At 68.0% G+C, this 57,671-nt stretch carries 55 protein-coding genes and 1 tRNA gene (2 of these 56 cut by a window edge); 49 read left to right on the top strand and 7 right to left on the bottom strand.

Going from position 1 to position 57,671, the window contains the following annotated elements; all coding sequences use genetic code 11:
- Positions 1–49 carry the 3' portion of an MFS transporter gene (locus ACIBO8_RS10885; protein ID WP_396114958.1) on the top strand. Its footprint begins 1,208 nt before the window's first position, so only the last 49 of its 1,257 coding nucleotides appear in the window; its start codon lies off the left edge, out of view; its stop codon occupies positions 47–49.
- Between the two features lie 3 nt (positions 50–52).
- Here ACIBO8_RS10885 and ACIBO8_RS10890 read toward each other — a convergent pair whose 3' ends face one another.
- A complete protein-coding gene (locus ACIBO8_RS10890; protein ID WP_396114959.1) occupies positions 53–2,047 on the bottom strand; it encodes a transglycosylase domain-containing protein in 1,995 nt (664 codons plus the stop codon).
- A gap of 75 nt (positions 2,048–2,122) precedes the next feature.
- Between ACIBO8_RS10890 and ACIBO8_RS10895 the strand changes: the two genes are divergently transcribed.
- From ACIBO8_RS10895 to ACIBO8_RS10915, 5 genes are all read left to right on the top strand, one after another.
- Positions 2,123–2,503, top strand: coding sequence for a hypothetical protein (locus ACIBO8_RS10895; RefSeq protein WP_396114960.1), 381 nt, complete (start codon positions 2,123–2,125; stop codon positions 2,501–2,503).
- An 81-nt stretch (positions 2,504–2,584) separates the two neighbouring features.
- Entirely contained in the window at positions 2,585–3,115 is a 531-nt protein-coding gene (locus ACIBO8_RS10900; RefSeq protein ID WP_396114961.1) for a hypothetical protein, read from the top strand.
- Between the two features lie 117 nt (positions 3,116–3,232).
- Positions 3,233–3,604: a hypothetical protein gene (locus ACIBO8_RS10905; protein ID WP_396114962.1), complete on the top strand. Its 372-nt coding sequence runs from the start codon at positions 3,233–3,235 to the stop codon at positions 3,602–3,604.
- 126 nt (positions 3,605–3,730) lie between these two features.
- On the top strand, positions 3,731–4,558 hold the full coding sequence (locus tag ACIBO8_RS10910) for a hypothetical protein (RefSeq protein ID WP_396114963.1): 828 nt from the start codon (positions 3,731–3,733) through the stop codon (positions 4,556–4,558).
- Positions 4,555–6,930 carry a serine hydrolase gene (locus tag ACIBO8_RS10915; protein ID WP_396114964.1) on the top strand — a complete coding sequence of 792 codons (2,376 nt, stop codon included), beginning with the start codon at positions 4,555–4,557 and terminating at the stop codon, positions 6,928–6,930. Before ACIBO8_RS10910 ends, ACIBO8_RS10915 begins: the two co-directional genes overlap by 4 nt.
- Before the next feature lie 4 nt (positions 6,931–6,934).
- Here ACIBO8_RS10915 and ACIBO8_RS10920 read toward each other — a convergent pair whose 3' ends face one another.
- Complete coding sequence (locus ACIBO8_RS10920) at positions 6,935–7,537, bottom strand: class I SAM-dependent methyltransferase (RefSeq protein ID WP_396114966.1); 603 nt, start codon at positions 7,535–7,537, stop codon at positions 6,935–6,937.
- A 29-nt stretch (positions 7,538–7,566) separates the two neighbouring features.
- On the opposite strand from ACIBO8_RS10920, the gene ACIBO8_RS10925 reads away from it, so the two are divergent.
- The 9 genes from ACIBO8_RS10925 (at position 7,567) to ACIBO8_RS10965 (ending at position 16,436) form a co-directional block, all read left to right on the top strand.
- Positions 7,567–8,025 (top strand): DUF1707 domain-containing protein, encoded by a 459-nt coding sequence (locus tag ACIBO8_RS10925; RefSeq protein ID WP_396114967.1) that lies wholly within the window; start codon positions 7,567–7,569, stop codon positions 8,023–8,025.
- Between the two features lie 73 nt (positions 8,026–8,098).
- On the top strand, positions 8,099–9,109 hold the full coding sequence (locus ACIBO8_RS10930; RefSeq protein WP_396114968.1) for an LLM class flavin-dependent oxidoreductase: 1,011 nt from the start codon (positions 8,099–8,101) through the stop codon (positions 9,107–9,109).
- Positions 9,110–9,120: 11 nt separating this feature from the next.
- A complete protein-coding gene (locus ACIBO8_RS10935; protein WP_396114969.1) occupies positions 9,121–9,942 on the top strand; it encodes a GNAT family N-acetyltransferase in 822 nt (273 codons plus the stop codon).
- A complete protein-coding gene (locus ACIBO8_RS10940; protein WP_396114970.1) occupies positions 9,939–10,604 on the top strand; it encodes an MOSC domain-containing protein in 666 nt (221 codons plus the stop codon). The genes ACIBO8_RS10935 and ACIBO8_RS10940 overlap by 4 nt, the downstream gene beginning before the upstream one ends.
- A gap of 29 nt (positions 10,605–10,633) precedes the next feature.
- Positions 10,634–11,002 (top strand): DUF4180 domain-containing protein, encoded by a 369-nt coding sequence (locus tag ACIBO8_RS10945; protein WP_396114971.1) that lies wholly within the window; start codon positions 10,634–10,636, stop codon positions 11,000–11,002.
- 33 nt (positions 11,003–11,035) lie between these two features.
- Positions 11,036–11,464: a hypothetical protein gene (locus tag ACIBO8_RS10950; RefSeq protein ID WP_396114972.1), complete on the top strand. Its 429-nt coding sequence runs from the start codon at positions 11,036–11,038 to the stop codon at positions 11,462–11,464.
- Positions 11,465–11,999: 535 nt separating this feature from the next.
- Positions 12,000–13,220, top strand: coding sequence for a hypothetical protein (locus tag ACIBO8_RS10955; protein ID WP_396114973.1), 1,221 nt, complete (start codon positions 12,000–12,002; stop codon positions 13,218–13,220).
- Positions 13,217–15,580 carry a hypothetical protein gene (locus tag ACIBO8_RS10960; RefSeq protein ID WP_396114975.1) on the top strand — a complete coding sequence of 788 codons (2,364 nt, stop codon included), beginning with the start codon at positions 13,217–13,219 and terminating at the stop codon, positions 15,578–15,580. Before ACIBO8_RS10955 ends, ACIBO8_RS10960 begins: the two co-directional genes overlap by 4 nt.
- A 532-nt stretch (positions 15,581–16,112) precedes the next feature.
- Positions 16,113–16,436 (top strand): hypothetical protein, encoded by a 324-nt coding sequence (locus ACIBO8_RS10965; RefSeq protein WP_396114976.1) that lies wholly within the window; start codon positions 16,113–16,115, stop codon positions 16,434–16,436.
- A gap of 824 nt (positions 16,437–17,260) precedes the next feature.
- Here the strand turns inward: ACIBO8_RS10965 and ACIBO8_RS10970 are convergent.
- Positions 17,261–17,494 (bottom strand): hypothetical protein, encoded by a 234-nt coding sequence (locus ACIBO8_RS10970; RefSeq protein ID WP_396114977.1) that lies wholly within the window; start codon positions 17,492–17,494, stop codon positions 17,261–17,263.
- Positions 17,495–18,546: 1,052 nt separating this feature from the next.
- Between ACIBO8_RS10970 and ACIBO8_RS10975 the strand changes: the two genes are divergently transcribed.
- From ACIBO8_RS10975 to ACIBO8_RS11000, 6 genes are all read left to right on the top strand, one after another.
- Positions 18,547–20,133, top strand: coding sequence for a UvrD-helicase domain-containing protein (locus ACIBO8_RS10975; protein WP_396114978.1), 1,587 nt, complete (start codon positions 18,547–18,549; stop codon positions 20,131–20,133).
- Positions 20,134–20,930: 797 nt separating this feature from the next.
- Entirely contained in the window at positions 20,931–25,172 is a 4,242-nt protein-coding gene (locus tag ACIBO8_RS10980; RefSeq protein WP_396114979.1) for an AAA domain-containing protein, read from the top strand.
- 153 nt (positions 25,173–25,325) lie between these two features.
- The gene (locus ACIBO8_RS10985; RefSeq protein WP_396114980.1) at positions 25,326–26,555 is read left to right on the top strand and encodes a DNA cytosine methyltransferase; all 1,230 of its coding nucleotides are present in this window, start codon (positions 25,326–25,328) and stop codon (positions 26,553–26,555) included.
- A 198-nt stretch (positions 26,556–26,753) separates the two neighbouring features.
- Positions 26,754–27,059: a type VII secretion target gene (locus ACIBO8_RS10990; protein WP_396114981.1), complete on the top strand. Its 306-nt coding sequence runs from the start codon at positions 26,754–26,756 to the stop codon at positions 27,057–27,059.
- Between the two features lie 7 nt (positions 27,060–27,066).
- Positions 27,067–28,725 carry an alpha/beta hydrolase gene (locus ACIBO8_RS10995; protein WP_396114982.1) on the top strand — a complete coding sequence of 553 codons (1,659 nt, stop codon included), beginning with the start codon at positions 27,067–27,069 and terminating at the stop codon, positions 28,723–28,725.
- A complete protein-coding gene (locus tag ACIBO8_RS11000; protein ID WP_396114983.1) occupies positions 28,722–29,246 on the top strand; it encodes a hypothetical protein in 525 nt (174 codons plus the stop codon). Before ACIBO8_RS10995 ends, ACIBO8_RS11000 begins: the two co-directional genes overlap by 4 nt.
- Before the next feature lie 26 nt (positions 29,247–29,272).
- Here ACIBO8_RS11000 and ACIBO8_RS11005 read toward each other — a convergent pair whose 3' ends face one another.
- Positions 29,273–29,512, bottom strand: a complete 240-nt coding sequence (locus ACIBO8_RS11005) for a hypothetical protein (protein WP_396114984.1) — start codon at positions 29,510–29,512, stop codon at positions 29,273–29,275.
- Between the two features lie 170 nt (positions 29,513–29,682).
- On the opposite strand from ACIBO8_RS11005, the gene ACIBO8_RS11010 reads away from it, so the two are divergent.
- Positions 29,683–29,883 (top strand): hypothetical protein, encoded by a 201-nt coding sequence (locus tag ACIBO8_RS11010; RefSeq protein ID WP_396114985.1) that lies wholly within the window; start codon positions 29,683–29,685, stop codon positions 29,881–29,883.
- A gap of 352 nt (positions 29,884–30,235) precedes the next feature.
- Entirely contained in the window at positions 30,236–31,132 is an 897-nt protein-coding gene (locus ACIBO8_RS11015; protein WP_396114986.1) for a phosphotransferase enzyme family protein, read from the top strand.
- A gap of 43 nt (positions 31,133–31,175) precedes the next feature.
- Here the strand turns inward: ACIBO8_RS11015 and ACIBO8_RS11020 are convergent, their stop codons facing one another.
- On the bottom strand, positions 31,176–32,504 hold the full coding sequence (locus tag ACIBO8_RS11020; protein WP_396114987.1) for a hypothetical protein: 1,329 nt from the start codon (positions 32,502–32,504) through the stop codon (positions 31,176–31,178).
- 791 nt (positions 32,505–33,295) lie between these two features.
- Between ACIBO8_RS11020 and ACIBO8_RS11025 the strand changes: the two genes are divergently transcribed.
- From ACIBO8_RS11025 to fxsT, 21 genes are all read left to right on the top strand, one after another.
- Positions 33,296–33,553, top strand: a complete 258-nt coding sequence (locus tag ACIBO8_RS11025) for a DUF6284 family protein (protein WP_396114988.1) — start codon at positions 33,296–33,298, stop codon at positions 33,551–33,553.
- Positions 33,553–34,680, top strand: coding sequence for a hypothetical protein (locus ACIBO8_RS11030; protein WP_396114989.1), 1,128 nt, complete (start codon positions 33,553–33,555; stop codon positions 34,678–34,680). The genes ACIBO8_RS11025 and ACIBO8_RS11030 overlap by 1 nt, the downstream gene beginning before the upstream one ends.
- A 100-nt stretch (positions 34,681–34,780) precedes the next feature.
- The gene (locus ACIBO8_RS11035) at positions 34,781–34,939 is read left to right on the top strand and encodes a hypothetical protein (RefSeq protein WP_396114991.1); all 159 of its coding nucleotides are present in this window, start codon (positions 34,781–34,783) and stop codon (positions 34,937–34,939) included.
- 48 nt (positions 34,940–34,987) lie between these two features.
- Entirely contained in the window at positions 34,988–35,179 is a 192-nt protein-coding gene (locus ACIBO8_RS11040; RefSeq protein WP_396114992.1) for a hypothetical protein, read from the top strand.
- Positions 35,180–35,193: 14 nt separating this feature from the next.
- Entirely contained in the window at positions 35,194–36,951 is a 1,758-nt protein-coding gene (locus ACIBO8_RS11045; RefSeq protein ID WP_396114993.1) for a type IV secretory system conjugative DNA transfer family protein, read from the top strand.
- Between the two features lie 27 nt (positions 36,952–36,978).
- Positions 36,979–37,251 (top strand): hypothetical protein, encoded by a 273-nt coding sequence (locus ACIBO8_RS11050; RefSeq protein WP_396114994.1) that lies wholly within the window; start codon positions 36,979–36,981, stop codon positions 37,249–37,251.
- A 29-nt stretch (positions 37,252–37,280) separates the two neighbouring features.
- Positions 37,281–37,889 carry a hypothetical protein gene (locus ACIBO8_RS11055; RefSeq protein WP_396114995.1) on the top strand — a complete coding sequence of 203 codons (609 nt, stop codon included), beginning with the start codon at positions 37,281–37,283 and terminating at the stop codon, positions 37,887–37,889.
- A gap of 100 nt (positions 37,890–37,989) precedes the next feature.
- A complete protein-coding gene (locus tag ACIBO8_RS11060) occupies positions 37,990–38,448 on the top strand; it encodes a DUF3307 domain-containing protein (protein WP_396114996.1) in 459 nt (152 codons plus the stop codon).
- Between the two features lie 66 nt (positions 38,449–38,514).
- On the top strand, positions 38,515–40,767 hold the full coding sequence (locus ACIBO8_RS11065) for a cell division protein FtsK (protein ID WP_396114997.1): 2,253 nt from the start codon (positions 38,515–38,517) through the stop codon (positions 40,765–40,767).
- A 142-nt stretch (positions 40,768–40,909) separates the two neighbouring features.
- A complete protein-coding gene (locus tag ACIBO8_RS11070) occupies positions 40,910–41,155 on the top strand; it encodes a hypothetical protein (RefSeq protein WP_396114998.1) in 246 nt (81 codons plus the stop codon).
- Positions 41,152–41,529, top strand: coding sequence for a hypothetical protein (locus tag ACIBO8_RS11075; protein WP_396114999.1), 378 nt, complete (start codon positions 41,152–41,154; stop codon positions 41,527–41,529). Before ACIBO8_RS11070 ends, ACIBO8_RS11075 begins: the two co-directional genes overlap by 4 nt.
- Positions 41,530–42,234: 705 nt before the next feature.
- Positions 42,235–42,645, top strand: coding sequence for a hypothetical protein (locus ACIBO8_RS11080; RefSeq protein ID WP_396115000.1), 411 nt, complete (start codon positions 42,235–42,237; stop codon positions 42,643–42,645).
- On the top strand, positions 42,642–42,953 hold the full coding sequence (locus tag ACIBO8_RS11085; RefSeq protein WP_396115001.1) for a hypothetical protein: 312 nt from the start codon (positions 42,642–42,644) through the stop codon (positions 42,951–42,953). The genes ACIBO8_RS11080 and ACIBO8_RS11085 overlap by 4 nt, the downstream gene beginning before the upstream one ends.
- Positions 42,950–43,138 (top strand): hypothetical protein, encoded by a 189-nt coding sequence (locus tag ACIBO8_RS11090; RefSeq protein WP_396115002.1) that lies wholly within the window; start codon positions 42,950–42,952, stop codon positions 43,136–43,138. Before ACIBO8_RS11085 ends, ACIBO8_RS11090 begins: the two co-directional genes overlap by 4 nt.
- Positions 43,132–44,712 (top strand): DNA cytosine methyltransferase, encoded by a 1,581-nt coding sequence (locus tag ACIBO8_RS11095; RefSeq protein ID WP_396115003.1) that lies wholly within the window; start codon positions 43,132–43,134, stop codon positions 44,710–44,712. The genes ACIBO8_RS11090 and ACIBO8_RS11095 overlap by 7 nt, the downstream gene beginning before the upstream one ends.
- A 30-nt stretch (positions 44,713–44,742) precedes the next feature.
- The gene (locus tag ACIBO8_RS11100; RefSeq protein WP_396115004.1) at positions 44,743–45,246 is read left to right on the top strand and encodes a single-stranded DNA-binding protein; all 504 of its coding nucleotides are present in this window, start codon (positions 44,743–44,745) and stop codon (positions 45,244–45,246) included.
- Positions 45,247–45,401: 155 nt separating this feature from the next.
- On the top strand, positions 45,402–46,286 hold the full coding sequence (locus tag ACIBO8_RS11105) for a bifunctional DNA primase/polymerase (protein ID WP_396115005.1): 885 nt from the start codon (positions 45,402–45,404) through the stop codon (positions 46,284–46,286).
- Entirely contained in the window at positions 46,283–47,830 is a 1,548-nt protein-coding gene (locus ACIBO8_RS11110; RefSeq protein WP_396115006.1) for a YfjI family protein, read from the top strand. The genes ACIBO8_RS11105 and ACIBO8_RS11110 overlap by 4 nt, the downstream gene beginning before the upstream one ends.
- Positions 47,831–48,229: 399 nt before the next feature.
- On the top strand, positions 48,230–48,460 hold the full coding sequence (locus tag ACIBO8_RS11115; protein WP_396115007.1) for a helix-turn-helix transcriptional regulator: 231 nt from the start codon (positions 48,230–48,232) through the stop codon (positions 48,458–48,460).
- A complete protein-coding gene (locus tag ACIBO8_RS11120; protein WP_396115009.1) occupies positions 48,457–49,887 on the top strand; it encodes a tyrosine-type recombinase/integrase in 1,431 nt (476 codons plus the stop codon). The genes ACIBO8_RS11115 and ACIBO8_RS11120 overlap by 4 nt, the downstream gene beginning before the upstream one ends.
- 165 nt (positions 49,888–50,052) lie before the next feature.
- Complete coding sequence (gene fxsT / locus ACIBO8_RS11125; protein ID WP_396115010.1) at positions 50,053–52,917, top strand: FxSxx-COOH system tetratricopeptide repeat protein; 2,865 nt, start codon at positions 50,053–50,055, stop codon at positions 52,915–52,917.
- A gap of 406 nt (positions 52,918–53,323) precedes the next feature.
- Here the strand turns inward: fxsT and ACIBO8_RS11130 are convergent.
- Positions 53,324–53,407 (bottom strand) — tRNA-Tyr (locus ACIBO8_RS11130).
- 149 nt (positions 53,408–53,556) lie between these two features.
- On the opposite strand from ACIBO8_RS11130, the gene ACIBO8_RS11135 reads away from it, so the two are divergent.
- From ACIBO8_RS11135 to ACIBO8_RS11145, 3 genes are read left to right on the top strand one after another with little or no spacing between them, the layout of a single operon-like run.
- Positions 53,557–54,051 carry a YajQ family cyclic di-GMP-binding protein gene (locus ACIBO8_RS11135; RefSeq protein ID WP_396115011.1) on the top strand — a complete coding sequence of 165 codons (495 nt, stop codon included), beginning with the start codon at positions 53,557–53,559 and terminating at the stop codon, positions 54,049–54,051.
- A gap of 30 nt (positions 54,052–54,081) precedes the next feature.
- A complete protein-coding gene (locus ACIBO8_RS11140) occupies positions 54,082–54,384 on the top strand; it encodes a hypothetical protein (RefSeq protein WP_396115012.1) in 303 nt (100 codons plus the stop codon).
- A gap of 15 nt (positions 54,385–54,399) precedes the next feature.
- Positions 54,400–55,209, top strand: coding sequence for a sulfurtransferase (locus ACIBO8_RS11145; RefSeq protein ID WP_396115013.1), 810 nt, complete (start codon positions 54,400–54,402; stop codon positions 55,207–55,209).
- Here the strand turns inward: ACIBO8_RS11145 and ACIBO8_RS11150 are convergent.
- Positions 55,206–55,529: a hypothetical protein gene (locus ACIBO8_RS11150; protein ID WP_396115014.1), complete on the bottom strand. Its 324-nt coding sequence runs from the start codon at positions 55,527–55,529 to the stop codon at positions 55,206–55,208. The genes ACIBO8_RS11145 and ACIBO8_RS11150 overlap by 4 nt on opposite strands.
- Positions 55,530–55,857: 328 nt before the next feature.
- On the opposite strand from ACIBO8_RS11150, the gene ACIBO8_RS11155 reads away from it, so the two are divergent.
- Positions 55,858–56,013 carry a hypothetical protein gene (locus tag ACIBO8_RS11155; RefSeq protein WP_396115015.1) on the top strand — a complete coding sequence of 52 codons (156 nt, stop codon included), beginning with the start codon at positions 55,858–55,860 and terminating at the stop codon, positions 56,011–56,013.
- Positions 56,014–56,071: 58 nt separating this feature from the next.
- On the top strand, positions 56,072–57,671 hold the 5' portion of the coding sequence (locus ACIBO8_RS11160) for a putative bifunctional diguanylate cyclase/phosphodiesterase (RefSeq protein ID WP_396115016.1). The gene runs 926 nt beyond the window's last position; only the first 1,600 of its 2,526 coding nucleotides appear in the window; it begins with the start codon at positions 56,072–56,074; its stop codon lies off the right edge, out of view.

Raw genomic sequence — 57,671 nt, forward strand, 5'->3', positions numbered from 1 at the left:
CGCCGACCTGCGCGCGGCGGAGGAGCTCCGCGAGGCCCTGACGGGCTGACCGTCAGGGCCGCCGCTTCCCTGCCACGGCAGCGCTGCTCTCCAGCTCCTTCTTCTTCTGCACATCCGCGAGCTGCGCCGGTTCCTCGGCCTGGGGCGGTCGCGCGTCGCCGATCCCGGGGTCGCCCACGTGAGCGGGTTCCGGAAGTTCCCTCGGGGGAGTGCCGCCGAGGGCGTCGTGGGTGAAGGCCTTCCACAGCTTCGCGGGCACGGTGTCACCCTGGATCGGTTCGCCCTCGGCGTCCCGGATCGGCCCGGGCCGGGCCTTGCCGATCCAGACCGCGGTGGCCAGCTCCGGGGTGTACCCGGCCATCCACGCGTCCTGGTTGTCGTGGGTGTCGGCCCACTGCTGGGTGCCCGTCTTGCCCGCGGCCGGGCGGCCCGGCGACAGGTCGTGAGCCCGGATGACCGAATGGAGTACGGCGGAGACGTCCGCGGCGACGTGCCGATCGATCGCCCTCGCCGCACGGGGAGCGGCGGAAAGGACCCGCTTGCCATCCAGTGTGGACACCTTGTCGACGAAGTGCCGGTCATGCCGGACGCCGCCGGAGGCGAAGGTGGCGTACACGGTGGCGAGGTCCGCCGGAGCGACCGGGTAGCGACCGATGGCGATGTCGGGACGGGTCTTGCCGGGCGCCGGATCGCCTGCGGCGTCGACCAGCGTCGGCGCGTTGGCGTACCGCTTGGGAACCCCGAGCGCATGCGCCATGCGGCGGACCGTGTCCGCGCCGATCGTCTCGGTGACCGCGTAGAACGGCGTGTTCAGCGAATCGACCATCGACTCCTCTAGCGTGCAGTACGGGCACTGCAGGTTCTGCTGGTTGCGCAGCGGCACCCCGAGCCGGCCCGGGAAGAGCCTCGGCGAACTGCCGTCCCACCGCGACTCGTAGGAGATGCCGTTGCGCAGCGCCGCGGCCAGCACGACAGGCTTGAAGGTCGAGGCAGCGGGATGCGGCGCCGAGGCGTTGTCGAAATATCCCCGGCCCTGACTGTTGCCGTAGTACGCCCGCACCCCACCGGTTTCCGGGTCGATGGCGACCAACGCGGCCAGAAGTCCCTTCGGCTGACCGGCCAGGTGCTTCCTGACCTGGGTGACAGCCGCATGCTGCGCGGGCGCGTCCAACGTCGTGGTCACCGCCAGGCCACGTGTGTGCAGAACCCGAGGCGTGATGCCGCGCGCCGCGAGCTCCGCCTCCACCCGGTCGATGATCGGGCCGTTCGGTCCGGGATCCTTCGCATGGGCCGGACTCACCTTCGGGTACGCCGGCGCCGCCTCGAGCCACCCCTGCTCCTGCTCCGCCTTCACGATCCAGTCCCACCGGGACCGCGCCGCCTCCGGATCATTCGCCGGATCGAAGTTGTACGGGTCCTTGATCACGGCGGCGAGCACGGCACTCTGCCCGGCCGTCAGCGTGTTCGCAGTGGTACCGAAATAGGCATAGGCAGCGGCCGCGATCCCGTACGCCCCGCGTCCGAAGTAGATGCTGTTGAGATACCGCTCGAGAATCTGATCCTTGCTGAACTTCCGCTCGAGCCGGATCGCCAGCGCAATCTCCTTCACCTTGCGCTCCACGGTCACGTCCTGACTCAGGTACGCGTTCCGCGCGTACTGCTGGGTGATCGTCGACGCGCCCTCACGGTTCCCGCGAACATTGGCGACGACCGCGCGCAGCACACCCCGGATCGAAACACCGCCGTGGTCGTAGAAGTCCCGGTCCTCGGCGGCCAGAACCGCCCACCGAACCGCGGCGGGCACGGCCGAGAGCGGAACGTCGCTGTGGTCGGTGGTGCCGACCCGCGCCAGAACGGTACGGCCGTCACGGAAGTACAGCGTCGACGCCTGCGGCTGGGCCGACACGGCCGGCATCGGCACGGACCGGACGTACATCTCTCCGGCAATGACCGCGCTGCCGCAGAGAATGACCACGACGCCGGCGAACCAGGCAAGCGCGCGACGCCACCGCCGCGGCCTTCTCCGTTTGCCCCGTTTGATCAGCACCCGAAGATCGTGACCGCTGAATGTCAGGAACTTGTTGGTGTCGCGGCCACCAGCCGCGACGGCTACCATCCCGCGATGGAACGGCGCGACGGCCTCGACAACATCGACCTCGACCAGGCTGCGAGCCTCTTGGCGCCGCACCGATCAGCATTCGCGGCCCGCGGATTGACCGTCGCGCCGCTGACATGGATGGACCTGGGCGCACCGTGGCCGGCGCCGCTGGAGACAGATCGCTCCCGCATCGGCCGTCCCCGCTCCATCGGAGTGCACCTCACCGGCGCCGGGGAAGCCGAAGGCCAGATCGTCCTCTACGCGGGCGGCTGGGCGGACGCCGACTATGTGCTCCCCGGCAGCGACGTCATCATCACCGAATACGTAGAGGTCGACGACGCCGCGGAATTCGAGGCCCTCTTCCGGCGGGTGTGCGAAAGCCTCCTCGAAGCCGCCGCAGAGTGACGCGCTCGAGGCACGCGCTTCCCTCAAGCCGGCGGATCCCGATCCGATAAGCCCCGGGTTCCCGCACCCGGAAGGTCCGCCATGAAGCGCCTGCTGCTCGTCGCCACGCTCAGCCTCTCCGTGGCGACCGCCCTGTCCGGATGTGTACGGATGGAATCGGGCACTGCCGCGCCGAAGACCTCACCGGCCGCCACGCAGGCGATGACCCTCAAACAGGCCGGCGAGACCTACGAGCGTCTCGCGGCGAAGTCCAATGCGGCTCGGGACGCCTGGCTGCACGGTCCCGAGCTGACCGAGGCAACCCTGGACGACCACCGGACCCTCGCGCGGAAGGCAGCGAAGGTCACCAGCGACTTCGCCACCAGCATCCGGACTGACAGCTGGCCGGCAAAGGCCCGGCGCCCGCTGGATGCGCTCCGCAAGGACCTGGAGGTACGGGCGGCGGCATACCGGAAGGCGGCCGCGGCACCAACGGTCGAGCAGTACGTCGCCGCCGCGCGTCACGTGCCGCTCAGCAGCCCGGCCGCCGCCGAGGTCCGCCGCGCCCTCGAGATTCCCGAGGCGCCCGCCTTCTGCGTCTGCGACACGCCGTTGGGTCCGACAGCGGGCTGAACCTGATCCGTTCGGTACGGCGGGAAGGCTCAGAATCGCCCGGAGCCTGCCGACGCATGCAGGCCGAGGTGGTGGAGTGAGTTACGGCCCGCAGCGGTTCGAGCACGGCGGCCATGGATGCTGGCCGCCGGTCCCATGCTCGCGCTCGCGGCAGCGATCGCCCTGGGCGTCCTCGCCGGCGGCGCGGCGTACGGCATGAAAGCTGCCAGCTCGAGCAGCGACTGGGGCCACCTGGGCGCGCTGATCATGGGCCTTTTCGCAGGGGCGCTGGTCGGCCTCGTGGCGTACCTCGCCGCGCTGATCTTCGCCGCGTGGCGCATGTTTCCCCAGGGCTGCCGGGCGCTGCCGGTGATGCTGACACTGCTCGGACACATCGCGGTCGGCGGGGTCATGACTGCGGTGGCGGCGAGACCGCGGATCCGGCGTACCCGGGTTGGCCGCGGGACCGGTCCACGGACATGCTGCGACCACGGGCGGCCCGTGCCCTGAAACCCATTAGCAACCTAAGGGGTTCCCGTTCTGAGCCCGGGTCCCGCGAACCTGGCTGACAAGCGTCCGACATATGACGCCGTCGGCATGGGGGCAGCGGTGAACACGGCAGGCCAGACTGATCTTGTGGGAGCGTCCCCCTACTGGGACGTCCCACCGGTGGCCCCGGCCTCAAACCCCGTGCCGTCATACCCGCCGGTCGCACCGCCCCCCGCCTTCGCCGTAGACCCCACGCCGCAGACCTTCGCGCACGCCCACGCCCACGCCGCCGAAGCCACGCCCGAGGCCTATGCCGTCGGCTACCCGCCTCAGGTATTCGCGCCGACCGAAGCCGCCGTCCCGCCGATCCCCGCCGCCATGCCGGCGCCCGATGTGATCGTGCCCCCGCAAGTCCCGGCTCCGGACCTCAATACGCCGACCCCTGCCCCGGCCGCCGTACCGAAATCCACGGCCCTCGTCAGTCCTTGGATCCGGTGGGCCCTGCTGGTCGTCGCCGTCGCGGTGGCGGCGTATGTCGTGATCCGTCCTGGCGCCAACGGCACCCCCGAGGCCTGGCAGCAGACGGCCACCGATGTCATCAAGGCAGCCGCGACCGCTCCCGAGACCGTGCGGGTCAACGGCGGCTACCTGCCGGACCGCGGGCTCGTCTTCTCGGCCGACCTCGACGGGGTGGCCCCGAAGGACCTCAACCCCTGGCTGCTCACGCTGCTCAAGCCCCGCAAGGGCCGGCTGCGGGAGCTCCCCGCCGGCGAGACGGTGGTCTGGCAGGTGGAGGTGAAGGGTACGACCTCAGGCGACTACAGCCGCCTCGTCCTCATCCCTCGCCGGGCGGCCGACGACCCGTCGCAGTGGGTCTCCACGACGACCACCGGCTCGGCGGGTACGGCGACCACCACCCCGAAGCCCTCGGCGAGCCCGGCCCAAGCCACCCCCAGCCCGAAGGCGACATCATGACGGCGGAAGTCCTCGCCCCCCGCCGGACCCACCGCGCCCCTGAGACGCCGACGGCGGCGACGCCCGCTGCCGGGAAGCGGCGTGACACCTTCCTGGACAACGTGCGGGCCATCTCGCTCGTCCGGGTCATCGTCTGGCACACCCTGGCCTCGGCGATCATCAGCTGGGTCGTCGCCTCGATGCCCGCCATGTTCTTCATCGGCGGCAGCCTGCTCGCGCACAGCCTCGACCGCCGCTCCTCCGGGACGGTGCTGCGAGCACGATTGCGCCGGCTGCTGATCCCGTTCTGGGTGTTCGGCGGGGTTGTGCTGACCGTCCTCGCCGTCGTGCACCGGATGTCGCCGGGGGCCGACACGAAGCTGTCGGTCGGCGCGCTCGTACCGTGGATCTTTCCGCTCGCCGACCCGCACGGGCCGCCGTGGGAGGCCGGGTGGGCCACCACGCCGCTCTGGTATCTGCGCTGCTACCTGTGGCTGATGCTGCTGACTCCGCTCATGCGCGCGGCGCAGCGGCGGCTCGGGCTGAAGGTGCTGCTCGTCCCGATGGCCGGTGTCTTCATCGTCGACTACCTGAACCGCACGGCGGACGTCGCGCCCGCCGGATGGGACTCCGTGAAGTGGTACGCGGGCGACATCTGCACGTACAGCTTCTTCTGGATGTTGGGGTTCAGCCACCGCGACGGCATGATCTCGCAGCTGAACCAGCGGGCCCGGCTGGAGTGGGCGGCGGTGGCCGGGGTGTCGGCCTTCATCTGGGTCAAGGTCGTCGGCGTGCAGGGGATGGTGGTCAACAACTCCTATCCGCTGCTGCTGTTCATGGGCATCGCGTGGCTCGGCGTCTTCCTGGCCGCCGAGCGGTGGATCGGCAACCTCTCGCTGAACGCCATCGCGGGGCCGATCATCCGGTGGCTGAGCCGGCGGTCGATGACCGTGTACCTGTGGCACCCGATCGCCATCGTGGGGGCGTACTGGATCCGTGCGCACCTCGTGCCCGACCTGCCGAAGCCGATGGTGCTGCCGATCGTCGGCATCCTCACCGTGGTGTTCTGCGTGCTCTTCGGCCGTGCCGAGGACTACGCGGCCGGGCGTCCCGCGCAGTGGTGGCCGGGACGGGACGATCCGCCCGGTACGGCCCAGCTCTTCACCAAGCTCAGCGGATGGCTGCGCCGGTCGATGTCGAGCACCCAGGCGCTGGGCCTGGGCAGTGTCATCGCCGTGGTCGTGGTCGCCTTCGTACTCCCTTCCGGCGCCGGAGGGGTGCCGGAGAAGGCGAAGACCGACGCGCCTGCCGCCGGTGCGGCGCTCGCACTGCCGCCGGCGCCGTCCGGCAAGCCGGACGTGGTCGACTTCTCGAACACGACCGAGGAGGCGCCGGCTGCCGAGCCGGAGCCGGTCGCGGCGGAGGCCGCGGGCGCCGACAACTCGCTGAACGGCAAGGTTCTTGCGACGGTCGACGCCTGGCGGGCGAAGAAGAAGGTCGACGGCGTGCAGGTGGGCCTGTCGTTGCAGGACGGCTCGCAGGTCGTCCTGGCCAGCGGCGCCAAGCCCGACGGCGGCGCCCTCGAGGCCGAGGCCGCCTACCCCGTCACGTCCGTGACCAAGACCATGACGGCGTCGATCATCCTGCAGCTGGTCGAGGAGGGGAAGATCTCGCTGGAGGACAAGCTGCCGAAGCTCAACGCGGTCCCGAACCTTCCGTACGCCGGGAAGGTCACCATCCGGCAGATCCTCAACCACACGGCCGGCATCAAGCCGTACGACACGAGCAAGGCGTACCAGGCCGCGAAGAGTCAGCCGCTGACCGCCGTGACGGCATTGCGCCTGATCGTCGACGAGCCGTTGGAGTGGACGCCGGGCACGCAGGTCGGCTACTCGAACTCCGGCTATCTCACGCTGGGCCTGCTCGCCGAGCAGCTCACCGGCAAGACGTACGAGCAGCTGCTCGCCGAGCGGATCTTCGGACCGGCGGGGATGACGGAGTCCCGGCTGGACCAGACGCCGACCGCCGGATGGGCCGGCTTCTCGGCCGGTGGCGTCGTCTCCACGGTCAAGGATCAAATGGCCTGGGCGGATGCCCTGTACCGGCGCAAGACGATCCTGAAGCCGAAGTGGCTCGCCGAGATGCTCAGTGTCGACAACAAGTTCTCCACCGGCCTGGGCGCCTTCCCGACGTGTCCCTGCTCGCTGAAGGACGGCAAGCCGGTCTACAGCGCGATCGGGCACAACGGCGGACAGGCGACCATCCAGTACGCCCCCGCCGAGAACCTGGTGATCGTCCTGAACCTGACGGAGTCGATGTGGACCGCCGAGCTCACCCGGGACGACGTCGCGGAGCTGATCGTCTCGTTGCGCAAGGACGTGGCGTCGGCCTGAGGTCCTAGCCGGGCGGGCGCGCCAACGTCAGCGCCTGGAAGCGGTAGCCGTGCTCGATCACGTGGAAGTCGACCACCTCGAACGATTCCACGGCTGCCGAGACCAGTTGCTCATCGGTACGGAAGGAGAAGAACCGCCCGTCGTCCTCCATGACGCCCTCGGTGCCGTCGCCCGCCCACAACCCCAGGAAGAACAGGCCGCCCGGCGTCAGCACCGCACGGATCGCCCGGAGCGCCCGGGGCAGATCCGCATTCGGTACGTGCAGCAGGCAATTCATCGACCACACCGCGTCGAACGTGCCCGGGCCGAAGCCGAGGTCGAGGACGTGGCGTACCTCCGCGTTCAGGCCCTTCTTCCGGCAGTACGCGATCTGGGCCGGAGAGATGTCGATCGCGGTCACCCTCAAGCCGGCCGCGGCGAAGAACTCGGCGTCCTGGCCGGTCCCGGCGCCGACCTCGAGCAGGGTTCTCGCCTCCGTCGTGCGCAGGCGGTCCAGGAAAGCCGCCCGCTCCTCGAGTTTCCAGTCGTACTTGGTCATCGCTTCGCGCTCGGCCGCGCGGGCGTCGTAGATCCCGCGCAGGCTGCGGACCACTTCCTCGTAGCTCATCGCTGCCTCCCTCCTCTAGCCTTACGCACATGGCGAAGGAAGTCGCGCGGCGGGAAATCGAGTCGATGCGGGCTGCCGACGCCGACCGGCACACCGTTGCCGAGCAGTTGAAGTCCGCGCTCGACGAGGGCCGGCTGTCGCTCGCCGAGTACGACGAGCGGGTGCGCGACGTGTACGCCGCCCGCACCTACGCGGATCTCATGCCGCTCGTCGCCGACCTGCCGAAACCCGGCCAGAGCGCCGCCGAGGTGAAGGGCCGCCGGGCCGACGAGGTGCGGCGGGAGGCCCGCCGGCTGCCGACGGCGCTGATGGTGCTCTGGACGATCTGGGGTTCCGTCGCGGCCGTCAACCTGGCGGTCTGGATCATCGTGGCGACGACCGTGGCGGGCGACCTCTATCCGTGGCCGGTCTGGCTGCTGGTGCCCGGCGCCGCCCTGGCCGTCACCACCGTCGGCGTGCAGACGATCCGGCGCCGGCGCCGCCGCTGACCTCGCGCTCTGTGTCCAAGCTCATGCGCCGAGTACGAGCGGGGCCGATCGCGGGCGGAGCTAGGGTCGACAAGTGAGCCGCATACCTTTGTCCGTCCTCGATCTCGCCACGGTGCGTGAGGGGCACGACAGCGCCGACGCGCTGCGCGGGACGACGGAGATCGCCCAGGCCGCCGACGAGCTGGGCTATTCGCGCTTCTGGGTCGCCGAGCACCACAACATGCCGGCCGTCGCCTCGACGTCGCCGCCGGTGCTGGTCGCCCACGTGGCCGCGAACACCCGCCGGATCAGGGTCGGCTCCGGCGGCGTGATGCTGCCCAACCACATGCCGTTCGTCGTCGCGGAGCAGTTCGCGCTGCTCGAGGCGTTGCACCCGGGCCGCATCGACCTGGGCATCGGCCGCGCGCCCGGCACCGATCAGGCCACCGCCGCCGCGCTGAGGGGGGTGTCGCCGCGCCTGGCCGTCGAGCAGTTCCCGGATCACCTCGGCATGGTGCTCGCCCTGCTCGGCGACGGCCGGGTCGCCCCGGAACGGATCGAGCACCTGCGGGCCACACCCGTGCCGCAGTCGTTCCCCGAGGTCTGGATGCTGGGCTCGTCCACGTACGGCGCCCAGGTGGCGGCCGCGCTGGGGTTGCCGTTCTGCTACGCGTACCACTTCGCCATGAGCGGGGACGTGGACTCCGCCGTACACCTGTATCGCTCGGGTTTTCAGCCGTCGCCGCGCTTCCCCGAGCCGCACCTCATGATCAGCGCCTCGGTCCTCGCCGCCGAGACCACCGAGGAGGCGCGCTACCTCGCCGGGCCCAGCCGGATCATGGCGCTCAGCCTGCGCACCGGGCGCCTCGGCCCGATCATCTCCCCGGAAGCGGCCGCGTCGATCGAACTGTCCGAACTGGACCGCAGCGTGCTGAACCAGCTTCCCGGCACCCAGTACGCAGGCACCGCCGACGAGGTGATCACGGGCCTCGACGCGCTGGTCGAACGCACGGGCGCCGACGAGCTGATCCTCGCCGGAGCGGTCTACGACTCCGCGACCCGGCGTGACTCGCTCGCCCGCATCGCGAAGGCCTGGGGTCTGTAAGAATCGCGTCCATGGCCTGGCACATCACGGGGAACGTCGACGAATTCCTGGCGGCGGCGGGCGCATTCCTGCGCGCCCGCCCGGTGCAGAACACGTTGCTGCTGACGATCGCCGACACCGTACGGATCCAAGGTCCGCATGTGTACGGCCCGGGTGACCCCTTCTTCGGGTGGCACGACGGCGAGGAGGCGGCGGTCCTGTGCACGCCACCCCGGCCACCGGTGCTGTCGGCGATGTCCCCGGACGCCGCCACCGCGCTGGCCGGACTGCTCGGCGACGACCTTCCCGGCATCTCGGGCCCGGACGCCGCGGTGGAAGCCTTCGCGGCCCAGTGGCGACGCCGCACCGGGGCAACGGCGAAGGTACGCGGCCGGCAGCGCCTCTACCGGCTGGGAGAGCTGGTGCCGCCCACGCCGCCGGCGCCCGGGAGGCCTCGCGTGGGCGCACCCCGCGACCTGCTCGTTCGCTGGACGGAGGAGTTCTTCCGCGAGGTGGGCGAGGACGACCCGGAGGTCGAGCGTTTCGTCGACGAGCGGCTCTCCTACGGCGGCATCCTGGTGTGGGAGACCGGCGGCGTGCCGGTTTCCATGGCCTCGCTCACCCGGCCGGAGTCGGGCATGGTCCGCGTCCAGGCCGTCTACACCCCGCAGGAGCACCGCGCCCGCGGATACGCCGGCGCCGTCACGACCGCGATCAGCCGTGCCGCCCGGGAGGCCGGTGCCACCGAGGTGGTGCTGTTCACCGATCTCGCCAACCCGACCTCGAACGCCCTGTACCAACGGCTGGGCTACGTACCCCTGGAAGACAGATCGGTGGTGGAGTTCGCATCATGAGCCGCGTCCTGCAGGTCAACCTCGCGGTGCCCGAGCACAGCGACGCCAAGAACGTCGGCACGACCGGCATCAACAAGCAGCCCGTCACCCACGCGGTCGCCGTACGAGCGCCGGGCCCGAAAGGTCTGCCGCCCGACAAGGCAAGCGGCCTGGCCGGCGACCTGATCTTCGACATCAAGCACCACGGCGGCGACGACCAAGCGGTCTACGCGTACGCCCGCGAAGACTACGACTGGTGGGAGAAAGAACTCGGGCGCGCCCTGCCCGGCGGCATCTTCGGCGAAAACCTGACCACAGTGGACGTCGATGTCTGCGGCGCCGAGATCGGCGAACAGTGGCGCATCGGAGACACGCTGGTGCTGCAGACGACGTTCGGACGCATCCCGTGCGCCACCTTCCAATGGAGGATGGGCGAACCGCGCTGGGTGAAGCGGTTCGCCGCGGAGAACCGGCCGGGGGCGTACCTGCGAGTGGTCACCCCGGGCGACGTCCGCGCCGGTGATCGGGTGACGGTGGTGCACCGCCCGGGCCACGGCGTGACGATCGCCGACGGATTCCGCGCCTGGATGCACGAACCCGAGCGGCTGGCCGCATACCTGGACGTCGAAGGCCTGCCGGAAACCCTGAAGGCCGACATCCGCCGACGACTCAACCTTCCCTAAATTCCGCCTTGAGGGTAGTTTAGGGAACTATGGAGAAGTTGATCGAGCGCGCCGGAGTCCCCGTCCTGTTCTGCGAGCACCCGGGCGCGACGATCTGCGAGGTCCAGGATGCGCTGGACGTGATCGGGGCGGCGTTCGGCCGGGCCGACACGGTGGCCATCGCCGCGGAGCGGTTGGACGAGCAGTTCTTCCGGCTGCGAAGCGGACTGGCCGGCGAGATCATGCAGAAGTTCGTCAACTACCGGATCCGGCTCGCGATCGTGGGAGACATCTCGGCTCACACCGCGGCGAGCGACGCGCTGCGTGACCTGGTCCGCGAGTCGAACGAGCGGGACCACGTCTGGTTCGTACCAACCCTCGACGACCTCGACGCACTACTGGAACGCCGAGCTTCCTAACGGTTTCCCGGGCCGGCGGAGTGTGGATCCAGGATGCTTGACGCCGCCTTCGGCATAGTGGGAACCATGGCAGGCGACGATGCACCCAACGGGCGCAGAACCTCGAGTGCCGCGTATGGACATGTCGAGGAGCGGGACGGTGTGGTCGTCCACTTCATGCTGGGCGGCGACGACACTCCGGACACGGTGAACAACGTCGACGCGCACATCTACTTGCCCGACGGCTCGCACCGGTACGCGACCTTCTTCACGACGGAGGCTATCGACGCGCTCCTCCGTAAAGATGCTCAGACGGGGGAGACCGGCGGCGGCCGGTACTTCTGGTGCTCGGATCAGGTCATCGTGCCGAGGCCAGGCGTGCCGTCGATGATGGAGGCGGTTGCCGAGATGGTCCGCTCTGGCGATATCACCTTCATCTGTGGCCTGGTGGACGACGGCTCGGACGCGGAAGACTCCGCCTGACGCCAGCCTCAGCGCACGGTCTGCGTCGCGCCAACGACCCCCTCTGGAGAGCGCGGTGGACTTCGGCGATGTCGAGTTCTCCGGCGGGACGATGGACTTCAAGGTGCCAGGCTCGCCGGCGGCAAGGTGGACCTAAGCCAACCATCAGTCTGGATGGTTCCCCTATGCGTGTGGCCGAGTCTAAGTCGGGTTTCGAGTGGCCTCGGCGGAGCACTTTTCTAAGATCAAAAACTCGACTCGTGGAGACGTTCTCCACCCTGTCGAATGGTGGCGGCGATGACCGAAGCGCGCTGGGGGGCTGAGGCGGGCATCACCGTGGCCTGGTGGCTGCAGCTGCAAGCCAGCGCGTCGGTCTTCCAACGGCACGGCGGGACGGGCCGGCGTCTACATCCATCGATCGGTGGCGCCTCGACTGGGCGCTTCGGCCGATCTCGGCAACTCGAGTTATTGACACACTTACTCGAGCTGCTAATCTGCTACTCGAGCTATGAGAAGTTCCACTCGAGCTACGAGAAAGCCCGCGAGGAGACGCCAGGTGACCGCCCCGAACTCCGTGCCGGACGGCATTCCGCTGCCCGGCTTGTCGTTGCTCGACCCGCACCGGTTTCTGACCGGCTTGCGCGTCGCGCAGCTGCCGAATGTGTTCCTGAACCCCTATGTCGCCGAGAACCCGGTCGTCCTGCAGGCGCTGCCGCAGGTACGTAAGTTCGCGGAGCGGCGTGAACTCGTGCAGAGGCTGATGAAGACGCAGGCGAAGAAGCGGAAGAACGTCGCCGCGTACCGGGCCTACATCCATGAGACCATCACTGGCCGCCGGGCCGGCTCTATGCCGCCGATCGAGGGCTGGACCCCGGAGACGATCGAAGTCGTCGGAGGAACCGCGTACCTGCCGTGGGGCGAGCAGCTGGTCGCCTTCGACTCGGACACCCAGCTATGCGCCTGGTTCGATCTACTTCAGTCCGACGACGAGCAGGTGCTCAACTACGTCGTCCCGGTGGTGATCCACTCGGGGCAGCCGACGGAGTGGGCTCAGCAGCAGCTGCACGACCGCAACACCTACGGCGTGAAGATGAGCAGCAGTGAGGCGCTCGAGCGTGATTCGTATGACTCCGTCACCGCACTGACACGCCGCGTCATCGACGCCGCCGGGCTCCGGGTCGCTACGAACGCACGACAGCTCGGCGCGAAGGATCCTGAGCAGGTCACATTGTCCGCGCTGCGCCAAGGAGTGCTGACCACGGTCGCGGGGCGTCCCGGCATCCAGCTCGGCTCCAAGCCCTACCAGCTGCCGACGTCGATCGGGGAGGAGCAGCTGACCGCCGCCGTGACGGACGTCTGGGCCCGGATCGTGCGGGTGATCGAGCCGTACCTCGACGCCGCCGGCCGCAAGACCACCGTGCTGCCTGCGCCGTCGATCATGGCGGGCATCGGGGTCCTAGCCAACGCCTGCATGCCGGACGGCATCCGCCGCGAGGATGTGTCCGCCCTCAGTGTTGTAGAGGTCGTCGAGCGCCTCGAGTCCGTCCGCTGGGACCGAGTTATTCCCACGCCCAAGGGGACCCAGTATCCGTGGGACGGCATTGCGGGCAAGGCTAACCAGGCTCTCGGACGGTTCGCGGTCGGCGGCGCGAAGGAGTTTGCCTACAACGTCGCCGACGCGCTGCTCAATGTCGACTCCCAGCGCGGACGTCAAGTCCGCGCCAAGGACACGTCGCCGCAGGAGGAGGAAATCATCGGGGCAGGATCTTCCCGATGAATACTCCGGCACAGATCGTCAACGCCGCGCTCGCTGCCGCAACAGTGCAGGATGCCATGAATGTCCAGTCGATGCTGCGCGTAGCGCTGGGCAGCGAGGAATATCGACCGCTGGCGGACACCTGGAACAATCACGGGCTGATGGGGTCAGCGGGTTCCTACGACTACAAGCTCATCGAGCTGGTCACAAACATGCAGGACGCGGTGCTCGAGCTGCTCGCGTTGCAGGAGTACGGGTCGGCCGCCGATGTTCCCTTCAGGACACCCAAGGAGGCCGCCAGTACGCTGCTGCACGGCATCGAGGAACGCAAGGTGGCAAGCCTGGCCACCGTCCGCTTGCGCGAGTCCGACCCACCAGCCAGCAGGACTAAGCGTCTGACGCCGGTGTTCCGGGACATGGGTTGCGGCCTGACGCCGGACATGATCGCCCGCACCATCTTCCGGCTCGGCGGTGGCCACAAGGAAGACGCGCTGTATCTGCAGGGCGCGTTCGGAATGGGCGGCGCGATGACCTATCGCAACGCTGGCGCAGTCGTGCTCGTCACCCGCCGCCATCCCGACCTGCTCGCCGACGGCGAGCCAGACGTGATCTCGATCGCGGTCGTGGAGTGGCGCAGCAACACCAAGGGCAAGACGGCGATGTATCTGGTCGACGCTCCGTGGGAGAACGCTGGAGACATCGCCGAACCGTGGACGTGTCCGGCCGAGGACGTTCCCGGCTTCGCGCCCGGCACCCACCTGGCGCTGATCTCCTACCGGACCGACGGCATCCAGAGGAAGACCGAGCGCGACGAGCGCTCCTTCAACACCGTGGCCGACACGCGTCTGTTCGCGACGGTCATGCCGGTGCTCTTCACCAACGAGACCGACCGCGGTCGGAGCACACTTCTGCGCGGTCTGGAGCGCCGACTCGAGCAGGGAACGGCGACCGCGCTGCCGTCGGCCTCGCAGGTGCTCCCGTTCCGTGCCGCCGGTCAGACCCAGCACCTCCCAGTTAGGTTTGTGCTGTTTGACAAGCGCAGGGAGGCCAGCGGCATCGACAAGTTCGCAGCACGTGACCACGCGGTGCTGTTCACGTCGAACGGGCAGGTCCACCACCATTGGACACCCGCCGAGTTCCGACGCCGTACCAAGCTGCACAAGATCCACGATCGGGTGCTCGTTGTAGTCGAGACCGACGAGCTGCCCATCCTTGTCCGCACGAGCCTGTTCACGGCTGACCGCAACGACTTGGTTCGCACCGACGACGCGATTCGGCTCGAGGAAGCGGTCGGCGCCTTCCTGAGCGATTGGGACGAACTCAGGGACGAAAACGACCGGCTGGTCCGCGAGGCGCTCAGCCTCGGCGGCGAAGCCCTGTCTGCCGACCTGGGGCGCCGCATCGGCGCAGCATTCCAGGCCACCGGTTTCGGTGCCGCCGGCGGTCGCGGTCAGGGCGGCCGCAGCGGCGGTCGCCCTGGTGGCGGCCGCCGCCCCATCACCTTGCATCCCGACCCCACCAAGGTCGAGGGCCCAGCCGAAATCAAGGTCGAGCTGGGAAAGACCCGCTCGGTCAGCTTCGTCGTCGACGTCGTAGACCAGTTCTGGGCCGATGAACGGGGGACTCTCGTCGTCACCACCGACCACCCCGACATCGGCGAGCGCGAGGTCACCATCGGCCGCGGCCGAGCCGGCCGCGTCAGGATCATGCTGACGGTGCCCGAGACGGCCGCGACAGGGCGGTACGAGCTGACCGCGGCGCTGCGGGACTGGCATCGCGCCGGAGGGGGTCTTGGACCGGAATTGACTTGGACGACCAAGGTCGAGGTCGTTGCGGAGATCCAGGGTCGCGGCGCTGGTAGCGGACGCCGTGCCACCGGGGGTCCCGACGGGTCGAACGGGCCTGGACCCGGCAACGAGGTTGTGCTCCGTTGGACAGACCATGAGTCGGTCGACGAGTGGGAGAAGGTCGACGTCGGCGACGTGGACTACGTCCGCGCTGCGGACGTGGCCGCTACCATCGGAGGCTTCGAGCACGTCGCTGGCCTCGGCGACGCCAAGATTCCGGTGGTTCAGCTCAACGAGCAGTACCCAGCATTCAAGAACTACATTGGCGCCCGCTCCCGCGACATCGACGATCTGAGTCGCCCCCGAGAGCGTTACGCCCTGGGGGTCGGATTGGCCCTCCTGATCCTCGATCAGACCAAGCAGCGCCTGGACAAGGACGACGTGGAATACCCGTCGGAGATCCTCCGCGACGCCGCGCGGGCGGCTGCTCGAGGCGTGCTCGCGGTCATGCCCGAGTTCGAGCAGCTGATCAAAAACGCGGCAGGGGCGGACGACGGCAACAACGGCGGTCCGTCGCAGGACATGGACGATTAGGTTGTGCTTCAGCCACCAAAGACGGAAGCCCTGGCGGACCATCGGTCCCGACCAGGGCTTCCGTGCGTGGAGCGGCTGACGGGAATCGAACCGCCTGTCAGCTTGGGAACCGTACAAGGCCCCGTGGTGATCACCCTGGCTCACAGGTCTGCGAGCGATCGAGTGGCCTGGAGTGACCTCAAGTGGCCCGCCGGAATGGCCCGCTGACGGCCCGGATGTTGAGGAGTCCCGCCAGATCGCTGCCGGGTTGCCGTAGATCTGCCGATCGGTCGGGCCGGTACCTACCTGGGCGCCGCGATCAGCGGGCAGCTCGACCAGCTACGCGCGCCGCCGAGGGCGAGTACAACCACACGCTCCACCTCTCCGCGGTCGCTCCTCGGCCAGCTCGCCGCCGGGGGAGCGCTGCCCGTCGACCAAGCCGCCGCACTGCTTGAAGAGGTCGCGTGTCGATCGGGCTGATCCGGTTCGATACGCTGTGCACGGTCCGGTCCGCCCTCGCCGCCGGTGCGAAGCGCCCCCCAACGGTGGCGGCATGACCGGCGATCCGCTGAACGTTCTGGAGCTGTTCGCCGGAATCGGTGGTCTGTACCTCGGCCTGCAACGCGCCCGGGATGGCGGCCGTAAGGCGACCCGGGACGTGCCGGCCGCCCCTGCGACCTGCTCGACCGCCGCATCCCCGCTCATCCCGCCGGGGACAACGGGCGTCTGTTCGTCACCCGGCGGGGCCGTGGGGCGCGTACCGGCCGACAGCAGGCCAACCGATCACGAACAACGCCTCGACACCGCGTGGCGTAAGGCGAGGGAGAAGGGGTTTACACCGGCTCAGCAGCGCTCGCCGCTCGGCCGCCGGCCGTAGGACCTGCGGCACGCGGCCGTGTCGCTGTGGCTCAAGGCCGTCCGCGCCCGCGGTCACTACCCGAAGCATCGACGCCTAGCGAAGATTGGCGGACACAGGTGCCGACACAGACCGCTGTCGCACATCACCTGGCGGACGCGTGTCGCACATCAATCGACGGAGGACACCTGTACCGCGTCTCGTACTGCCGAATTGATCTTTTCTGAATCAAGGCGCCGCGCAAGCGCAGCGCGGCCGGCCGCGCTCGGCCTGCTGGCAACGCAAGCGCCGGCATCGGCCGGCGCGCCGGCCAATCTTTGCGACGGCGCACGGATCAGACGAGGCCTCCGGCGGGAGCACTCAGGCTTCTGGGATGGGTTGCCATCCCGCCCACCGTCGGCCCAGGCGAAGCCGAGCAGACCTGCCTCAGGGCGCCAAGGTCGTTCGTCCAGCAGGGCGCTCCACCTTGGCGCCCTGAGGCATGCCCGCTCCACGATGTGTGGCTCGACGGCGGACGGGATGGCCGCGGGAAGGAGGCGTGGCGATGCCGCGGCAACCGCAAGATCAGTGTTCCCGTCATGTTCCCGTGGAGGCTGATGGGCGGCCGGATCTTGCTGGACTGAGCCGGACTCAACGAGAACGGCCCCGGAGCGCGTTTCCGCAGCTCTCGGGGCCGTTCTGCTTGCCTGTGGCGGGTAGAGGATTCGAACCTCTGTAGCTTTCGCGACGGATTTACAGCCCAAGCGTCCAACCGCCGCTGACCTGCACCGGAAGCTCACCGATCCCGATCGTCCTCCGCGCATTCTCCGTGCGGCGGCTGACCAGCTAAGGCTACGGCGGCTAACTCAGTCCTCGGGCTCCGCGTCATCCTGCTCGACCGGAGACTCTGCGAGGATCTCTAGCCTCCACCGCTCTGTGAAGGTGTCGCCGTCGGTCGGCTCCAGGTAGGACCGAAGCTGAATGCCGAATCCCAACAGGTCGGCCGCTCGGACGTGCTCGATTGTCTCGTCCAGCGAAGACAGGTAGTGCGTCACCAATGGTTCTGGAGCTGATGAGGTGGTGTCATCGAGATCAGACATGACGGCAAGGGTAAGGACTTGTTGGACCGCCGAGCCATCGCGTCCGGAGGGCGACCCGGGGCGCCGCCGGCTTACCAGCGCTGACCGGGCATGGCGTACCCCGGCTTTTGCCGCCTTCCTGGCTTCTCGGTACGGATCCGGTAGGCCCTTCACGTGAGGGGCGCCTCAGCGCTCGCGCGGAGCCGACGCCGCCCGGTTCCTGACCCGCACGCGTCAGTTGGTAGAACACCCGTTCAACCGCTTGTAGAGCGTCTACGGGGTGTTCGACGGGGACTCGAACCGCGATCCCCGGGACCACAACCAAGGTCAACGCCCGATGCAGGCTAAGGTTCCGGCCTCCTTCTCCAGCTCAGGCCATGCTGGCCACCCATTCTGGCGGAGCCTGAACCAGGCTGACAGAGGTTCGCGGCCCCAACTCGCCCCCACCCTGCCCCCCATCGTCAACCAAGCCGAGTGTCGCCGCTGACCTCCTTCAGCTCCGCCCGTTTCGCCGGTATGAGTAATCCCCTGCCAGGCGTACTGCGTGCAGCTTTACAGTCCCCATGATCAAAGGCTGCTGACCGCGCGCGTTCGTCGTGGATTGCACGCCGGCTGCCGCCCATTTCGCCGTGGGTTGCGCCCCGATGGGAGGAGTCGGAACCTCCATCTTCCAATTGCCCGTGCGCGTGCCGCTCGGAGGCGGCTAGTGGTGTGCGCCAGCCTGGAGGTCTAACCGCTCGCGCGTTCCATCGAGTCTGATTTAGCCGCAGCCAGCGTCTACGCGTGCGTGAGCAGCTCGAGAGCACCCGCCGCGGGCCCGGGCGAGCCATCAAGACACGAGCCGCGCGGAAGGTGGGCATGCGGCGCCAGCCTGGTCACCCACGAAGAGATGTGACCGTGTCGAGCCTTGGCGTGTGGGTCCTGTGTTGCCAGTGATCCCAATGCGATTAAGGAAGGCATCCGAACGGTTCGCCCTGAGTGGTAGAACGGCCGATCCTGTCATAGTCGCTGAAACTTGAACCGCACCGTGCCGACAAGTCATCCACGTTCACCACCAAGCGCGAGGATCTGACGTGGCCGACACCTCTGCATTGCACATCTCGGCTAGTGTCGGAAACCGCATCTCGTTGGGACCCGATCGCGTTGCTGCGCCAAGAGCGCAGGGCGCGGCCTCAGCGCGCGGTCCGCAGTTGGCAAGCCGTGCTATTTCACTGATGACCGCGGGTCGGAGCGTCAAACCAACCGATGAACAAATCGCGGTCATCGAGTCGTGTGTCCGCGGAGCGAATCTTGTCATTGAAGCAGGTGCCGGTACGGGCAAGACCACGACTTTGGAGATGGCCGCTAAAGCCATGGGAGGCCGGGGCATATATGTGGCTTATAACCGATCCATCGTCGATAATGCCCAACGACGCTTCCCCGGAAATGTTAAGTGCTATACCGCTCACCAACTTGCTTATGAGTCGATTGGACACCGTTACGCTTCTCGGCTGGATGGCTTTCGGCTTCCGTACCGGGCTATCATCCCAATGCTCGCGATCGACTCGCCGATTGTGCTCAGCGATCGACGCGTGATCGATGAGCGAGAGCAGGTTCGCCTCGCAATGCAAACGGTTGGCAAGTTCTGCCGATCTGCGGACGACACCCTCCTTCCGAAGCACGTACCGGCCACCTTGGGTGTAGAAGGCGAAGCCGCCGCATACCTCGCTGGTCGAATTCATGCAATTGCGGTCGATATCTGGATAGATCTCGTTGATCCTCGAGGCGGAATCCCTTTCGTCCATGACCATTACTTGAAAATGTGGTCGCTCACCGAGCCGAAGCTAAACTGCGACTATCTCCTGTTTGACGAGGCTCAGGACGCAGACCCCCTGATAGCGTCGATCCTCACCTCTCAGCAAGTGCAGCGCATCGCCGTTGGCGACAGTCATCAAGCCATCTATGGCTGGAGAGGTGCTGTCGACGCCCTTGCGAGTTGGCCAGCGGAGGAACGCTTGTATCTCCTTCAGTCTTGGCGTTTCGGGCCTGAGGTCGCCGACGAGGCCAATAAGTGGCTTAAGGTGCTGGGAACAAATAAGCGTCTTGCTGGATCGCCGTACGTGGACTCGGCAGTCGGTGCGTGCGATGCAGTGGATGCTGTTCTCTGTCGCACTAATGCCCAAGCGATGCGCGAAGTTTTGTCCGCTCTCGATAGCGGACTAAAGCCCTTCCTTATGGGCGGAGGCTGGGAGATGAGGAACCTTGCCGAGGCTGCTATTCATCTCCTTTCTGGCAAGCGAACGCAGCATCGTGAGCTATATGCCTTCCAGTCCTGGGACGAGGTCGTACAGTACGCGATGAATGAAGAGGGAGGCGCTAGCCTGAGGCCGTCAGTGCAACTGATCATGGACTACGGTCCTGACACTATCCTGAAGGCAACGGACGCACTGGTCGACGAGGGCCGGCAAGACGTAACGATCTCCACGACGCATAAGGTCAAGGGGCGCGAGTGGAAGGCCGTCAGGATCGCGGACGACTTCAGGCGGTCGAGCACAATGGGGAACGGGAAGCACCAACAACTCGCGGATGAGTCGGCGATGCTTTCATATGTAGCCGTGACTCGCGCTCAAGAGAGACTCGATTGTTCGGCACTCGCCTGGGTGGACACTATCCAAAATTAGGCCGGGTCTGTATGGACCCGAATCTGGCCATCTCATTTCGTGGAACGTTCAGCGCCATGCGGAAACCATGGCGCGCTAGGGGCAGCCCTTTGACAGATACTGTTGGTCCCGCGGCCCCTCTCGTTGCTCGGCGATCTCGCGGCGAGTGAAGCCTCGGGCCAGATTGCAGGTCAGCCCCGCCCCTTGCCGCCGGCGGGTTCGGTGGTGTGGTGTACGGCCACGAAGGGCGCTGAAGCACGCGGCGACGCGCCCGCGATGCTCGCGGGGTCCGCGTGGATGGTGTCCGATGCCGGTAGTGCGATGCGCTTACGGGTGAGTGCAAGGCCAGCTGGCGTGCATCGGCGCCATCGCCGATCGAACGCTGACGAACTCAACTACATCGGTCGCGCGCTCTCAATCAATGGCCGTCGACCGCCGAGGCGTCGCCAAGAACGCACGGATGCTACGACTGACCCAAATGCTTCTCCCACGCGTGACGGCCGGGTATCAAGACCGCGATTGCCGAGCCGAGCAGTGGGCGCTAATCAATCACGGGCCCTAAAGGTGAAGATCCTTCCTTCATGCGGCCCGGGTGTCTTGACCTGGCTGCTGATTCCGTGCGACGGCTGACCGCCGCGCTCGCGTAGACGGCCGAGCCCATGCTGGCCAAGGCTTGTCAGACCCTCGCTGTAGCTTGGTCCGCTAGAAGAGGACTAACACGGACTGCCGCAACCTGACTACGATGCGTGGCAGTCCTTACTCGATGGACCAACTGGAGCTGGATGATGACTGCGGACCCTACAGCTGGTGCCACACCCGTGGACCCGTCGGACCAGCGAGCGCTTCCGCAGCGACCTACCCTCAGGGTCAGCGAGATCGGGGAATACGTTAGGCATCGCTCATGCGAGCGTAGGTTCAAGCTCGAGATCAACCGCCGGCACGAAGCTCGGCGTTTACCGTTCTATGAGCGGCTATTCAACACATTGGATGTTGTTCTCCAGCTCGAGGGTCATCGCCGCGAGGACGAATGGGCGGAGAGTCTCGCAGAGGCCGGATTGGTTGACCTCGTTGGTGGAAGACCAGCGGATGATGATGACCCGAATCCGGCTTGGTCGGATTTCGTTGAGGCGGTCACTCGCCTCGATCCGGGTGTTGAGGGTTATGCGCGCGAGGTGCGACTGGAAGGCCGTGTAGGAGCCTTCCAGGTTGAGGGCCGCGCGGACTTCCTGCTTCTACTATGGCGTAACGATAGGCCAGTGGTGCGTATCGTGGAGTGCAAGGCCAGTCGTCGCGATCGGACATATCAGCGCCTGCAGGTGGCACTTTATGCCAGACTTGTCAAACGATGTCTGTCCGAAAGTTCGGTGTCGGTTGGCGGCTGCGCCCTGTCGCCTCAAGACGTCGAGGTTGTCGTAGCGCGAGTGGACGAGAGTACAAATACCAATCAAAGCATCCTCGAATTGGAGCCGTTCGACGTAGATATGGAGGACTCTGATCTCCTGCATTTGCTCGCTGAGGGCGGCACCCTCGCCTACGTCGACGACACGCCACTGCATGATCTGAGTTACCAAATCGATCAAAAGTGCGATGGATGCGTATTCAACGTACATTGTCTACCGGAGAGTGCTCGCCTCCGAAGGCACGAACTCCTCGGGATGAGCGTAAGCGCCGCTAGGGCGCTGCGATCTGCTGGCGTCGAGACGATTGACGACCTGGCTGAACTAGATGCCGCATCGGACGTTGCTAACGCTCTCCGCGCAGATCCTGCCTTCCCGGAAAGCCTTGACCGGCTGATCAATACGGCTCGAGCTCGCCGCGTTACGCTGCCGGCTAACCACTCCGGCGAGGCTAGCGACAACTATCCGGTTCAGGCCCTTCCTGATTCGCCGTCAAGTCAGCTTCCGGAACATGAGTCAAACGGTGAACGTCTGATTCGCATTTATCTCGGAGTGGATTACGACTACACCGAGAATCGGATCGGTGCTCTAACGGCACACCTGACTGCTAGTCGGGGGGAAATACACACTGGATGGCGAGAGACCACTCGCCGTCGTGACGACGGCAGCACTGTGAGTGAGCCGGATCCGGTCATTCGAGAACTTGTCACAGTGGGACTCGACGGGAATGGCGCGGCGGTCAAGGAAATGCAACCGCTGCGCGGCCGTGACATCGTGCAGGTTCAAGCTAGCGAGTGGACAGGTCGGTACGAGGAGGACACGGGAGCGGAGCGAGGGCTCATTCAGAACTTCCTATTCAGCCTCATCGAGGCGATCGCGGAGATCGCCGGCGATCCGGAGGAGGGCGGGGCTGGCGACGGGCTTGCAAGGCTGCACTTCTACGTGTGGTCACGGTCAGAGATGGCTCAGTTGGTAGAAGCATGCTCTCGCGCATCTTCTCGTCTGCTTGGAGCGTTACGGGAGCTGATGGGTTCCCGCGAGGGCCTGGAACAGCTGATCTACTCATGCTTGCAGGACGAGGTTGATCGAAGGTACGCATTGGCGTGGACCGGTCGAGGGCTCGGTGTGGTCACGAGTTTGACTTGGTTCGGCCAGCGATATCACTGGACGAGACGCATAGCCGGCACAGATGTACCTCTTGACCGAGTCTTCACCCAGGATATTTTTGACTTTAAGACGAGCTTGGACCTGGCCCCGGACGGAAACTGGGCGAGAGCGAACGCTCCTGGGTCGATGAAGCACCGCTTTGAAATTCGCTCCCGGTTCCACGACACGTTGCCGGCTCCTTATTGGCGCGCTGTATGGCAAAGCCTCCCGAGCCCGAACGCGGCAGGGATAGCGCCCCAGCTCGCGCAGGCGATTCGCCGATACGAGCAAGCCTCTCTTCCGGGCCGCCTGTACGCCTATCTCAAGGCTCGGGCGCACGCCCTCCGTTGGGTGGAGGAGCGCATTCGATTCAAGAACAGGGAGATCGAGAAGCCGCGTCTTGTAATCGACGAGCTGCAGCGCTTCACGCTGGGGGTAGACGACGCAAGGGCGGCCGCGGTTGATTTCCTGCGCCTCGACCACGCGGTGAAACTCACCGATTGGGTTTCTACGCATCTGCAGTCTATTCGAGTGCGTGTTCCCACTGGTCGAACCTTGCCGGTGCGAGAGGTGATTCAGCTCCCGGACCGTTCTCTGCGAGCCAGCATCGATGTTGAGGCGTTCGGTCTCACGCCAGAAGAATTCCGAGCGCGGACCTCAATCGGGGTGGACTCTTTCGTGAGACTGACGCCTCACAATGGGGATCCCTCGAGGGGCCAGACCATCGGACAGCTCTTGCGTGGAGGTCGAACTTGCCGAATCTCGGACATCGACTGGGATTCGGGAGTGGTCGCCCTGACGCAGATGTTCATGCGCCCAACCCGTTACACCCTCATGTCGTCTACGGGTTCGTCGCCCGGTCCGGTCTTTGAATATGCGACACTTGACGAGTCCGTAAGCGACTTCGTCGCCGGGAGAGTGGATGCGCGGTTGCTAAGCGGCAACGGGCTGCACGCAACGGAGTGGTTTGATCCCCATAATCCAGCGGTGCCTCCGCAGCCGCAACTCGAGGCCGCCGTTCAACAATGCCTCGATGGTGCCGTGAGAACCGCTCGTTTGAGAGGCGAGCACAGCCTCTCTCAAGACCAGGCCGATGCGGTGATGGCCGGGCTTAATGCAAGAGTCCAACTGCTGCAGGGTCCGCCTGGTACAGGTAAGACACAAACCACGGCTCTGGCTATCCTCAGTCGAGCGGCCGCTCGATACACGGCCGGAGACATTGTTCTAGTGGCAGCGCATACCCACACGGCGGTTGATACCCTTATCCGCCGGATCTATGAAGTACGTCCGTTGGCTGCTCCCACGTTCGCTGCTGCTGGCTGCCCTTTGCCGGAAATCCGACTTGCAAAGGTGCACTCCTCTGCTCCTATCGAGAACCTCATCGCCCCGGCGGGAATCGACATGCCGGCGAAGCCGAGTGCCACAACCGTGAATAGGGAAAGGTCGAGTTCCGTATTGGTGCTAGCGGGTACCACGGCTGCGTTGTTGAAGATGGCAGCAGAACTTGGTGAAAGAAATCCGTGGCGAACTCAAGGCGGCTTCAGTGCTCGAGCACTAATCGTTGATGAGGCGTCTATGATGGTCTTCCCACACTTCCTGGCGCTCGCCACGTGCGTTCACCCCGATGGGGAAGTGCTGCTCGCCGGTGATCACCGGCAATTGTCTCCGATCCTTGCGCATGATTGGGAGACCGAGGACCGGCCGCCGGCCGTTGCATACCAGCCATTCGCAAGTGCGTACAACGCGGTCAAGGAGATTGCAGATCAGCCGTCCGTGACGTCGGCGTCCGTGACGCGAAGCGCTTTGGAGCTGACATTCCGCTTGCCGCCCCCGATCGTTGAACTGATCAGTAGGATCTACAGGCTCGACGACATTCAGCTGCAGGGTCTCACACGAGTAGCCGCCGACACCGCCGATCAGACGCCAACCGGCGTAGCCGGGGTTGCTGGCTCGGATCCCGTAGCGGCCGGTCTTGCCTCCGTGTGGGCAGAAGGCCCAGGTCTGTATCTCGTTCTGCATGACGAACGGGAGAGTAGGCAAAGCAACGACTTCGAAGCGCTCCTGATCGCCGGAATTCTCGAGGCTGCGCCGACGGAGGGTGGCCCGGCCAGCGATTCCGTGGCTGTAATTACGCCTCACAGAGCGCAGAGGTCACTTCTCAAATCCACACTGGAGGGTTCGCCCCTCGTGAGCCTGGTAGATACGGTGGAGAGGCTTCAAGGCGGCGAACGCCCTGTCGTTGTGGTCTCCGGTACAGCAAGTGAACCAAGTGCTATTGCAGCTTCGGCGGAGTTCCTGCTTGATCTTAACCGGTCGAATGTCGCCTTCTCGCGGTGCAAGGACCAGCTCATCGTGGTGTGCTCCCGAACCTTGCTGGATCATGTTCCAGCCGACATCGAAAACTATCAGAACGCACTCTTGTGGAAGAGTTTGCGAGCACTTTGCACGCGCTTGATCGGTGAGGCGACTATCGCAGGGCATCATGTCCAAGTCCTCACAATCCCCGTTGCGGCGTAGGCTCGTCAGGGCCCCGGAACTCTATGGACCATGCTGGCAAGGGCGCTCGACGGCGCTCATGCTGCAACCCCGAGGTGGGTGCTTGACACGGGCGGCGCTAAGGTGTGAGCTCGTTGCATTGAGTGGATCGTCGTCAAGGCGCTCGCCGAGGGGATGAAGTTGCAGGGGACACCGCATGCCACGTTGCTAAGCCTTTTCTCTGGCGCCGGCGGGATGGACCTCGGACTGGAGTACGCGGGATTCGAGACTCAGGCCTGCATTGAGCTGGACCGCAATGCCCGTCGAACCTTGGCGCTTAATCGAAGGAACTGGCTGCTCTACGAGCCGACAGACGTCAGTGAGGCTGCGGAGACCCTGCGGCCGAAAGGCATCGGCCTCAGGAAGGGCCAGCTCGATCTTCTGGTCGGCGGTCCGCCATGCCAGCCATTCAGCATGGCAGCACAATGGAATTCGGGTAGCCGGCTAGGTATGGAGGACCCGAGGGCGCAAGCACTGCATGGCATGATACGGCTTATCGGCGAGTTCAGGCCGCGGGCGATTCTTCTGGAGAACGTCGCTGGCTTTCTAAGCGGGCCTGTATCGGCGCTTCCTCACTTGCAGGCAGGCCTGGACGACATCAACCGCCGCCTGGGAACGTCGTATCGCCTGGATGTTGCCGTACTGGATGCCGCAGACTACGGCGTACCTCAGCATCGCCGCAGAGCCATCGCGGTCGCTCGCCGAGACGGAAAGAGCTTCCGCTTCCCCGCTCCCACTCATGACTCGAAACCGATCACAGCTTGGGATGCACTTGCCGACCTGAGTTCGCCAGGCGCGGCATCGCCGTCGGGCTCGTGGACCGAGCTACTTCCTTCGATTCCCGAGGGAAGTAACTACCTATACCTTACGGCGAAGGGCGGCGGCCCTGAACTTTTCGGATGGCGTACTCGCTATTGGTCCTTCTTGCTCAAGCTCGCCAAAGCGAGGCCGTCGTGGACGCTGCCCGCAAACCCCGGCCCCAACACTGGTCCATTCCATTGGGACAATCGTCCGTTGACGTTGCGCGAGCGCATGAGACTGCAGAGCTTCCCCGACGGGTGGTCCCTGACCGGAACGGATCGGAATCAGATCAAGCTCGTCGGCAACGCGACACCGCCCTTGCTGGCGGAGGTGCTGGGTCGTGAGCTAGTCCGTCAGATGGGTCTGGGCTCGAGCCAGTTCCGAAGGTCGCTGACCGCGACTGGTCCGCAGCTGCTGCTGACCCATCGGGATGACTGTCCCGCGGCCGCAGAACCGAAACCATTGCCTGCGCGGTTTGCCCCTCGCGTGGGTGCTCGCCTTGCGCATCCTGGTACAGGGCGAGGTCCCAAGCCTCGAACGGAAGCGGTCGAGCTTTCTGCTTAGGAACACGACTGCCGCTCGCAGCGACAGTCGACGCCGCGCCTCGAATGCTGCCTCTGGGACCTGTCGTTGGAGACCTGCTTCCCGAGATCAATGCCTGGGCGTCGTAGCATGCGCAGGAGGGCGCTCGGCTGAGTCCCCATACTCACGTGTCTCTATCGCCTAGGTTGGTAGGTTCTCAGCCGAGACGTTGGGGGGGGTATGGAAACACAAGTTGATCCGGCGGTCCTGGACACGGCCGCGGGCCGGTGCGCGAGCTTGGCGCAGCGCCTCGATAAGGCGGTGGCCGCGGTGCAGCCGGACAGCCGAGCGGCGGTGGCCGGGCTGGGCAGTGGCTTCCTCCTGCGTTCGGCGTTGGAGAGGGTGCTCGCGTCGCGGGTCGATGAGTTCGGCAGGTTCGAGCGGTACCTCGGCCAGGTCGGTGAGGCGTTGACCGCCACGGCGGCGGACTATCGGCGTAGCGATGCGGTGAGCGCGGACCGGTTCGCCTTCCTGCGGGAGGGCTGACCCGCTGATGGTGAGCGTTGGTGAGCTCCGCGATGCGCAGTTCGGCAGCTTGGACGCGGCCACGGATGCGTGGATCACGTTCGGTAAGCAGGCCGAGGATCTGTCCGGCGCCGCCTCGGAGGAGTTGATCGGTCCGCTGCGCGCCTCGCCGTGGGCTGGCCCGGCGGCGGACGCCGCGTTCGGGTTGCTGGACAAGGTCGATGACGAGTTCGAAGTCGCGGCGATGCAGGTGCGCACCGTCGGCTCGCTGCTCAGCGGCGCCGCCGACGAACTCCGTGGTCTGCAGCGGCAGTTGCAGGCGCTGCTCGACGAGGCCGCCGGCCAGGGGTACACGATCGGTGATGACGGCAGTGTCACCCCGCCGCCCCAGTCGTACGCCGAGATCCATGACCCGGACGCCGCGCTGATCGTGCAGCAGCGCATGGGCGTCGCCCGTGACCTGGCCCAGCGGGTCGGCGACATCGTGCAGGAGGCGACCGACGCGGACAGCCGCTGCGCGCGGGCGCTCGATGAGCTGGTCACGCTGGTGTTCGGGCAGGAGGCGTACGAGTACGGCGACGCCAGCGACGACGCCCGCGCCGCCGCCGAGGCGCTTGGCCTGACCGAGGCCTCGATCCCGGGGGCCGGTACCGATCCGCGGCAGGTCAACGCGTGGTGGAAGACGCTTAGTCCGGAGCAGCAGCAGCTTTACCTGACCGCCTACCCGGCCCGGTTCGGCGCCTTGGACGGCATGCCCGCCGGCGACCGCGACTACGCCAACCGGCTCGCTTTGCGTGACTACATCGGCGACAACGTCAACACCCGCCAAGACCACGGCAACGCACAGCACGACCGGGCGCTGATGCTGCTGGACAAGCTGGAACGCTCCGAGCAAGGCCCGCAGCACAAGCGGCTGTACCTGCTCACCATCGACCCGGTCGGGGACGGCAAGGCCGCCGTCGCGGTCGGCAACCCGGACACCGCCGACCGCTCGGCCGTCCTCGTGCCCGGCGTCGGCACCGAGCTCGACGACATCCGCGGCCTGATCGAACGTTCTAGCCGCATTCAGGACAACGCCATGGAACTCGCTCCCGGCAGCAGCGTGGCGGTGGTCGGCTGGCTCGGCTACGACACCCCGTCGCTGAACGAGGACATCGTCACCGCCACCGCCGGAGGAAAGTCCCACGCCGGCGCGGTCGCACTCGACGGGTTCGTCAACGGCCTGCACGCCGCTCACGACGGCCCGGACCACATCACCGCGATCGGGCACAGCTACGGCAGCACCGTGCTCGGCGAGGCCGCCAGCCACGGCGACGGCCTCGCGGTCGACGACATGGTCGCGGTGGGCAGCCCCGGCATGCGCGTCGCCGACGCCTCCTACTTCAATGTGCCCACCGATCACGTGTGGGCCGGCGCCGCCGCCGATGACAACTTCGTGGCCCGGCCGGAGAACACCGCCCGCAAAATCCCCATCATCGGCGATTGGATCGGTGACGAAGCGAACAAGCACATCCACGGGCCCGGGCCGCATTACCCCGAGTTCGGTGGCAACGTGCTGAGCATCGACACTCACGGCCACTCGGGATACTGGGACCGCAACTCGCTGAGCTTGCACAATCAAGCGGCCGTGGTCACGGGCGCCTACAACCGCGTCATCATCACGTCCGGAAAGGTCCCCCCGTCATGACCCGCCGAGGCCGCCGCTACGGCGTCCTGCTCGCCACCATCGCTCTGCTGCTGGCCAGCGCCTGCAGCAGCGGCAACGACCAGCACGGGGGGAAAGAGGCACCGTTGGAAACCAAGCGCAAAGCCGACGTCGAGGCCGCCGCCCGCAGCCAAGCAGACGCGATCGCCGCCCTGGCCGGCGGTCCGCTCGAGGCTTGGCGCACCAGCACCACGGCTTGTGAAGGCCGCAACGGCGAGATCGCCGAGGACGGCCGCTGGGACCTCGCCGGCTTCGCCCACGTCAAACTCCCCGGCGACAAGCACGCCGCCGCCCTGCGCGCCGTCCACGACAAGTGGCAAGCCGAAGGCTGGGAGATCAGCGCATACCAAACCCAGGCCGACGGAGGAGTGCTCAGCGGCCGCGATCCCCACACCGGACTCAGCTTCACCCTGGCCAGCAGCAAGCCGCCTATTCAGATCGCTGTCACGGTGGCGAGCCCTTGCTACCAACCCGCCGAAGGCGAAGACCCCGCCAACGGCTAAAGGACTCCACCGGGCATCACGGAGACTCAGGCAGCTCCGTGTTCCGGGTTGTCCTTAGGCTCGCTGGTCCACTCGCCGGCGGGCCGGAGGTCGGCCATGTCGACTCCCGACTCGGCGAGGATGCGCTCGACGGCGGCGATGCTCAACCAGTCAAGCTCGCTGTCACCGTGCACGATCCGGTACCACCGGGCACGGCCACGTCGGACCACCTCGACGCGCCACTGCGCGTCCGAGGTCTCCATGGCGAACTCGATCACCGGACTCACCTCGGCGACGGTACGCCCAGCTCAGACGAGTTGACGAGTCGCAAAGCGAACTACTGCGCTGTAATTCGTCCCGCGCGAGGCAGCTGGCCGGTAGTTGATCGAATCGAACATGCGTTCTAACGTGGGGCATGGCTCAACGGGTAGAACACTGGTTCAACCGCCGATACGGCGTGAACCGACGCGACGTCTACTTGCTGCGCACCGAGACCGGCTGGCAGGTCCTCGGCCGCCGAGGCGGCGCCGACGGCACCGAAGTCGCCCACTACTTCGAGCGCGAAGAAGACGCCCGCCTCATGCTGCAACGGATGCTCGACACCGTGGCACCCGAGCTGTCGAACTGGGCCAAGATGCCTCCACCTCAGCGGAGATGAAGATCTGTCTCCCGCTACGTGCGTCTAGGGTCGTCCGGCCGCAGTAGCTGCTACCGACCCGGATCGGGAAGAATGGCCAAGTGGCTCAAACAACGCCCCCAGACCCGGCCGCCGAGTGGTGGACCACATCTGAGGTGGCCGCTTACCTCGACGTACAGGTTTCCACGGTGTCGAACTATCGCAAGCGCGGGCAGATGCCCGAGCCGGACGCCACGGTCGGTCGGACCCACATGTGGAAACCGCGTCGAATCATCGACTGGCACGACGCGCGCCCGCGCCCGGGCGTAGGGGGCCGTCCGACTGCACCCCGAGAGAACATGGCTGAGTGACCCTCCCTAGCGGAAGGCGGCGCGTGGATACCCTGCATCCCCTCGACTCTCAGAACGCCCGCTCCGCGCTGGTGGTGGCCTGTGCCGCCGTCGGACTTGACCCATCTGACGCCGAGTTGATCAGGATCGGTTCTAACGGGGTCTTCCGGCTGCGTCATCAGCCGGTGGTCGCACGGGTGACGCGGGATGTTGACCACCTCGATGCGGTACGCCGTGAGATCGCCGTGTCGCGCTGGTTGGCTGCCGGCGGGGTGCCAGCGGTTCGTGCACTGGGGGTGCCTCAGCCTCTCATCGCTGAGGGCAGAGCTGTAACGCTATGGGAGTCAGTGTCGGACAGCGTGGAGTACGGCACGACCGTCGAGCTGGCGTCAATTCTCCGGCGGCTGCACGGCTTGGAGCTACCTGCCAACTTCTTGCTTCCGCGGTTCGATCCGCTCCCGCGCCTCTCCGATCGGATCGAGCGCAGTGCCGCTCTTACCGCGGCGGATCGACGGTTGCTAGACGCCATGACAAGCGAGTTGAGTTCGGCCTACGAGAAGCTGCGATTTGAACTTCCCGAAGGCCCGATCCACGGGGATGCAAACGTCGGCAATCTCCTGCGGAGCCAAACTGGCGACGCGGTTCTGAGCGACCTGGACGAGTTCAGCGTCGGTCCCCGCGAGTGGGATCTAACCCTGACCGCCATGTACTTCGAGCGGTATGGATGGCATACGGAAGCGGAGTATCACGGCTTCTGCGCCGGCTACGGCTGGGACGTGATGGAGTGGACCGGCTACGGCGTGCTGGCCGACATCAAGGAGTTGATGATGGTCACCTGGCTAGCCCAGGGCGCGTCGGACGGAAAGGCTCGCCAGGAGCTTGCCCAACGGTTGGACACTCTGCGTACGGGCGAGGGTCGAAAGCTCTGGAAACCTTTTTAATGACGCTTGAGCGGTCGGTCCACACCGATCACAGATCGGTGCGTTAGCTCCTTGTGGCGGCGAGCCAGAGGGGGTGATCGGCGTACTCATCGGTCAGCTCTCGCACTGCGACGGCCTGGCTATGCGGCGCGAGGGCTCTGTGGTGCTGCCGCAGGTACTCAATGCAGCGCGCAGATTTCAGGACGCGCCCCCGGTCGAGAGCGGCACGCAACGTCGCGATTGAGCCCTCAAGGTCGCCGCTCGCAAGCAGCCCGGACGATTTGACCATCGTGACGAAGAAGTCGCTGCGAGGGGAGACGCCCGCAGCGCCGACGATTGCACGCTCTGCATAGTCGATGGCCTTGGCATGCTGTCCGATATCCCGGTAGCAGTGGCCGAACTCGGCACTCAGCTCGGCGTCATCGAAATACTCGATCCACCCGGGGTCGACTCCGGGTCGTCGTCGCTCAAATATCCGTACGGCGTTGCCAAGCGCCTTCTCGGCTGCAACAGAGTCGCCAGCAAGGGCCAGGGCACGTGCCTCCATCGCGTAGAAGTGAGCGGTTAGCGTTGCCGTCGCTACACCTCGGGTTCCCGTTCGTGCCGCACGGGCGAGGTTCGCCGCCTCCTGGTGTCGGCCCAGGAAAGTTGCCTGGTGACTCATGGCGTCGAGGATGCTGCCGGCGAGGAGTACATCGCCACCGGTCTGTGCGAGCCGAAGCGCCTGGATGAAGTACCGCTGAGCCACACCGTGGATGCCGGCGTCATATGACATCCATGCGGCTAACAACGTCGACTCCGCCGTAGCGGTGAAGAGGGCTCGGCCGGTTGTCTCCGCGTACGTGCCGCCGAGCATTGCAGCTACGTTGGTAGCTAGGTACTGGACGAGGGACTGTCGGGCGTGAGCGCCACCAAAGTCATTGTCCATCTCCGAAAACAGCTTCACAGTTGCACGTAGAGCGTCAACGTCAGACATGCCGACGCGTCGAATCCCCGAGCCAGTCGGCAGATGATCGTGGTCGCCACGCACCATCCATGCGAGCGCCGCATTCGACCAAGCTCCCGAATCGGTGGGTGCGGTGAGAATGGCCCGAGTCTCATCGAGATCATGCCGCCAAAGGCGGTCCAAGGTGGTGACGGCGTGCTGGGGACAGTCGGCGTACGCGATGCCCAGGCCGGAGTCAGGCTGGTCTGCACCGCCGAAGCCAAGCTCAGCGAGCGTGACCGTCCGGCCAACCTGATTCGAGATCACTTCTGCGACGAGCCTCGCCGTTGCAGGGCGTGGGCGCATTCCTGACAGCCATCGGCTGATCGAGGTGTGGTCACAGCTTACGGGCTCACCGCGCTGAAAGGAGAGGCCACGGACGGCCCTGGCGAGCGCCTTGTTGGACATGGCAGCTTCTCGCATCACCGCAGCTAGTCGGTCATTCGGTGATGTCGCCGGCATCCCGACTTCCTCCTCGTGCTGTTCGAGGGGGCACCCGTCACCCGTCGAGGTGCACGTGTGCGCCCCCATGTGCGCCCTGCTCAACACGACGATCCATCGGCAAGCTTGGGAGCACAACAGACAACGAGCATCGATCTCAAATGGCGTCGTTGCAAAGTACCAACTGAGTTGGTACTTTGCCTCCAAGGCCACCGAGCGCGAGCTCTGGCTGAAAGAACTTCCGTTCGTTGAGAACTCCACAGAGGCAGCGTTGACCGGGCTGCACAGTGAACGGTCAGGCGCTCCACCTGGTCCGTCGGGAGACGGCATGCAGGCAGCGCCAGCAGTAGAGCGACAGGCTGCTCTGTGAGCAGCAGTTACCTCGCATTGAGCCGCTTGGCGGCCGACCCCGGTAGGTCCCGGCTGAGCGAGGCGAGCGACATCAGAAGCCTGTCGCTGAATACCGTGCCGCGTCGCGCGGCAGGCTGCGCCCGAGTTGGGTGCGCCGCCGCGCGGCGCCCTCTTCCTTGACTTTCCTCCTGTGCCGAGAGGTGTGATCCCCATGTCTGCTCTCGCTTCCATGCTTCGTGTTTCCGCACTTCAGAGCGCCTGTTGGCGCGAGTGCCGCGGCTGCACCCACCTGGCGCCGCTGGCGCCGGACGAGACCCACTGCAAGGGCTGCCGGGCCGGCCGCCGCCGGGCGAGTACCCGCCGCGCGCCGCGAGCCGCCTGACACGTCGGAAGGACAACCGCAGACCATGGACGACTTCGACCTCCTTGAGCCGTCGGCCGCCGACCTGGCGGCGATCGAGCGCGAGAAACCGCTGATCACCGCCGAAATCGACATGCTCGACGCTGAGATCGGCATTCTGTACGCCGCCGAGCGCGGCGGCCCATCGGCGCTCGACTGGCGGCGCCTGCGCCGGGCCAACCGTCGCGTCATCCGAGCCGCTCTCGAGCTCGCCGCCGCCGACCTGCTAGACGGCCGCCACGACGATCCGCGGGTGGTGGCCTGATGACCGCCGCCACGATGACCCGTACCGCCGGTGCCACCCGTTCGGCGCGCAGCGCGTTCCCGGCCGCGGTGGATGAGCTGATCCCCCTCGCGCGTGACTACGCCGCCGAGCTGGGCGCCACCCCGACCCGAAATCAGCTGATGAAGCGGTTCCGGATCGGTGCGCCGAAGGCCCGTACCGTGCTCGCCGCCCTCGCACCCAGCCCGGACACCGCCGAGTCAGAGCCGGGGCGCACGGTCCTGCTCATGCGTGACGAAGCGGCACCGTTGGTGCCCTCGCCCCCCGCGGCGGGCCCCGCGATGCCTGAGCAACGTGACGAGGCAGGACCGGAACCAATCGATACCGACACTCGCGGCCCCGAGCTGGCCCACATCGCCGCGCTGTTCGCGCGGGGTCGCCACGCTGAGACTGCGCCGCCGGACGACTATGGCGCGGCGGGTGAACCGGCTCGCGCCGACGGCGCTACAGCGCAGCGATCCCGTGCGGGCCGGTACACGATGGGTGCTCTGCTAACCGTCGTCGGAATGTTGCTGGCCGGGGTGATCGTCGCCCCGATCGCCCTGTCGAGTCAGGACATCATCGCTTGGGCTGCTAGCCCGACCGGGCTGGGCCTGGCGGGGCCGTGGCCGTGGGTCACGTTCTTCGCCCTGGACGCCGCCGCCGCGGTGTGCGTCGGCCTGGTCGTCTACTGCGCGTGGCGCGGCGAGTCGGCGGGGGTGTTCGCCTGGCTGGTGTGGGCGTTCGCCGGCATGTCCGCCTATGCGAACTACTCGCACAGCTCCGGCTCGGCGGCTCGGGATGCGGTGTGGTTCTTTCCCGCGATGAGCCTGGCCGGGCCGTTCCTGCTGGAGATCGTCGTCCGCCGGGTGCGCCGCTGGGTTCAGGAAGGCACTCGCCAACGGGTTCGTCACGCCGTGGCGTTCGGGCTGGCCCGCTGGATCCCTGGGGTCGGTGCGCTGCGTGAGACCTACGGCGCGTGGCGGCTGGCCCGCCTCGACGGCATCGACGACGCCGACCAGGCCGTGACCGCCTACCGGCGGCTCTGCCCGGATGGGTCCATCCGGGTGCTGGCCGCGCTACGCGAACGGAGCGCCGCGTCGGCCCAGCTCACGTTCGACAGCCACTAGATCCGCCCGGCGGCACGGCCCCACGGCTTCCCAACCAAGCGCCGTGCCGCCGGTCCCCACTCCGTAAGCCCATCAGGAGCCTCCGGGAGAGGTGCCCAGTATGTCCGAGCGTCAGCTGCACATCCAGCACGCCGAAGTCCTCGACCGCAACCGCCGCCTGCGCCTCGACACACAAGCGGAGGCGCAGCGCCTGGCCGATCGCCGTCGCGAAGTCCAGGCGGTCCGCCGCGCCGAGCGCGACGACACCGACGAGTTCTGACACCCCGCCTCAGCCGTGCCTTGAATCTGTGAAAGGACGTGATCTGCCATGACCCGCTGTTGGGATGGCGCACCCGAAACCGTCGCCGACACCCGCTTCTTCGACCTGCGCGAGTCCGGCTACACCGGCCCGATCGACTCCGACGGCAACCGCGTCGACGACCCGGAGATCCTCGCGATCTTCGACCGCGTGGCCCAGGCGACCGCGGCGGCACGCGCCACGGACGAAGACGAGCAGTGAGCGGAGACCTTGTCATGACTGCAAAGAATTTGGCCCGCGTCGTCGGCGCCGGTCTGCTGCTGACCGCGGCCGGCTGGGTGCTCGCCGGCTATCCCGGGCACCGCCTCGCCGGGACCGGCCTGATCCTCGCCGGCCTGGCCGTGACGGTGGGGCCGGTGTGGGCGTGGACCCGCACGACCGGCTCCGCGGGGCTGATCGGCCGGTGGGACCGCCAGTCGCGACGCAGCTGCGGCACCGCGTCGCGGTGGGACATCTGGCGCACCTCGTCGGGGTGGGCGATGCGCCGCAAGGCCACCGTGCTCCGCCCCTCGATGCAGGCGCTGTCGTGGTGGCAGCGGCTGCGGGTGCCGGTCCGCGCGTTCGCGACACCCCTGGCCCGGGTGGGCTGGCAGACGGTGCACACCTCCGGTGAGGAGTCCACGTTGCGCATCGGTATCCCCGGCACCGGCAAGACCGCCGAGCTGGCGTGCCGGGTTATCGACGCCCCCGGCGGGGTCGTGGTCACCTCGACCGCCACCGACCTCTACGAACTCACGGTGCGGCTGCGCCGTGCGCGCGGCCCGGTCGCGGTGTTCAACCCCGGCGGTCTGGGCGCGGTCGCCTCCACGCTGCGGTGGTCGCCGCTGGACGGGTGCACCGATCCGGCTACCGCCGCGCGCCGCGCCGGCGACCTGATGGGGCCGGGAACGCCGGGCACCGAGGGCGCCCGGTGGGAGGCCCAGGCGAGGCGGGTGCTGGCGGTGTGGTTGCACGCCGCCGCCCTCGGCGGACGCCGGATGAGCGACGTGCAGGCCTGGATCGCCGACCCCGACGCGGCCAAGCCCGCCATCCTGACCGCGCTGCGCTGTTCGCCGCAGGCCGCGCAGATGCGCCAGGCCGCTATTCAGTCGATCGACATGAGCCCGCGGACCCGTGACGGCATCATGCTCGCGATGGCGCCGGCGCTGGCCTGGACGACCCTGCCGTCCGCCGCGGTCGCCGGCGACCCCGCGACCACCGACGGCGGGTTTGCGGTGGCGGATCTGACCGACCGGCGCGGCAGCCTGTATCTGCTCGGCGACGACGACGGCACCGTCGGCCCGCTCGTGGGCGCGCTGGTCGCCGAGATCGCCTACCAGGCCCGGCAGAGCGCCGCCTTTCGCCCCGCCGGGCGCCTCGATCCCGGCCTCGCGTTCGTCCTGGACGAGGTGGCCCTGGTCTGCCCGACGCCGCTGGATCGGTGGATGGCCGAGCTGCGCAAACGCAACATCGTCGTGCACGCCGCTTGCCAGGGCTACGGGCAGCTGCGCGAGCGGTGGGGCAAGGACAAGGCCTCGATGATCCTCAACACCGCCGCCGCCGTGCTGGTCTACGGCGGGTGCAAGGACGCCGAGGACCTGGCCGCGTTCACCAAACTTGCCGGGGACCGCGAAGAGACCACGGATACGCGCGATGCCGACGGCCGGGTCACCTCCACCACGACCCGGATCGTGCCGGTCATCAGCCCGGCGATGCTCGCCGGGCTGCCGAACTTCCAAGCGTTGCTGATCCGTCGGGGGATGCGCGTCGCGTTGGCCCGGACCCCGATCGTCTGGAAACGCCGCGACGTGCGCCGCGCGCAGCGCGGCATCATTCGCGTCCCGGCCGACCTTCCCATCCCGGCCCGCCCGCTCACCGCACGCCTCGCCGCGCTTCTGCGGCGCCCGCCCGTGTCTTCGCGGCTGCGCCTGGTCCACACCCAGCCCACCGCCGGGCCGGCCGGTGAGGCCCGGCCGGCCCGCACCGCCGCCTGACCCACCGTCCAGGAAGGACACCACTCGATGCACCTGTTCAGCGACGACACCCGCCGCGACCGCGCCACCCTCGCCAAGGCCCGCCAGCACCTCGCCGAGGTCAGCGACCGCGACGGCTACCCGTCTGAGGACTACCTGGACGCCAACGACGCCGTCATCGACGCCGAGAAGCCGCTGCGCTGGTGGCAGCGCCTCGACATCGACCTCGAGCTGTACCGCCCCACCGACGACAACCGCGACACGGACCCGGCGCACACCGACACCGCAGCGCCGGACCGCGGCGACACCGACGAGTTCTGACCCGACCCCGGCAAGGAGGACGCACCACGATGTTTGGCTACGAGAACCTGACGGCCGGCGAACGCCAGCTGCACGACGCGGTGGAACAGCAGGCCCTCGCGACCGGCCGCGACACCCAGGACCTCCTGCTGGAACACCCGGACGGTGAGGCATACAACAAGGCCCGCGTCGCCGAGGTCTTCGGCGGACCCGGCGCCGGCGAGGCCTTCCGCGACCTGCACACCCGCCGCGCCCTGGAATGGGCCGCCGAGACCGCCGACACCGGTAACCCGGACATCGTTCGACGCTTCGACGACGGCCGCACCGCCATCGCGCACGCCACCCACGACGGACGCAGCCTGCTCGAATACGCCGACGGCAGCCGCGAGGTGATCAACGCCTGCGACACCCAGCACGTCGGCCCGGACCCCGACGTCATGGCCGGCGCGCAGGCCAGCCAGGAACGCGCCGACCACACCCGAGAGATGGCCGCGCTCATGAGCAGCCCGGAGTCCGCCGCGCGCAGCCTGGAGATCGCCGACCGGCTGCAGAAGTCCGCCGACGACCAGCGCGCCCACGCCTTCGACTGGATGAAGCAGGACATGCACGCCGACCACGCCGCCCGGGAGCGCGCCGCCGGCGACGGCGACGAGTTCTGATCACGCCCGGCGGCACGACCCCACGGCTTCCCAACCAAGCGTCGTGCCGCCGGTCCCCATCTCTTCAAGCCCTTCCTCAAGCCTCGCGAGAGGTCCCTTCATGCTGCCTGAAACCAGCCCCGCCGCCGTGTTCGCCGCCGTGTTCGCCACACTGTTCGTCGCCCACCAGGTCGCCGACCACTGGATCCAGACCGACCACCAAGCCCGCACCAAGGGCGCGCCCGGCCGGCCCGGCCGCCTCGCCTGCGCCGCACACGTCGCGTCATACACGGCAGCCGCCGTGGTCGCCCTCGACGCCGTTCACGTCGCGCTGCACCTGCCGCTCCATCCATGGCACGTCGCCGCCGGACTCGCCATCAGCGCGGTCATCCACTACGTCGCCGACCGGCGCACACCCTTGACCGCGCTCGCCTCACTCGCCGGCCTGGACCGGTTCATGGCACTGGGCAAACCCCGGCCCGGACACGACGACAACCCCTGCATCGGGACCGGCGCGTACGCCCTGGACCAGTCCCTGCACTACCTGTTCCTCTTCGTCGCCGCGCTGGTCATCGCCTGACCCCGACGCGGCAGCTCAGCCACCCCGCAGGCCCAGGCACGCCCACCCGATCCGGAGGACCCGACCGTGAGCACCGAACCGCGACCTCCCGACCCCGACGACTTCGACTGGACCGCCGCCGAACACGACCTGACCAATCCGCCCGCCGAGGTGGTGGACCTAAACTCGGAACGCACCCGCCGCTCGGCCAGCCGAACCCAAGACCCTAACGCCGCCGACACCGACGCGCTGAATGACACCGACGAGGACGGTCCCGCGGGACCGGTGCTGGTCGACAGCCTGGACGCCCAGCGGCGCCCGCGATTCACACTCGCAGGGTTCCGCGACGCGACCCGCGTTCCGATCGTGCCGTCCTGGCTGCGCTCGGCCCGCGAGTTCGGCGCAAACGTCGCCTGGGCGACCGGATTCGGTCTGCATTCGCTGGTCTACCACGGCCTACGCATACCGAAATACGCGGTGAAGCTCGCGGTGCGGGCGCCGCGCGGCTTCGCCCGGATCTGCCACGGCTACAACCGCTGGCTGTGGGATCTGGAAGGCGAGCCGGTGCGCCAGGCGGTCGTGCGCGCGGCCATCGATAAGCCCGACGAAGCCCGCATGTACGACCGGCTCAGCAACAAGCGTGACCGGCGGGTCCGCTGGCGGGGCCTGGTCACCGTGCTGCTCGTGCTGGCGCTATTTCCGGCCTGGGCGCTATTCGCGTTGGCGGCCCCGGACTGGGCATACAACACCGTCATCGCCGCCCTGATCGCGGTGTGCGGATACCTCGGCGCGCCGGCCGACAAGCCGCTGCTCGACACCGCCGTGGTCCGCCACGACGCCGCCCCGCTGACCTCGGCCGAGGTGTTCACCGCCCTCGCCGCGTTGAACATCAAGGGCATCAACGACGCGATCCGCCGCGGCGACAACGGCAAGCACTGGTTCCCCGCCCCCATCGGCCGTGAGAACGGCGTCGGGTGGCACTGCGAGGTGGAGCTGCCCCGCGGCGTCACCGCCTCCAGCGTGGTCGGCAAGCGCGAGGAGCTGGCCGCCGCGCTGACCCGCCCGCTCGGCTGCGTCTGGCCGGAGGCCAACGCCGAGATCCACCCCGGCCGGCTCGTGCTGTTCGTGGCCGACAAGGACATGAGCCGGGCGAAGCAGAAGCCGTTCCCGCTGCTCAAGGCCGGAACGGTGAACCTGTTCAAGGCCGCACCGTTCGGCACCGACCCGCGCGGCGCGCTGGTCACCATCACCCTGATGTACGCGTCGATGATCATCGGTGCGCTGCCCCGGTTCGGTAAGACGTTCGCCCTGCGGTTGGCGCTGCTGCTGGCCTGCCTGGATGTGCGGTCGCAGATCCTGGCGTTCGACCTGAAGGGCACCGGTGACCTGTCGGCGTTGGAGCCGGTCAGCCACGCCTACCGCGCGGGCGACGACGACGAAGACATCGAATACGTGGTGACCGCGCTGCGCGAGATCCACGCCGAGATGCGCCGCCGCACCAAGGTGATCCGCGACCTGCCGCGGGACCTGTGCCCGGAGAACAAGGTCACCGACGAACTCGCGTCCAACCGCAAGCTGCGCCTGCACCCGATCGCGATCGGCATCGACGAGTGCCAGCGCGGCTTCGAGCACCCGAAGTACGGCGCGGAGATCGAGGAGATCTGCGAGGACCTGATCCGCCGCGGCCCGGCCGTCGCGATCTTCCTGCTGCTGGCCACCCAGCGCCCGGACGCCAAGAGCCTGCCGACCGGCATCTCCGCCAACGCGGTGCTGCGGTTCTGCCTCAAGGTGATGGGCCAGACCGAGAACGACATGGTGCTGGGCACCTCGATGTACCGCAACGGCATCCGGGCGACGATGTTCTCCCGCCGCGACAAGGGCATCGGCTACCTGGCCGGCGAGGGCGACGAGCCGGTCATCGTCAAGACGTTCGAGATCGACGGCCCGGCCGCCGAGGCGATCGTGACCCGCGCCCGCGCGGCGCGGGAGCGCTACGGCAACATCACCGGCCACGCCGCCGGGGTCGTGCTCGACACCACCGCCGTGCGCCGCGACACGATCCTCGAAGACGTCCTGGCGGTCATGAGCGACACCGACCCGAAGCTGTGGTCCACCGTGATCGTCAAGCGCCTCGCCGCGCTGCGCGGCGATGTCTACGACGGGTTCACCGCCGACCAGCTCCGCGAGGCGCTCAAGCCGCACGGGGTCAAGACCGGGCAGGTGTGGGGCAGCGACCCGGACACCGACGAGACCGGCAACCGCAAGGGCATCACCCGCGCCCACGTCCTCGCAGCGCTCACCAAGCGTGACCGCGAGAACGGGACCGGCGGCCGGAAGTAGGCCGCGATTCGCCGCTAGGTCTAGCGGCAGCCACCGCTAGACCTAGCGGCACCGCTAGCGACACAAAGAATCCCTGGACAGCGCCCTAGCACCTAGCGGCGCCGACCTCTCACACCCTTGAAACGGCCCGTGGAGGCATTCGGTGACGACCCTCGCCGCGATAGCCAGCCTGATCATCCTCGGTTACTCAGCGTTCTACGTGATCATGTGTGCGCAGTTCCCGTTCGGCCACTGCTGCCGCTGCGAAGGCGGCGGCAAGCTCTACTCGCCGTTCTCCCGCAAGGTCTTCCGGCTCTGCCCGCGCTGTGAGGGCACCGGCCGCCGCGTGCGCATCGGCCGCCGCGTCTACGAGTACCTGCGCGGCGAGTACAAGGCGGGCAACCGATGACCGCCCGCACCATGCGCCAGCTGCGCCGCACCGGCACCGCTCACACCGAGTGGTGTGCCCGTGACCACCGCTGCGACCTCGGCGAGCACCGCGCCGAAGAGGTCGTGGTCGACCTGCCCGGCCACGGCCGCGCCGTCCTGACCCGCGTCAAGGGGCTCGACGGCCGCGAACACGCCGAAATCCGCGTCCGCGTCGTCCTGCACACCGAAGAGGCCGCCGCCCGCTGGCAGCTGCGCACCGTCCTCAACGGATTCCGTCAACTCATCGCCCACGTCGCGATCCGCCCCGGCATCGTCCGCAACCCCTGCAACCGTCCCGCCCTCACCGGCCACCCGAGCGCACCGCGCACCCCGAACCGGAGGCACGCCGCATGAACCTGCGATCCCTGCTCGACAAACTCGGCGGCCGAACCCTCGCCGTCATCCGCGAGGAAGAAGCCATCGCCGCCCTCTACGACCGGGAACGCGCCACCGACGAGCCCGCCGAGCGCGCCGCCTACGCCGAGCGCATCGCCCGGCACTACGACACCGCCGCCGCCCACCTCGACGCCTCACCGCTGGCCCGGCTACTCACCCTGGCCGACCGCGACCTCATGCGCAGCGCCGCCGCCGCATACCGCAGGACCGCGACAACGTTCTTGCCGACAACCCGCCACCGGCAGCGGCAACAGCACGAACCGACGAGAACGCCCAGCAGGACGACGCCTTCGCCGGCGACTACTGGACCGAAAGCCCTTCGTGGAAAGACGCCGCCACCTGGACCCCCGAACAAGCCGACGACGTCCCGGGCCACGCCGAGGACGTGCTCGACCGCAGCGACCGCACCCTCGCCGAGACCCGTCCTACGCCGAACACCCACCACCCCGAGGCCGCGCCGCGATGGATCCCGGAGGACGAACCGTGCTGACCGCCGACCCGTGCAGCGCCCAAAACCCACGAACAGCAAAACGGCCACCCGCCCACCGATCCGGAGGAACGCCCCATGAACCGGCGATCCCCGCTCGACAAGCTCGACGCTCGCCGCGCCACCGCCACCCGCGCCCAGATCACCGCCGACCACCGCACCAGGAAGGCCGCCTGATGATCACCGTCACCGCTACCCCCGCCGCCGGCACGCAGCCCAGCGACGTGCCCGACCTGCGCCAGCTGCGCGCCACCGTGCTGCGATCCGTGCTGGCCCTGACCGAGGCACACGCCCCGTCCATGCCCTGCGACATCGGCATGAGCGATCACACCAGCCGCGGCGGCTACCGCTTCCTGGTATTGCACATGGACCGTAACGCCGCCCACGACTTCCACCGCTGGGCCGCCGTGCTCGGCCTCACCGCCCGGGAACCGTCCGACTTCGACCTCGACACCGCCCGCCGCTGGCGAGCGCTCAGGGCCGGCCGGCACGACCCCGACGGCCCGTTCACCGGGTGGGGCCTGGTCGAGGTCAGCTGCTACATCGACCTGCCGCCGTACGCCCAGGACCGGGACGGTGACGCATGACCGCCACAATCCCCGCCGCGGTGATCCCCGCCGCCGAACACGGCACCGGCTTCGTCGCCGTCGCCGTGCGCTTCCCCGCCGAGCCGACCGCGCACCGCGTCGAACGGGTCCAACACCACCGCGACACCGAGGACACCCCACCCGAGGAACGCGGCGGCCCGTTCGCTGCCGGTGGGTGGGAGATCCGACCGGCCTGCCGTCCGGACAGCGACCCGGGCGAACGGCTCTACGAACTGTCCGTACCGACCGCGCTGGCCCGCGGCGCCACGGCCTGCGGGCACACCGATTGCTTCGGAGGTACCGCATGAACATCCGCCTGACGGGTGGCGGCGACCAGGTCGCCGCCGCCGTCGCCGTCCTGGAGACCCTGCCCGGCCTGCGCATCGCCTCGGTGTCTCGGCCATACGCCAACCGGCGCGACCCCGAGCAGATGCGCATCTACCTCGACGCCGAGATCACCGGCGCCCCGGTCGGCGGTGAACGCGGGTGTTGACCGTGGCGGACTACTTCTGCGGCGCCGGCGGATCCTCGACCGGCATGCACCAGGTGCCCGGCGTACGCGTGCGTATCGCGTCGAATCACTGGCAGTTGGCGGTGGACACGCATGCGGCGAACTTCCCGGACGCGGATCACGACCGTGAGGACATCACCCGCATCGACCCGCGGCGGCACCCGTCGACGGACATCGGCTGGTTCTCCCCGGAGTGCACCAACTGGAGCGTGGCCAAGGGCCGCAAGGTCGACTACGACGGCAGACCCGTGCAGCTCGACCTGTTCGCCGACGACGACTGTGAGCCGCTGCCGGACGAGGCGGCGGTGCGGTCGCGGATGCTGATGCAGGACGTGCCCCGCTTCACCGAGGTCCACCGCTACCGGGCGGTGATCGTGGAGAACGTCACCGACGTGCTCAAGTGGGCGCACCTTGACGAGTGGCTGCGCCGGATGCGGCTGCTGGGCTACGCACACCGCACCGTCGTGCTCAACTCCGCGTTCGCCTCCGCGCTGGGCGACCCGGCGCCGCAACTGCGCGACCGGGTGTACTTCGTGTTCTGGCGCAAGGTCTACCGGGCACCGGACTTCGCCAAGTGGACCCGCCCGCGCGCCTGGTGCCCGTCCTGCGGCGAGGTGCGGGGCGTGTACGTCGACAAGCGGCCCGGCGCCCGCCGGACGATGCGCTACGGCCAGCAGTACACCTTCCGCTGTCCTGCGGTGTCCTGCCGGGGCGGCATGGTCGCCCCGTACGCAATGCCCGCGGCCGCCGTGCTCGACTGGGCTTTGCCGGGCGAGGTGATCGGCGATCGGCTCAAGCCCAAGACGCGGGCGCGGATCGCCGCCGGGCTGGCCCGTTGGTCCGGGGCGTTGCTGACCCCAGCCGGCGGCGGACGCAACACCACCGCGTGGCCATCGGGCAGGCCCCTGCGGGCGCGCACGACGACCGAAAGCGAAGCCCTGGTATGCCCGCCGCTGCTGGTACCGGTGGAGGCCCGCGACGGCAAACACGCCCGCCACATTGGTGAGCCGATGCGGGCGCAGACCGCCCGCGCGGAGACCGCGCTGATGATCCCGCTGCGCAACAACGGCGTCGCGAAACCCGCCGCCCGGTCGCCGTTGCTGACCTTCGCCGCCGGGGGCACTCATCAAGCGCTGCTGATGCGCAACAACACCGCCCGCGGCGACCAAGGCCAGATGTCCACCCCGGTCGGTGAGCCGATGCGGGCGCTGACCACCGCCGGGCATCAGTCACTGATCGGCGTGCCCACCACACTGTTCGCCTACGACACCGGACGGCTTCGCCCAGTCGCGGACCCGCTGCCCGCACAGACCTTGGTGGCCGTGGACGGGCTGCTCGGCCCGGCCCCGGCCGTGGACGAGTGCACGTTCCGGATGCTCACCGTCGACGAGATCCGCGCCGGGATGGCCTTCACCCCCGGCTACCGATTCGCCCAGGCGTCCAAGCGGGCCAAAGTCCGCATGCTCGGCAACGCCGTCACCCCACCCGCCGCCCGTGACCTGGTCGCCGCCGTCGTGGAGGCCATCACCGGCGACCAGCTCGACCTCACCGCCTGAACACCCTCACCCGCAAGGAGAAACCCAGCCGTGGCCAGCGACACCACCATCACCGTCATCGGCAACCTGACCGACCACCCCGAGCTGCGCTACACCCCGTCCGGGGCGGCCGTGGCCAACTTCCGGATCGCCTCCACTCCCCGCTACCTCGACCGCGCTACGGGGCAGTGGCGCGACGGCGACCCGCTGTTCCTGTCCTGCAACCTGTGGCGCGACCCGGCGGAGAACGCCGCCGAGACCCTGTCGCGCGGCACGCGGGTCATCGTCACCGGCCGCCTGCGGCAGCGCTCCTACGAGACCCGCGAAGGCGAGAAGCGCACCGTCATCGAACTGGAAGTCGACGAGATCGGCCCGTCGCTGCGCTACGCGCGGGCCAAGGTCATGCGGATGACCCGCACCACCGACTCCGGGGCCACGACCGCGCCGCGCGGCGGCACGGACACCGACCCATGGTCGGCGCCCGCCGCCCCAGCCGGCACCGCCCCGGCCGGCACCGAGTGCCGGTCGTCGTCCGATGACGAACCGCCGTTCTGATCCGCCCTGCGGCCACTGGATCGGTGGCGAGCGCCGACTGTGCCTCGCCACCGACCAGGTACGGCGCTACCTGACCGGGCCACGCTGCCCGGCGCACACCCCCGGCCGCGCTGGTCGCAGCCCCCGAACCGCCATCAATCCCCGTGGGAGCAACCGTGCCCGACCCTGCCCCGATGCTGGCCGCCGCGCTCGCCCTGGTCGGCGAGGGCTATCCCGTGTTCTTCCTGGGCCGCACGAAACGCCCGGTCGCGAACTGCCCGGCCTGCCCGAAAGCCGAGACCGACCCCGGTCACGACCCGCAAGCCTGCGCCTGTTTGACCTGCCACGGCTTCTACGCCGCCACCCTCGATCCCGACCGCATCCACGCCATGCACACCCGCGTGCCCTGCGGCATGCTCGCCATCCGCACCGGCCACACCGCCGACCTCGCCGTCATCGACGTCGACCCCCGCAACGGCGGCCGGGTACTGACCGAGATCATGCCGCCCACCCGGTGCGTCCGGACCGGCTCCGGCGGCTGGCACCTGTACTACCGCCACCCCGGCGGCACCCTGGCCAAGAACCTCGACAAGCGCGGCCACCCCGGCATCGACATCAAAGCCGACGGCGGGTACGTGGTCGCCCCGCCCTCGATCCACCCCGGCACCCGACAGCCGTACCGGCGCCTCGGCGACCGGAAAGCGATTGAGATGCCCCCGCCGCTGATCGAACTGTGCCGGCCCGTCGAGCGGCGCGACGTCCCGGCAGCCACCCTCACCCCGCTCACCGGGGGGAGGGGCATCTCAAACCCCGCCGCCCTGCTGCAAGCACTGCTCGACACCGCCGAGCACGCCCCCGAGGGCAGCCGCCGCACCACCCTGTACGGCGCCGCCCGCGGAGTGGCCCGCCTGGTCGCCGCCGGAGCCCTCACCGCCCCGGACGCCTACCACGCGCTCTACGACGCCGGAGTACGCGCCCAGCAAACCCACCGCGACATCCACGCCGCCATCACCGGCGGCTTCCGCGCCGAAGGCGTCCACCCGGAAGGAGTTGCCGCGTGACCCCACGCCTGCACGTGGTCGCCGAACCCTCACCCGCCGACCCCGCCACCGGCTGGGACACCCCCGTGCCGCTGTCCGGCCCGGCCGACCCGCCCCCGTTCCCGACCGACGTCTACCCCGGCTGGCTGGCCGACATGGTCACCGGCGTCGCCCGGTTCACCCAGACCGACCCGGCCATGGTCGGCCCGATCGCCCTCGCCGTGCTGTCCGCCTGCGCCGGGGGCCGCCTCGAAGTGGAGGTCAAACCCGGCTGGCGCGAACCCGTCAACGTCTACATCGCGGTGATCGCGGAGCCCGGCGAGCGTAAGAGCCCCGTGCACGGCGCCATGACCGCCCCCCTGTACGCCGCCCAACACACCCTCGCCGAACGCGCCCGACCCATGCAAGCCGAACAAGCCGCGCTCAAGGACATCGCCGCCCGCCAAGCCGAACACGCCCGCACCCTGGCCGCGAAAGCCAGCGCCGACGACCGCGACGGGCGCACCGCCGAAGCCGTCGCCGCCGCCCTGGCCGCCGAAGCGATCACCGTCCCCGACCTACCCAAACTGCTCGCCGACGACGCCACCCCCGAATACCTCGTCTCGCTGATGGCCGCCAACGGCGGCCGGATGGCCATCATCAGCGACGAAGGCGGCATCTTCGACATCCTCGCCGGCCGCTACTCCGGCACTCCCAACCTCGACCCCTACCTCAAAGGACACTCCGGGCGTCCGATCGACTCCGGCCGACAGACCCGCGTCGGCGCGTACGTCGACAAGCCCGCCCTCACCGTCGGCGTGATGGCCCAACCGTCGGTGCTGCGCAGTTTCGGCGGCAACACCGACCTGGCCGGGCGCGGCCTGCCCGCCCGATTCCTGTTCGCCCTGCCGAAAAGCCTCGCCGGCTACCGGCAGGTCGACACCGAACCCGTTCCCACCGGCGTCGCCGACGCCTACGACCGACACGTGCGGGAACTCGCCCACACCTTCGCCGAATGGGAAGACCCCGCCGTGGTCACCCTCACCGACCCCGCCCAACTCGTGCGCATCACCGCCGCCACCGACCTGGAGACCCAACTACGGCCTGGCAATACCCTGCACGACATGCGCGAATGGGCCAACAAACTCGGCGGCACCACCATGCGCCTGGCCGGCCTGCTGCACGTCGCCCACCGACCCGCGGACGCCTGGCGCCACCCCATCGACGCCGTCCGCGTCACCGACGCCGTCCGCCTCACCGACTTCTTCGTCGCCCACTACCGGGCCGCTCTGCACATCATCACCACCGACCGCAGCATCGACACCGCCCGCCACGTCCTCGGCGTGCTCATCGCCCGCGACCTCACCGCGTTCACCCGCCGCGAACTACACCGCCGCGTGCAGCGCCACCTACCCACCGCCGCCGACGTCACCAACGTGCTGGACACCCTGACCCAACTCGGCTGGATCCGCACCAGCGGCGACGGCCGCTACCACCTACACCCGCACGCCCGCCAGCACGCCAACCCCGGTGACACGGTGACAACCAGCCCCACCGAGACCGTTCCCGCAGCTCAACCCGCCTAACACGCTGTCACCGCCGCCGGTGACAGCCTGGTGACAGCGGTGACAACCACCCCCAACTGTCACCGCTGTCACCGCCCTGTCACCGCCCCCGATGACAGCCCCACAACCATCCTGAACAGGGAAAACACCGAGCTACACGGCAACTGTCACCGTGTCACCGGCCTTTGGGCCTCGGGCACAGACCGTCTGGTCTACCCCGGACGGAGCGACCTCCTAAACGGCCCGCAGAAGCCTCCTAGAACCATCGGTGCATCCCCTTCTGCCGACCGTGCCGAGATCTTGGCTCAACGGGGCTATCAGCGGTTCGTTCTGTGCCTTTGTATCGATGGGATCCGTCGCGGTCCCCGGAACACCCCTCAGGCGCAGAACGGCGCACAGGGCCGTTCTGCGCGGCCTGTCGTGCACCCTCGCAGCGGGAGGATCAGTTCTTTGTCACGCAATGCGGATTGCAATCCTTCGTCGCTCACCATTCCGGAGGTGATCGCGGAGCTACAAGTTTCTCGCTCAACCTTCTACTACTGGCGCCAGACCGGGAAAGCGCCGAGGTGCATCAAGCTGCCCAACAACGAAATTCGAGTTCGCCGCACTGACCTTGACCAGTGGCTGGACGGCCTTGAGGAGGCTGCGTGACCATCCGCAATGAGGATGCGGAAGACCTTCGGTTTTCCCACAGCGTTCGAATATGGGACATTCGAACGAACGCAGGAAAGAGGCGTACGACCTACTCGGTGCGGTGGATCGTCGGTGGGCAAGAGCAGCACCGGACGTTCGCCAGCAAGGCGCTCGCGGACGCATTTCGCGCGAAGTTGCTTACTCACGTTCAGCGCGGCTCGGCGTTCGAGAAGGCGTCGGGTCTGCCCGCTCCCATGCTGCGGGAAGCTCAACGCCGGTCGTGGTTCGAGCACGCGAGCCAGTACACCGAGATGAAGTGGCCGGCGGCGGCACCGAAGTCTCGCACCGGCATCGCCGAATCGCTGGCCACGGTCACACCTGCCCTGCTCAGTTCGGATCGGGGCCGACCGGATGCCGCTCTGATTCGCCGGGCGTTGTTCGAATGGGTGTTCGTTCCGCCTCGCCGAAAGAGCGGTGAGCCGCCTGCCGATCTTCGTGCCACCGTGCGGTGGTTGGAGCGCAACACGATCGCGCTTGCTGACCTCGAAGACCGCACGAAAGGGCCGGAGTTGACTCGCCGAGCCCTCGACCGAATTGCGTTGCTGATCGACGGCAGCCAGGCCGCAGCCAAGACGATTGCCAGAAAGCGAGCAATCTTTTACAACGCATTGGGCTACGCGGTCGAGCTGGGACTCATCACCGACAATCCGCTGGATCGGGTCACTTGGAGCGCGCCTTTGACCACCGAATCGATCGATCGGCGCGTGGTGGTCGACCGGCAGCGTGCGCGCACGCTGCTGACCGCTGTCGCCGTTCAAACGGGGGTCGCACCGCGGCTTGTGGCGCTGTTCGCGCTGATGTACTACGCAGCGCTTCGCCCGAGTGAGGCGCTCGACTTCCGAGTAGAGAACATCGTCGCTTTGCCGAAGTCGGGTTGGGGTGAACTGCTGCTGGGCAACTCCTCGCCGCGTACGGGCCGCGCGTGGACTGACAGCGGCAAGTCTCGGGAGCGTCGTGGGCTGAAGCACCGGGCTGCGAACGACACTCGACCCGTGCCCGCTCACCCGGAGCTGGTGGAGATCCTGAGCGCGCATCTCGGCTACTTCGGGAACGCGCCCGACGGGCGGCTGTTCGTCGGGCCGAGGGGCGGAACCATCGGTGATTCGACCTACCTGGGGGTCTGGCACAAGGCTCGAGCGCTGGCGCTTACCCCTGCGGAGGCCCGGTCGCCACTCGCGAAGAAGCCGTACGACCTGCGTCACGCGGCCGTGTCGACATGGCTCAATGCTGGAGTTCCAGCCACCCAGGTCGCTGAGTGGGCGGGGCACAGCGTCGCCGTCCTCCTGCGGGTCTACGCCAAATGCATCGTGGGGCAAGAAGACGCCGCCCGGCGCCGTATCGAGCGAGCGATGCTGGGGGAGGAGCGAGAGGGAGAAGCCAGCTGAACCGAGCACTGGAGATCTCCGTGTGGGGATGGCAACTCTCTCAACGCTGTACGCCAGGCAACATCCAGGAGCTATCGGCAAGTGCGACCGCAGCACATTGGTCGGGAATTTGACAACGCTTGTTCGGCGGTGGTCGGTGCGTGCGGGTTAGGGCACATTGGGTCCGTGACGGCTCGCACACCCGCTTCGATCCCGCCTGCGAGCCCATCCGATCCGGACGGCCGTGTCGACGTGTTCGTCAACCATGCCGGCCGAGATCGGGCATGGGCGGAATGGGTGGCGTGGGAGCTCGTCGAGGCGGGTTTCACAGTGGAGCTGGACTATTGGGACTGGGAGGTCGGGGAGAACTTCGTCGAGAAGATGCGGGACGCGCTGCAGCGGGCGGATCGCATGGTGGCGTTGTTCTCCGAGGCATACTTCGAGCCGCAGCGGCATACGTCCCCGGAGTTGGCCGCGCTGCTGGCCGATCGGAGTCCGGCCCGTAAGCGGCTGATACCGGTGCGGATCGAGCCGGTCACGCCCCCGCTGTTGTACGCGCCGCTGCTGAGCATCGATGTGTTCGGTGTTCCGGAGGACCACGCCCGCCAGCAGCTGATCGAGGCGGTACGCGGCAAGCGGCGTCCCGACGGGCGGCCAGAGTTCCCCGGTTCCCACCCCACCGCAACGGACGCTGGCCGTGGCTCGGGGCCGCGACGGCCCGGTTCGCTGCCGCCGGTGTGGAACGTGCCGCCCCGCAATGCGGCGTTCACCGGCCGGGATCGCATGATCGTGGACCTGCGGGACAGGCTGTTGAGCGGCGGGCAGGTGCTGGTGCAGGCGCTGCACGGCATGGGCGGCGTGGGCAAGACGCAGCTGGCCGTCGAGTACGCGCACCGCTTCGCCGGTGAGTACGAGCTGGTGTGGTGGATCAACAGCGAGAACCCCGCGTTGATCGGTGAGCAACTCGCCTCGCTGGCGGTCGCGGCCGGTCTGGTGCTGGCTGGGACCGATGTCGCCGCCGGGGTCGCGGCGGTCCAGGGCCATCTGCGGTGTGCTGATCGGGTCCTGCTGGTCTTCGACAATGTCGAGAAACGCGAAGACATCCGTCCGTGGCTGCCCGGCGGGCCTGCCCACATCCTGGTGACCTCCCGCAACCCGCTGTGGTCCGACGTCGCCCAAACAATGAGCGTGGACGTGTTCGCTCGGCCCGAGTCAGTCGCGTTCCTGCAAGCGAACCTGCCCGACCTGGCTGTGGCCGAGGCTGACCAGTTGGCGCAAGCGTTGGGCGACCTACCGCTGGCTATCGCTCAGACCGGTGACCTGCTGGCGGAGACCGGCATGGGCATACAGCGCTACCTCACCGCCTTGGACCAGCATGCTGCCGAGTTGCTCGACGGCGACAGCCCACCGGGGGGATACCCGGTATCGCTGGCCGCTGCCGTCACCGTGGCCGCCGACCGGCTCGCCGCCGATGCTCCCGCCGCTGGGCAGCTGCTGAGCCTATGCGCCTACCTGGCCCCGGACCCCATCCCGCTCGACCTGTTCACCGGCGATGCTGACCTGCCGTTGGAGCTGGCCGCCGCAGCCGACAGTTTCGTCGCGTTGGCACGGGCCGCAGGGCGTCTAAGCCGCTACGGCCTAGCCCGCACAACGACCAACGGTTTGCAGCTGCATCGGCTGACACAAGCTGTCCTGCGCGACACTGACCCTCAGCCCGCCGTGCACCGCGGTACCGTCGAACGCCTGCTGATCGCCGCCCAGCCCGACGACGGCACCAACCCCGCCCTGTGGCCGCGGTGGAGCGTGCTACTGCCGCATATTCTGGCCTGCGACCCAGCCGGCACCGCTAACACCCAGCTGCGCTGGCTCGTCTTCAGCGCCGGGTGGCACCTGCTCGCCCGCGGTGACGCCCGCACTGCGCTCCCTTTGGCTGAGCAGTTGCACACCGCCTGGACCCAGCGGCTAGGTCCCGACGAGCTCACCACCCTCAATGCCGCCCGACTGCTCAGCTACGCCCACCGCGCTCTCGGCCATTACGAGGAAGCCCGCCGCCTCGACGAAGACGTCCTCGAGCGATACCGCCGCGTCCTGGGTGACGACCACCCCGACACCCTCAGCGCAGCACACAGCCTCGCCGCCGATCTTCGCCGGCTGCGTGAGTATGAGCAGGCGCGCCGCCTCGACGAAGACGTCCTCGAGCGATACCGCCGCGTCCTGGGTGACGACCACCCCCACACCCTCATCTCAATCCAGAGCCTCGCCACCGACCTGCGCGAGCTGGGTGAGTATGAGCAGGCGCGCCGCCTCGACGAAGACGTCCTCGAACGGCGCCGTCGTGTCCTGGGTGACGACCACCCCCACACCCACAGCTCAACCCAGAGCCTCGCCATCGACTTGCACGAGCTGGGTGAGTTTGAGCAGGCGCGCCGCCTCGGCGAAGACGTCCTCGAGCGATACCGCCGTGTCCTGGGTGACGACCACCCCGACACCCTTAGTGCAGCCCATAACCTCGCCGGCGATCTTCTCCGGCTGCGTGAGTATGAGCAGGCGCGCCGCCTCGACGAAGACGTCCTCGAGCGATACCGCCGCGTCCTGGGTGACGACCACCCCCACACTCACGACTCAATCCAGAGCCTCGCCACCGACTTGTACGAGCTGGGTGAGTATGAGCAGGCGCGCCGCCTCGGCGAGGACGTCTTGGAACGGCGCCGTCGTGTCCTGGGCGACGATCACCCCGACACCCTCAGCGCAGCCCATAACCTCGCCATTTACCTGTACGAGCTGGGTGAGTATGAGCAGGCCTGCCGCCTCGGCGAGGACGTCTTGGAACGGCGCCGTCGTGTCCTGGGCGACGACCACCCCAACACCCTCAGTTCAGCCTTTAACCTCGCCGGCGGCCTGCGCGAGCTGGGTGAGTATGAGCAGGCCCGCCGCCTCGACGAAGACGTCCTCGAACGGCGCCGTCGTGTCCTGGGCGACGATCACCCCGACACCCTCAGCGCAGCCCATAACGTCGCCATGTACCTGCGCCAGCTGGGTGAACAAGAGTGACGGGTCGGCTGGGCGAGCGATTGCGCGCTGTTGGAGCGACCTCTGAACCCGACCGGTCGTGAAACCCGGAGCTTATGCAAGCGCAGGCCGGGTCACCGCGGGCCGAAAGCCGGTACGAGCTGCCACATGCGGTGGTGTCGACATGACTCAACGCGGGGCAGCGTCGCCGCGCTGCTGCGGGTGTACGCGCCAGTGCATCGTGCGGCAGGAAGATACCGTTCGGCGCCGCATAACGCGGCTTGGACGAGCAAGAGCGGGGAGAGATCGATCGAACCGGGCCCAAGGAAAAATCTCCGCGTATTCTCCGTGGACACCCGTGGACACCCGTGGACGGCTGGACATGACTGGACACACGACTGAGGCCCCTCTCCGCTGTTTCAGCAGGTGAGGGGCCTCTCGTGCCTCGTGGTGGCGGGTAGAGGATTCGAACCTCTGTAGCTTTCGCGACGGATTTACAGTCCGCTCCCATTGGCCGCTCGGGCAACCCGCCTGGGCATCGCCGCCTCGGTGTTCCTTGGCAGCGGACAACAGGATAGCCGTAGCCGCGGCCGGTTCTGCAACCGGGTACGGTCGGCATGTCGGGGGCCCTCGGGGCTCTTCGTCGACATCGATACGTGGCCCACCAGCAGGAGTCTGATCATGGCAGCCAGCCCGTCGTTCGACATCGTGAGCAAGGTCGACGCTCAGGAGGTGGACAACGCCTTCCATCAGGCGGAGAAGGAGCTCGGCACGCGGTTCGACTTCCGGGGGACCGGAACCAGCATCGTGAAGTCGGGGGAGAACGGGGTCACCATCACCTCGGAGACCGAGGAGCGGGCCGTCGCCGCGCTCGACGTCTACAAGGAGAAGCTGGTCAAGCGGAACATCTCCCTGAAGTCTCTGGAGGCCGGCGATCCGCGGCAGTCCGGCAAGACGTACAAGATCGATTGCAAGGTGATCGAGGGCATCGAGGCCGACAAGGCCAAGGCGATCAGCAAGAAGATCCGGGATGCCGGTCCGAAGGGTGTGCAGGCGCAGATCCAGGGGGACCAGCTGCGGGTGACCGGCAAGAAGCGGGACGACCTGCAGGCCGTCATCGCCCTGCTCAAGCAGGAGGACTTCGGCGTCGCCCTGCAGTTCACGAACTACCGGTAGGGCGGGGCGCCGCGGTTCAGACTGAGGTTCATGGACCTTGGTGGGGCGACGCTTGCCGTCGGCGGCGCGATCGGGATGGCCCTTGCGCTCTTCGGGGTGAAAATGCTGGTTTCTGGTCGCGCTCCGGCGAGCACCCTGCGCAACTTTCCGGCGGTACGGGACGCCGCCCTGTACCACCTGTTGTTCGGGGCGGCGTTGCTGCTGATGGTGCTGGGGCAGGCGCTGCTGGCCGGGACCGGGGCGACGGTGACGTCCGGGGTCGCCATCGTGCTGGTCGCTGTCGCCCTGATCAGGTATCGGCCGCGGCGGGGGCGGCCACGCGAGGACACCTAGTCACGAGGAGCCGTGGTGATCGATCCGGTCGTCGACCTTCAATGGGTGCGGGAGCGTGAGGGTCGGGTCGTGCTGGCCGATGTGCGCTGGTATCTCGACGGGCGGTCGGGGCGGGAGGCGTACGAGAAGGGGCATCTGCCCGGCGCCGTCTTCGTCGACCTGGACCGGTGGCTCGCCCGTCCGGGCTCGCCGGCCGAGGGCCGGCATCCGCTTCCCGACCCGCAGGTCTTCGCCGAGGGCATGGCCGCGGCGGGCATCGGCGACGACGACACGGTGATCGGGTACGACGACGCGGGCGGAGTCATCGCGGCGCGGCTGGTCTGGATGCTGCGCGCCACGGGTCACGACGCCGCGTTGCTGGATGGCGGGCTCACGGCGTACGAGGGAAAGCTGGTGACCGGACCGACCGCCCGGACCCCCGCCGTCTTCACTCCCCGGCCGTGGCCGGAGGACCGGCTGGCCGACATCGACGCGGCCGCCGACGGCAGTGCGGTGGTGCTGGACGCGCGCGATCGGTCGCGATTCCGTGGCGATGCCGAGCCGGTGGATCCGCGGGCGGGGCACATCCCAGGGGCGCGCAATCTGCCGTGCCGGGAGAATCTGGACGACAAGGGCCGTTTCCTTCCCGTGTCGCAGCTGCGGGAGCGGTTCGCGGCCGTCGGCGTCGAGGAGGGCGGCGACGTCGTCTCCTATTGCGGCTCCGGCGTCACGGCCTGTCATAACCTGCTGGCGTTGGAGCATGCCGGGCTCGGAACCGGCCGGCTCTATCCCGGGTCGTGGTCGCAGTACAGCGCCACCGAGCGGGTCGCCGAGACCGGCGATTAATCCGGGCGGCCGGCCAATCCGCGGGCGGCGTCGGCCTCGTCCGGGCCGAGTCCTTCGTATCCGGTGAGCTCGTGCTGACGGGCCTGCTCCGCTATCCAGCGGTTGTGGGCCTCCCATGCGGCCTGCTTGCTCGTGCCGAGAGCGGCGCCGATCTGGGTCCAGGAGGCGCCGGCGGCGCGGGCGGAGCGGACCATCGCCTGGCGACCGTAGCCCGCTTTGCGGATCACCACCTCGCTGAGCGCGAGCAGCTCCAGGCCTTCCTCCCGGCTGAGCGGTTCGGGGCCGCCGTCGCCGGTCATCGTCGCCAGGGCGTCCCGCATCCTCAGCTCGTCGTAACGCGTTGTCGCGGTCGAAAGCGTATGTCGTTGCTCAAGGTCATCGGGAGTTGTCATGCCGGTAGTCTTCCGTCAGGGCAACTTGACGTCAAGGCAGCTTGACAGAAACATGCGAATTGCGCTCACATCTCCGTTTATTTCAGGCGCAAAGCCACCAATTTTTGCGTCCGTTATTGCGGTCACGCCTCAGCCGTTCAGCCAAGATTTCGGGATGTGCGGGTTCGACCCGGTCGCGGACGCTGTCCGACGTACTCAGCGTGTGGCACCATCATGGAACCCCCCACCCGGAGCGTTCTCTTACGAGGAGCACAACATGTCCGCAAGGAAGCTGGGCCGCTTCATCGGCTTGGTTTTCGTGCTCGCGGCCCTGACCGGCGGAGCCGCCGCGTCGGGCTCCGCTGAGCATGCGTCCGGGGGATCGGCGCCGGCAGCTGCCCACCTGCTTCTCGCCGACATCGACTGGGACTGAACCGGCCGGCCCCTACGGAACGGCAGCGCCGTAACGGACCGATGACGAGGAGCGCGCTATGGCCGGGCGATCACCGTCGCGTGGGCGTTCCTCGCAGTACGCCTGGCTGATCACCGCGCCGCTCGCGCTTTTCGCGCTCGTCTGTCTCGTCTTCTACTGGCTTGCCAAGCCCACCTGGTGGCACCACTGGGCGGGTTCCTTGCTCGTGCTGGTGGCATTCATCATCGCGCACGTCAGCGTGCTGAGCGTCGTGGTCCGGCGCCAGGCCCTGCTCGTCGTGCTGAATGAGATCCCGCTCATTCTCGCCATTTACTTCCTGCCTCCCGTGCCGGTGATCCTGGCGCCGACGATCGCGAGTCTGGTCACCCAGCTGCGCTCGCGCACCGACACCACGAAAACGGCGTACAACGTCGCCAAGTCGGCGGCCCGTACGGCCGCGGCGCTGGTGGTCGTCTCGTGTATGCCGCACATTCGCGGCGCGGGCCCCGGCACGTGGGGCATCCTCGCCGCCGCGGTGGCCACCGCCACGATCGTGAGCTGGCTGTCCTACGCCGGCGTGATCACCGTGGTGCAGGACCGCCGGGCCGGGCAGGACGCGCTGCGCGCCGGTTCGCAGACGCTGGTCACGGCGGCCATCAACATCGTCGTCGGACTGGTCTTCCTCGTCGCGCTCGATGCCACCTGGTGGGCCGCCATCCCGCTCGGGTTGCTCCTGCTGGCCATGACGTTCGTGCTGCGCTCCTTCTCCGAGTTCTTCCGACAGCACCGCACGCTGACCGAGGTCTACGAGCTCACCCAGGCGATGCGTGAGCAGGGCACGGACGGCAGCCTCCCCGACGTTCTGCTCAGCCGGGTCCGGACCCTCATGCGCGCCGAGTACGCCACCCTCTGGCTCCCGGCGCAGGGCCGCCATCCGGAGGTGCTCCTCACCGCCCGGGTGGACGGCAAGGGACTGCTCGACATCGCGCCGACCCCTCCTCCCGTACGCGAAGAAGCGATCAGGAGCGGCCACACCATCCCGGTCGGCCCCCGGTTCGGGGAGACCATGCATCTGCGGCCGTATCTGCGCGACAGCCGGGTCAAGGACGTCATCGCGGTGCCCTTGCGCTCGGGACAGACCAGTGTGGGGTGTCTCGAGGTGATCAACAGGCTCGGGGACGCCGTCACGTTCCGGGACGCCGACGTGCAGGTGCTCGAGACGATCGCGGCGCACGCGGCGGTCGCCGTCGAGAACGCGCGGCTCGTGGAGCGGCTGCGCTACGACGCGTACCACGATCGCCTCACCTCGCTGCCCAACCGCCGCAGGATGATCGACGCCCTCGCCGAGTCCGTGAAGGTGCGGGCCGGCGAGGTGGTCGCGGTCATGCTCTTCGACGTGGACGGTCTGCGCGACGTCAACGAGTCCATGGGGCACGCCGCCGGCGACAAGCTGCTCGCCGAGGTCGCCCAGCGGCTGCGCGGCATCGCCGGCCCGGGCGCCCTGGTCGGGCGGATCGGCGGCGACGAGTTCGTGGTCACGCTGCGGACCGACAACGCCGAGGAGACCGTACGGCTGGCCACCGAGATGCGGGAGCAGCTTCGCGGCCCGATGGTCGTCGGGTCGCTCACCCTCGACGTCGACACGGCCGCCGGCGTGGCGCTCCACCCCGATCACGGCG

Origin of the sequence: Actinoplanes sp. NPDC049681 (assembly GCF_044465265.1) — a bacterium.
In the GTDB taxonomy this organism is placed as follows: domain Bacteria; phylum Actinomycetota; class Actinomycetes; order Mycobacteriales; family Micromonosporaceae; genus Actinoplanes.

What these genes read in the sequence shown, in the direction of transcription:
- ACIBO8_RS10895 (WP_396114960.1), top strand. Translation starts at nt 2,123, where the DNA reads ATGGAACGGCGCGACGGCCTCGACAACATCGACCTCGACCAGGCTGCG.
- ACIBO8_RS10900 (WP_396114961.1), top strand. Translation starts at nt 2,585, where the DNA reads ATGAAGCGCCTGCTGCTCGTCGCCACGCTCAGCCTCTCCGTGGCGACC.
- ACIBO8_RS10905 (WP_396114962.1), top strand. Translation starts at nt 3,233, where the DNA reads ATGCTGGCCGCCGGTCCCATGCTCGCGCTCGCGGCAGCGATCGCCCTG.
- ACIBO8_RS10915 (WP_396114964.1), top strand. Translation starts at nt 4,555, where the DNA reads ATGACGGCGGAAGTCCTCGCCCCCCGCCGGACCCACCGCGCCCCTGAG.
- ACIBO8_RS10920 (WP_396114966.1), bottom strand. Translation starts at nt 7,537, where the DNA reads ATGAGCTACGAGGAAGTGGTCCGCAGCCTGCGCGGGATCTACGACGCC.
- ACIBO8_RS10925 (WP_396114967.1), top strand. Translation starts at nt 7,567, where the DNA reads ATGGCGAAGGAAGTCGCGCGGCGGGAAATCGAGTCGATGCGGGCTGCC.
- ACIBO8_RS10935 (WP_396114969.1), top strand. Translation starts at nt 9,121, where the DNA reads ATGGCCTGGCACATCACGGGGAACGTCGACGAATTCCTGGCGGCGGCG.
- ACIBO8_RS10940 (WP_396114970.1), top strand. Translation starts at nt 9,939, where the DNA reads ATGAGCCGCGTCCTGCAGGTCAACCTCGCGGTGCCCGAGCACAGCGAC.
- ACIBO8_RS10945 (WP_396114971.1), top strand. Translation starts at nt 10,634, where the DNA reads ATGGAGAAGTTGATCGAGCGCGCCGGAGTCCCCGTCCTGTTCTGCGAG.
- ACIBO8_RS10950 (WP_396114972.1), top strand. Translation starts at nt 11,036, where the DNA reads ATGCTTGACGCCGCCTTCGGCATAGTGGGAACCATGGCAGGCGACGAT.
- ACIBO8_RS10960 (WP_396114975.1), top strand. Translation starts at nt 13,217, where the DNA reads ATGAATACTCCGGCACAGATCGTCAACGCCGCGCTCGCTGCCGCAACA.
- ACIBO8_RS10965 (WP_396114976.1), top strand. Translation starts at nt 16,113, where the DNA reads ATGACCGGCGATCCGCTGAACGTTCTGGAGCTGTTCGCCGGAATCGGT.
- ACIBO8_RS10970 (WP_396114977.1), bottom strand. Translation starts at nt 17,494, where the DNA reads ATGTCTGATCTCGATGACACCACCTCATCAGCTCCAGAACCATTGGTG.
- ACIBO8_RS10985 (WP_396114980.1), top strand. Translation starts at nt 25,326, where the DNA reads ATGAAGTTGCAGGGGACACCGCATGCCACGTTGCTAAGCCTTTTCTCT.
- ACIBO8_RS10990 (WP_396114981.1), top strand. Translation starts at nt 26,754, where the DNA reads ATGGAAACACAAGTTGATCCGGCGGTCCTGGACACGGCCGCGGGCCGG.
- ACIBO8_RS10995 (WP_396114982.1), top strand. Translation starts at nt 27,067, where the DNA reads ATGGTGAGCGTTGGTGAGCTCCGCGATGCGCAGTTCGGCAGCTTGGAC.
- ACIBO8_RS11000 (WP_396114983.1), top strand. Translation starts at nt 28,722, where the DNA reads ATGACCCGCCGAGGCCGCCGCTACGGCGTCCTGCTCGCCACCATCGCT.
- ACIBO8_RS11020 (WP_396114987.1), bottom strand. Translation starts at nt 32,504, where the DNA reads ATGTCCAACAAGGCGCTCGCCAGGGCCGTCCGTGGCCTCTCCTTTCAG.
- ACIBO8_RS11025 (WP_396114988.1), top strand. Translation starts at nt 33,296, where the DNA reads ATGGACGACTTCGACCTCCTTGAGCCGTCGGCCGCCGACCTGGCGGCG.
- ACIBO8_RS11030 (WP_396114989.1), top strand. Translation starts at nt 33,553, where the DNA reads ATGACCGCCGCCACGATGACCCGTACCGCCGGTGCCACCCGTTCGGCG.
- ACIBO8_RS11035 (WP_396114991.1), top strand. Translation starts at nt 34,781, where the DNA reads ATGTCCGAGCGTCAGCTGCACATCCAGCACGCCGAAGTCCTCGACCGC.
- ACIBO8_RS11040 (WP_396114992.1), top strand. Translation starts at nt 34,988, where the DNA reads ATGACCCGCTGTTGGGATGGCGCACCCGAAACCGTCGCCGACACCCGC.
- ACIBO8_RS11045 (WP_396114993.1), top strand. Translation starts at nt 35,194, where the DNA reads ATGACTGCAAAGAATTTGGCCCGCGTCGTCGGCGCCGGTCTGCTGCTG.
- ACIBO8_RS11050 (WP_396114994.1), top strand. Translation starts at nt 36,979, where the DNA reads ATGCACCTGTTCAGCGACGACACCCGCCGCGACCGCGCCACCCTCGCC.
- ACIBO8_RS11055 (WP_396114995.1), top strand. Translation starts at nt 37,281, where the DNA reads ATGTTTGGCTACGAGAACCTGACGGCCGGCGAACGCCAGCTGCACGAC.
- ACIBO8_RS11060 (WP_396114996.1), top strand. Translation starts at nt 37,990, where the DNA reads ATGCTGCCTGAAACCAGCCCCGCCGCCGTGTTCGCCGCCGTGTTCGCC.
- ACIBO8_RS11075 (WP_396114999.1), top strand. Translation starts at nt 41,152, where the DNA reads ATGACCGCCCGCACCATGCGCCAGCTGCGCCGCACCGGCACCGCTCAC.
- ACIBO8_RS11080 (WP_396115000.1), top strand. Translation starts at nt 42,235, where the DNA reads ATGATCACCGTCACCGCTACCCCCGCCGCCGGCACGCAGCCCAGCGAC.
- ACIBO8_RS11085 (WP_396115001.1), top strand. Translation starts at nt 42,642, where the DNA reads ATGACCGCCACAATCCCCGCCGCGGTGATCCCCGCCGCCGAACACGGC.
- ACIBO8_RS11090 (WP_396115002.1), top strand. Translation starts at nt 42,950, where the DNA reads ATGAACATCCGCCTGACGGGTGGCGGCGACCAGGTCGCCGCCGCCGTC.
- ACIBO8_RS11135 (WP_396115011.1), top strand. Translation starts at nt 53,557, where the DNA reads ATGGCAGCCAGCCCGTCGTTCGACATCGTGAGCAAGGTCGACGCTCAG.
- ACIBO8_RS11140 (WP_396115012.1), top strand. Translation starts at nt 54,082, where the DNA reads ATGGACCTTGGTGGGGCGACGCTTGCCGTCGGCGGCGCGATCGGGATG.
- ACIBO8_RS11150 (WP_396115014.1), bottom strand. Translation starts at nt 55,529, where the DNA reads ATGCGGGACGCCCTGGCGACGATGACCGGCGACGGCGGCCCCGAACCG.
- ACIBO8_RS11155 (WP_396115015.1), top strand. Translation starts at nt 55,858, where the DNA reads ATGTCCGCAAGGAAGCTGGGCCGCTTCATCGGCTTGGTTTTCGTGCTC.